The organism is Chryseobacterium sp. CG10_8 (assembly GCF_058117085.1).
This window is the reverse complement of the sequence record NZ_JBYVEB010000001.1, coordinates 57,672-110,443: the sequence shown is the minus strand read 5'-3', so window position 1 is coordinate 110,443 and position 52,772 is coordinate 57,672. Positions and strand designations below refer to the sequence as shown.

The following is a 52,772-nucleotide window of genomic DNA, read 5'->3' as shown; positions in this document are numbered from 1 at the left end:
AAGAAAAATAATCGATTCCTCAGACCAAAATAGCGAAGCTCAATTTTTTTATCTGGCGGATGACAACGATTCTTTACTAATTGGAATGAAAATCGATTCAAAAAAACATGTTCTAGATAATGGCATTTTCAAAATCATTGACGCAACAGAGTTTGATAGTTTACAAGGAAACTACACAAAAAAAGGAGGTATCCAAGAGGTAATACAAACCAAAACACATAAAATAACTAATTATGTTACTTATTCCTGTAGCACTATCCAAAAATATTTGGACGTTATGAACTCAATAGCTCAAACTAGTTCACTAAAAATTAGTAATCTGAACTTCAACATGATTTTATTAGCAGAACAAGCTGACACAACTAGAAACAACAGAATTACTTTTGCAGTAAATACTGATTTAGTAACCGGTGACCCACTCTTAATGACAGCTTACGATGCTGGTGACTTACGACCTTAGCTTATGCTTGAGTTATATTATTCACAACATGTGTTAAATCTATAATTCTGAGCAAAAAATTCCCATTGAAAGCTCAGAATTATTTGATGTTCTATCTAGTCATTACCGCCATTTCAGAAACATATGCTTTTCTAAATCATTTAATAGACGTAAAATCGCAAAACGGATTACAGTACAACTTATATTTCATTTTTTCTATCTTTTTCTGGGGCTATTATTTTTTTTCAATTTCAAACAAAAAATCAGACAAAATACCAATCCTTCTTTCCATCGCATCCACTTTTTATATATTAATATTCACCAGATTTTATGAAAACAATTTTGATACTCAGATAGGTATTACGCTCACTTTGTATTACATTCTAATTTCACTATTCTGGTTCTTTCAGAAAACAGAAACACCCAACGAGGAAAGCATCTTTAACGACCCTAATTTTTGGATAAGCTCTTCTTTAATTTTGTGGTCATGTTTTTTCCTTTTTCGCATGACTCCAATGCATTACCTAGATAAAAGTGACCCTACTTTTTTACAGTTCTTGAAAAACATGTTTTTCATCGTTAACATAATAACTTATGCTTCATTTTATATCGCCTTACTCAAGTATCAAAAAAAACAACTACTGAAGTGAACGAAATTCCAGATACCATAAAATCCGCATATCTTTTAGCGATGGTGATTATGATGCTTTTTGTAATCTTCATTATCCTTATTGTTATACTATACAACAGAAGACAACTGCTCCATATCAAAGAGAAGCAACTTGCAGAATCCGAATACCAAAATCAACTTCTGCAAAAAGAACTAGAACGACAGCAAGCCATACAAAAGGAACGCGAACGAATATCTCATGATATGCATGATGATCTTGGTGCAGGAATTTCTGCACTGAAACTTCAGGCGGAATTTATGAAACAAAAAATAAAAAATGATAGTGAACTCGAAAAAGATCTCAACGAGTTAATCTCCACCGCCCAAAATATGACCTCCTCCATGAGAGAGATGATTTGGAGCTTAAAAGCGCAAAACGATACACTTTTCAATTTCATAAATTACGCAACAAGTTATGCGGAAAATCTAGCTTATAAAATGTCAGTTAATTTACATATTACCAAAAATATTATAGAAGAGAAACAAATCAACACAGAGACACGCAGGAATCTATTCTTATGTGTCAAAGAGTCCTTCAATAATATTTATAAGCATAGTAACGCCAAAAATATCGCATTATCATTTTCACAAGTCCACTCCAAATTTACTATCGAAATTTGTGATGATGGAAAGGGATTTTCACCAAAAGAAAAAAATGGAAACGGACTTAGAAATATGAAAAACAGAATGAAAAATATTGGTGGAGAATTCTTGATTCTCACCAACAATAATGGAACTGCAATACAACTAACTGTTGATCTATAAAAACTAAACAACAAATTTGAGCTGATCTCCTTCTAATCTAAGTTGACTATCGAAATTATTAGTGAAAAGGGCACCTGTCCCAAGGCCTTGAGGCATCGGATTTTTCTTCGTAAATGTATATTGCGCGATGGCATTAAGTCCAATATTACTTTCCAAAGCTGAAGTAATCCACCATCCTATTCCATGGCCTTCTGCAATAGTAATCCATTCGTCACAGCCAGAAAATCCACCGACCAACGCAGGCTTCAAAATAATATATTGTGGATTAATCACTTCTAATAACTTTTTCTTTTCATCAGAATGTATAACCCCAATCAATTCCTCATCTAAAGCAATTGGCGTTGGAGTATTCATGCATAACTCGGCCATTTTTGGATTTCCTGCCTTAATGGGCTGCTCAATTGAATGGATTTCTAATTCAGAGAGCTCATTTAAAACAATTTTAGCTTCTTCAGCAGAAAAAGCACCATTAGCATCCACTCTCAATTCCAGCTTATCTGAAGGAAAAGTTTTGCGAAGGTTCTTCAAAATTTCTTTTTCAGAAGTCCAATCAACACCAATTTTCAGTTTGATACAGTCAAAACCTTTTTTGAGTTTTTCTTCAATTTGTTGTTGCATAAATGAAACATCTCCCATCCAAATCAATCCATTAATCTTAATTGAAGCCTCGCCTTGAGTGAACGCACTTGGAAAGTAGAGGTCAGAGCCATGCTCCAAATTAAGTAACGCTTGCTCTAATCCAAATAATATCGAAGGAAAATGTAAAAGCTCTACTATTAAATCCTCAAAATCCCAATTAATATGCTCACAAAGCCAAGCTAGTTTGCTTTCATAACTTGGTGTATCATCGTAGCTCAAACCTCGAAACAAAGCACATTCACCGATCCCCCTTCGACCTTCTTTGCTAATCTCAAGGATAAAAGTCTCCTTAGTACGAAGTATACCGCGAGATGTACCACTAGGATTTTTGAATTGAAGTTGATAAGGATAAAATTTTGCAGTCATAACCAGAGAAATTAGTTGGAAATTGGCACAAATTTAAAATAAATCTCAAAACCGTTACCAATAGAGGATTCAAGACTATAGACTGCGTTAAGTGAATTCAATCTTTCTTTAATATTTTTCATCCCAATTCCCACTTGAGATTTTTTCGAATTAAGGTTGAACCCTTTTCCGTTATCACTGTAGGTGCAATGTACTTCTTTTTTAATCTTCTTCATTCCAATTAGGATTTCGGTAGATTCTCCGTGCTTAATAGAATTTGCAATTAATTCCAAAATAATTCTGAAAACTTGCAGCTGCTGATTTCGGTCTATACTATTAATCTCCTCATCAAAGTCAACATTAATATCAATAGACCCTGTCTTATTATAGAGTTTGAAAACCTGTTGAAGAGCAGTATTAAGGTCACCCTTCTCAAAAAACGGCGAAGCTAAATCATGACTAACCTTTCTTGTTTGATCAATCGTCATTTTACTAATATTAATAAGATCATCAAAACTTTCCGCAATATTGGGAACTGATGAATATTTTGCCTTAAAAACTTGCAAATTAATTAGTAATGCCGCCAAATTAGATCCTACCTCATCATGCAGGTTTCTTGCAATCCGCTCTCGCTCTTGAGTTTGTGCGGTAATAATATTCATCATCATATCTTCTCGAAGACGCATCTCTAAAGACGCTTTCTCCAGCTCCTTCTGAACGATTTTCTTCCTGATGTAAAATATAAAGACAAAGAAAGCAACTCCAAGACAAAACAAGAAAACAACGACGAATAAAGCGATATAATTTAAGCTCTCTCTGTTAATACTCTCCATTCTCGATATACAAAAATTTGATAAACAATATATCCCAGTGAATTAAAAATCCAAATATCCAATATAATAGGCTCGCTCATAAACGTCAAATCAAAATTTCCACTAAGGAAAATGATACTACTGGGCACAAAATAGACGATGAGACCAATGAAAAAATTAAAATATTGCGGCGACTTTTCCTCTATCACGTTATAAATCCCAAACAAAGACAATAAAATTAAAGTCAAAGAAATACTGACCACTTCTACTGGATTAAATCTCCAAAACAATTCGGGATTATTGATGTATTGTCCAATGATAATGGAAAGGACAATTATGTAAATAACTACCATTAGACGTCTTATCACTATATTTCTTAGAAAAAACTGATAAAAAAAGACACCTAATACCAAAAAATTAAAAATGAAATAGAAATGGGACAAATAGAAGTTAGAACCAGGCTGAGTAGATCCAATAACGTTGCAAAGCACCTCAACGATACTCATCCCAACCAAATAAAACGTCAAAATGTGATATAACATATCTTTGCCTTTCCTCTCTTTGAGAAAAAGAAAAATATTGACAAACAGTATTAACAGTCCAACTAAGCTGACTGCAACTGGAAAATACATATTAGGAGCCATCAAAAAACTATTCTATTATAATTTTCCCTTTTCCTTTGATATCAGTTCTTGGATCAAACACAAAATCAAAATAAGACGCCTCTCCAGATTTACCTCTAATGGTATCCGAAGTCCTCCCATATTCTTTACCTTCAACATCAAATATCTTTACAACAACTTTCTGATCAATATCTTTATTAAAAATCAAATAAGCTTGTACAACATTGTTGACACCATCAGAAGCACTACTGACCTTCGTTTTTCCTACATCCAAACCTATTTTTTTGAGCTGGTCCGAGACAACAACTGTATTGTCAAAACTCTCATTAATTCCATCTCCTACTCCATCTACAAACTCCGAACCTGTCTTACTTACAATTTCTCCGCTCCTATGAATTGTATTTTTAGCTTTATCTTTTGCCCAATCACAGGAATTGGTTAACCAACCCAAACCGAACAAGATTGCTAGCAACCCTATTTTCTTCATCTCTTGTTTTTTTTCTTAAAATTTTAGTGATTAGAGGTGAAACAAAATTCAGCAAATCTCAACCTCTTTATACTATTAGAAAGGACTTATTCCTTTACCGCATCCATTCTCATAAATTCCTCTGCTTTTGCAACCATATCTTTGGAACCACAAAAGAAAGGGACTCTCTGATGCAATTCTGTAGGTTCTATTTCAAGGATTCTTGTAAATCCATCACTCGCAGTTCCACCAGCTTGTTCTGCAAGAAAAGCCATAGGATTACATTCGTACAAAAGTCTTAATTTACCGTTAGGCGCGTTAGCATAAGAAGGGTACATATAGATTCCTCCTTTGATCATATTACGATGGAAATCTGATACTAGTGATCCAATATACCTCGAAGTATAAGGACGATCTCCTTCCATCATTTGACAATATTTCAAATAATTTTTCACTCCTTGAGGAAACTTGATATAATTCCCTTCATTAATGGAATAAATTTTACCTGTTGCTGGGAAAGTCATATTAGGATGAGAAAGATAATAAGTTCCCAAACTTGGATCCAAAGTAAAACCGTTAACCCCATTTCCCGTGGTAAAAACAATCATCGTCGAAGACCCGTAGACTACATATCCAGCTGCTGCTTGATTGACTCCTTTCTGAAGAAAATCCTTAAGTTCTACAGGTGTTCCAGGTTCCGTGACTCTTCTATAAATTGAGAAAATAGTTCCTACCGACACATTAACATCAATATTGGAGGATCCATCTAACGGATCAATCAACACCACATATTTGCTCAAATGCCCATTATCACTAGGTACAATTTCGATAAAATCGTCACTTTCTTCAGATGCAATCCCGCAAACTACTTCTCGTTGGGACAAAGCAGCAATGAAAATATCATTCGCTAAAACATCAAGTTTTTGTTGATCCTCGCCTTGCACATTAGTATTTCCCACTTTTCCGATGATGTTGGCGATTCCTGCCTTATTTACTTCCCTATTGACTACTTTGGAAGCCAATCTAATGGATGAAAGTAATCGGGATAATTCACCCGTAGAGTACAGAAAATCATCTTGTTTCTCGATAATAAATTCTCCTAATGTTTGTAAAGATTGATCGGACATAAAACTTTTTTTGGTATTCCTCAAATTTCGTAAAATTATTTTGAATAAAGGAGATAAATTACAAATTATCCCTTTTCACCCCTTACTTTCACCCTAGTTTTCAACTTTTTGCCGTTATTTCACAGTTTTTTAATACTTTTGACAATTATTTTCTGTGCTTCAAAAGCGCAAACCATAAAACATAAGAAACTGATTTACTTTTAATTAAATGAAAATTTTCAAATTTGGAGGTGCATCTGTTAAGGATGCCGAAGGTGTAAAAAATGTAGCGTTGGTTTTAGAAACCCAAGGTTTTGAAAACTGTTTGTTAGTTGTTTCCGCTATGGGAAAGACCACTAACGCTTTGGAAAAAGTTGTTGAGTATTACTTTTCTGAGAAGGATTATCGTTCCGAAATTGAAACTATCAAAAAAAATCACATTGATATCGCTAATGGATTATTTGATGAAAACCATTCGGTTTTTGCAGAAATTTCGTTGTTTTTCGATGATATTGATTCCTTTTTAAGAAGAAACAAGTCTCCTAATTATAATTTTGTTTACGACCAAGTGGTAAGCTGTGGCGAGATGATTTCTTCCAAGATTCTTAGCGAATATCTCAATGAAATCAAGTTCACCAATAATTGGTTGGACGCAAGAGATTATGTTAAGACGGACAACACTTATAGAGAAGGCGTTGTTAATTGGTCTAAAACGCATGAGGTGATTTCAACAATTGCAAAAAATCAATCTTACGTAACACAGGGATTCATCGGATCAGACGAAAACGGATTTACAGTTACTCTAGGAAGAGAAGGTTCGGATTATTCAGCTGCAATTTTCGCTTATTGTCTTGATGCCGAATCGATGACTATTTGGAAAGATGTTCCTGGAGTAATGACTGGAGATCCAAGAAAATTCGAAAATGTACAATTGCTATCCAATATTTCCTACGAAGAAGCAATTGAAATGGCTTACTATGGAGCAAGTGTTATCCACCCGAAAACACTTCAGCCTTTGAAACAAAAAAATATCCCATTTTTTGTAAAATCTTTTGTAGAGCCTCTAAAACCAGGAACCAAAGTAAGCATCACTGATGATAACGAACATCAGGAATCTTATATCTTAAAAGAAAACCAAACTCTTCTAAGAATTGCTACCCGAGATTTCTCTTTCATCGCCGAGGACCACATCAGTCTGATTTTTGAATTACTTGCAAAATTCAATATTAAAGTTTCGATGATGCAGAATTCAGCAATTTCCTTAGCTTTATGTTTGGAAGACAAATTTGGAAAAGTAGACGAATTGGTAAGCGAGCTTAACAAACAATTCAATACCGAAACCATGAAAAACGCTAGTCTTTTCACTGTTCGTAATACTGAATTGAAAGATGCTAGCAAATTCTTTGAAGGCAAAAAAGTACTTTTGGAACAAATTTCGGGGAACACTTTACAAATTGTTCAACAATAGAAAACAGCAAAAAACAAATCTGCATGAGTCTCATTTCAAAAAAAGATCTTATCCTCGCTTCTGGGCTTAATCGTCTAGGATTCCTCAAGAATCCAGTCGCTCGGGTACTTATGCGCTTTACGAAAATTGATGCTGTTAATCACCTCTACGACAAACTAAAAAATCTTAATGGAAAAGATTTCTTTGATTCCTTTGTCAGAGAACGAAATTTAAAATACATCGTCTTCGAAGAAGACCTTGCCAAGATTCCAAAAACTGGCCCCTTTATTTTGGTTGCTAATCACCCTTTAGGAGCTATTGACGGAATTTTGATGTGTAAAATTTTGACAGAAGTAAGACCAGATTTCAAAGTGATGGGGAATTTTCTTTTACAGAAAATTGAGCCCATGAAACCCTTTGTAGTAGCTGTTAACCCTTTTGAAGGTAGAAAAGAACTTCATCAGAGCAGCAGTGGTATGCGAGAAGCGTTGAAACACCTTCAAGACGGAGGATGTTTGGGGATTTTTCCCGCAGGAGAAGTTTCTAACAAGAATAACGAGTTCAACGAAATATTGGATAAAGATTGGGAAAAAACGGCACTTAAGTTTATTAAAAAAGCGAAAGTTCCCATTGTTCCCATGTATTTCCACGCCAAGAATAGTTCCTTCTTCTACAGAATGGCAAAGATTCATCCTGATTTGCAAACAATGATGCTTCCTTCTGAAATGATGAACAATCGGGAAAATCCAATCCGAATCAGAATTGGAAAACCCGTCTCCGTCAAAATGATTGAAGAACAGGACAATTTGGAAGAGCTGAGCAATTTTCTCCGCAGAAAGGTGTACATGCTGAAGTCCTATTACGAAAAAAGAAAATCTCTACAGGAACAATTAAAAATTCCTGACCTTGCGTTAAAATTACCTTTGAACAAGGAAGAAAATATTGTACAAAACATCATCGATGAAACCCCTCTTGATGACCTTAACAGAGAAATAGAAACTCTTAGAAAGCAGGACAAATTGCTCTTCAAGAATGGTAATTATGAGATATTCTTTACCGATTACAAGAGTATTCCTTCTGTTATGAGGGAAATTGGAAGACAGCGAGAAATCACATTCCGAGAAGTTGGCGAAGGAAGCAACCTTCCTTTTGACCTTGACGAGTATGATCCATATTATTACCACTTGTTTTTATGGGATAATAATGCACAAAAAATCGCTGGAGCATACCGAATGGGATTAGGAAGGGAGCTAATGGCCAAAAACGGAATTAACGGCTTCTATACCTCATCTTTGTTTGAATTTGATCAAGAAATACATCCATTTTTCAAAAAGGTGATAGAAATGGGTCGTGCCTATATTCTAACAGAATATCAGCAGAAACCATTGCCACTATTTTTACTTTGGAGAGGTATCGTGCATGTCTGTCTACGAAATCCTGACCACAAATTCTTGATGGGAGGAGTAAGTATCTCTGATAAATTTTCAGAATTCTCAAAATCTTTGATTATTGAGTTCATGCGGTCTCACTATTTTGATTCCGCAGTTGCACAATATGTACATCCTAAAAACGAATTCAAAGTTAATCTGAAAGCTAGAGACAAGAATCTCTTCTTTGAGGAGGTAGAATCCGACCTTAACAAGCTGGACAAGATTATTGATGACCTAGAACCTGAGATGCGTCTTCCGGTTTTGATCAAAAAATATATTAAGCAAAATGCAAAAGTAATCGCCTTCAATGTAGATCCAAGCTTCAATGATGCGATTGATGGATTGATGTATATTAGAATCAGCGAACTTCCAGAAAGCACAATAAAGCCCGTTTTGGAAGAGTTGAGCGAGCAATATCGCACCGAACAAGAAAATAACGAATCTGAAAATCAGTAAATTCAGCAAAATTCGATTTTTTTTTGATGTTTTTTCTTGCATGATTCAATTATAGATACTAATTTTGCACCACCTTAATCAACAAGATAAGCGTAAAGGTTTCTTAGCTCAGTTGGTAGAGCAACGGACTGAAAATCCGTGTGTCCCTGGTTCGATTCCTGGAGAAACCACGAGAAATTCAACAATTTCAAACAAAATCCCTTAAATCTCAGTATTTAAGGGATTTTTGTTTTTTGGACGTATCAAAATAATCCAAATTTTCTCAATCTAATAGGTGTCCTTCTCGGTGACCTACACTTTTTTAAACTTTATAGGTAACCGAATTTCTCACAAAAGCTTATCAATAAGGATGTAGAGCATTTGAACATCTTGATTGCTAAGGTCACCAAAAGTAATTTTAACCTATAAAGTCACCACTATGAATGCGAAAGTTTCGGTATTATTCTATGCCAAAAAATCCAAAGTAAAATCCAATTCCAAAGTTCCAATTTACCTCAGAATTACCGTTGACGGAAAGCGTGCGGAATTTTCTACAGGTAAGGACGTAGATGTTTCCAAATGGAGTTCCACACAAAATCGTTTAAAAGGCAATTCTGAAGAAGCAAGAACCTTAAATAAGTATTTTGATGTATTACAATCCAAAGTGCTTGAAATCGAAAATAATTTGGTAATGTCGGGCGAACCTTTTGATGCTACAGACATTAAAAATATGCTTTCAGGCAAAAAACAGGAAGAACGGTATTTAATACCGATATTTCAAGATCACAATAACAGGATGGAAAAGCTCATCGGGAAAGAATATGCATTGGCGACACTTAAAAATTTCAGAACCTGTTTAGCGCATTTGAAAGAGTTCCTGTGGAAATTCTATCGAAAAGCTGATATACACCTCAACAAAATCGAACCCTCATTCTTAAATGACTTTGATTATTTTTTACGGACAAAAGTCAATATCAATAATAATTCTGCGGTTAAGCATACCAAAAATTTAGGAAAGATTCTGAAAATTTGCTATCATAATAGCTGGATTGAAAAGGATTTGGTCATTTATTACAAAGGCAGATTTAATGAGGTCAATGTCAATTTCCTTAATGAAGAAGAAATCACGGCAATCAAAAACAAAGAGTTTTCTGGAAAAGGACTGAATTTGGTTCGTGATATTTTTATCTTCAGTTGTTATACAGGTTTGGCATATATTGATATATACAACCTTACAAAAGACCAAATTTCAAAAGGTGTGGACGGTAGTTTGTGGATTTTAACGCATCGACAAAAAACCAAAACTACATCAAACGTTCCTTTGCTCCCTATTGCTGAACAAATCATTACCAAATATGAAAATCATCCTGCTATTTTGCAATCGGGAAAACTTCTACCAGTTTATACCAATCAAAAAGTAAATGAATATTTGAAAACCATTGCTGAAAATTGCGGAATCAATAAGAAACTGACTTTCCACTGCGCGAGACATACTTTTGCAACTACGGTAACATTAGCAAATAATGTATCTATGGAAAGTGTGAGCAAAATGTTAGGTCATAAAAGCATAAAAACCACACAGCATTACGCCAAAATTCTGGATGCAAAAGTAAGTGAAGATATGCAAATGTTAAAAGCGAAGTTAAATCCAAAAAAACAATCTATTTCGAAAGTGATATAGAGTTTTCCTTCAAACTTTCCAACTCCTTTTTCCTTTGTTTGATAAAATCAGTCGGTCGTATTCCGTTAATCTCTAAAAACTGGTCAGAAAAACTTTGTCGAGAACCGATACCGCAACTTTCGGCTAAACCTTGTATGGTAAGTTTCAGAAAATGTTGGTCATTATACATTTTTTGTGTTATGTAATTGATACGAATCGTAGCAAGATACTTGTTGAAGTTGCCACCTTTTGCATCATTAATATACTGAGATAAGTAAGTGGTATTGGAGCCGAATTCCTCTGCAAGTTGGGAAAGACTAATATTTGGTTTTATAAAGTCTTCCGATTTCTCAAAGTTTTTTATTTTCTCGTCCAACTCTGTAAAAAGGTCTTCGTTTATTGTGGATTTTGTCGATGTAACACGAGTGTTATTATTTGGGGCTGCAAATACGGTAGGTTGCAATTGCAGGCGTTGTTCCAAATTCAGGTATTGGGTTTTTATTTCCTTCTCTCTTTTATAGTACTGCCGAACCAAGTACCCTAAAACAATTAAAGAAATTGCTAAAAAAGAAATCGCCCATAATCCCCAAGCATTTTTTTTCTCCAAACTATCCTTAGCATCTTCCAATATCTGGGTATCATAATCCTTATGGATTTTTGCAGAAAGATAGGTGAAATCTTTATTGATGATACTATCCACTTTTATTAAACTCTTGGTGTAACGGAGTTCCTGTTCCTGATTATGTTCACTCTTCCAATATGTAATCAATTCTTCGTAATTCTCCCGAAGTTCCGGAGTTATAAACTGGTGTTTTATAAAAATAGAATCTACCTTTTCAAATTGTTGAATGGCTTTAGCTTTTTTACCCAATCCAAGATAGCTTTTCCCAATATAAAAATCAGCTACTGAAACCCAAGAAAAATCATTATTCTTTTTTAAAGTAGGTAATGCTTCGTTGAGGTTGGTAATAGCTTTATCGTAATTCCTATTTTGAAAATCTAAAATCCCTTCAGATTTTAAAAAATAAGCCCTTTCAAGCGGAAACTCTGTGGTATTTTTGGTGAAATTCAAACCCTTTTGCACCAAAGAATTCGCCGTTTTATATTGCTCTAAATTTCTATAGCACACGATGGATTGGTGCAAGCTGTTAAGGTATCCTTTGCTGTTATTATAGATTTCATTGGGGTGCTGGCTTCCTTTGGTTTTAGGCTCAAAATAGGCGATACATTCTTTAAAATGTTCCAACGCTTCATCATAATAGCCCAAGTAGCTTTTTACCAATCCCATTTGATAAATCACTTTGTATCTCAGATATTCATCTTTGCCATTCTCACTATATTGGTAGGCTTTGAGATATTCCTTTAAAGCCGATTTATAATTCTTAAAGTAAAAATAATAGAGACTGCCTTTATATAGATATGCCTCGGATAATTTGTCATTACTATTTGTTTTATGAGCTGCAACAATGGCACTATCGGCATATTTTAATTTTACTACTTTAGATTTTGAATAGTATGAAAGGTCTTCAAATCCTTGTACTAATTCTGGATTATTGCTTTCTTGCTTAGCTTTCGTAATATAGTATTCAACAAAAGGGATCGCTTTTTCGTTATTTTCTTCCAAATTTTCATAAGCATTTCTCAACTGTTCATAGTCGGTTTGTCCCTTTGCTTTTTCATAAAAAAATAACAAAACAATACAAATAAATATAAAATATGCTCTTTTTAGTGGCATTTAATCCTAATTCTTGTTTAGATACTAACAAATTTAACCAAAATAGATGAGATAATTTGGAAACCTGCAATTATTCATATCGATTCTAAACTATTTGTAATAATTTGAAAATCAATGTAAAACAAAAAACCAACCGTCAAAATTTATAAATTCGGACGTCCAAGTTCTTAAATTCAAGTATGACGACCACCTTTTGTTGCAATTTTTTTCTGTCCCAAATACCTTAGTCCAAGAATTCTGAACAAAAAAATCTCGGTGCCGGGATAAACTTTAAACATCAAAAAAATTAACATTATGAAAAAGTTTATCTCATTAATTATAGGAGTAGCAGTCTTGGTATCAATTTCAAGTTGTAGAGAAGCGGACGAATGGACAACAATAGGAAATATTCCAACAGCGGCTGCAAATATAGAAAGTAATACCACGAATACCATATCAGAATCTAAAACTGGAGGAAAATCAAGTAACACGACCAATGATGATGAAAATCCGCCTAAAGACAAAATAAAGTGGTAAACGTAACATAAGACCTTGGCAAACTGTCTTATGCAAAATTGAGTTATGAAAAGAAACACACATTCATTTTACATTTTAGTATTCTTCTTTATAGGAATTTTCTCTTATGCACAAAATGCATCTGAGAAAGTCTCTATTGAGAAAACCGACACATTAAACACTAAAGAGATTCAAGAAGTAATTTTAAAGGGACAACGCAAAAAACAGTTTGCAGACCACGCCAACTATACTTTTGATAAAGAAGCATTGGAAAAAGCAAGATATGCAAAAGATTTGTTGACCACTTTGCCAGAACTTCAGTTAGATCCAATTTCTAATACAGTTACAAGTATTAAAGGAGGTACGGTTTTGTTTCTTATTAATGGAATTGAGGCGAGTGATAACCAAATCAAAAGTATTGCCCCAAACAATGTGGTGCGGGTAGAATATTTTGATATTCCACCTGCAAGATATTCTCAGCGTGCAGATACGGTGGTCAACATTATAACTAGAAATCCAGAAGTTGGTTATTCTTACGGTGCAGATGTTACCTCTGCTTTAACAACAGGATTTGTTAATGGTTCCGCTTATGCGGGTTATACCAAAGGGAAGAATGATTTTGGTTTGGAGTACTCTATCAATTTAAGAGATTATAGCGACCGTATAGTAGATAAGACTTATGATTATTATTTGAACAATATTCATTATCGTTCAGATGAACAACAGAAGGATCATTTTGGTTATACAAATCAAAATATTGTATTGCGGTATGCCAATGTAATACCTGAAAAGCATACTTTTCAGAGCAAATTAAGTTTTTTTATTAATTCTAATTTTGTACATGGTAAAGGAAATAGTGTGTTTACGGAAGGTTCTTCATCAGAAAATCATAGTACAATTCATAATTCCGGATCTAATTATACAGCTCCTACTTTAGATCTGTATTATTCAAAAAATATAGGAAAGAAAGATGAACTAAGTTTAAATTTAATCGGCTCTTATTACAATACTAAATCTAGCCAGTTTGATCATGAATGGATAACTGACACTGGAAACGATGTTTTTAATAATGATATGAATCTGAAGGCAAAGCAGACGGGAATTGTTGGTGAAATAGCTCACGTTCACAAGTTTGAAAAAGGAAATTTAAGTTCCGGTTACAGAATTACAAATACCAATATTGAGAATGATTTGGTTAATCTTCTTGGAGCTTCCAATTATTCGGTTAATTATCTTGAACAATATATTTATAGTGAATATTCAGGCAAAAAAGATAAATTTTCTTATCGATTAGGATTTGGCCTTACAAACATTCATAACAGAAGTGCTGAAACCACCCAAGACGATTGGGCACCTAATCCAAAAATTACTTTAAGCTATGATTTACAAAAAAATCAAACGATTAGACTTTATGCCGATTATGGCATTCACAGTCCAAGCGGTGCCTATTTGAGTAAAAATATTATACAAGTTGTACCTAACATAGTACAATATGGAAATCCATACCTAAAAAATTATGAAGATTACTATGGAAGTATTCAATATAATTTCAACAATAAATATTTTGATTTCAATACAATTTTATTTTATGAATATAAACCTGATGCTTTTAACCAATTTTTTGTAGCAACAGATGAAGGATTTGGACTAACATATGAAAACACAAAATATACACGAGATTTGGGTTTACAGTTTTCAGGAACATTGAAGCCTTTAGGAAACAAGCTTCTCGTTTTGAAAGTATTTATAGTCCCCGCAACAACAAAACTGAAAACAAAATCAGATCAAGAAATTGTTAATAAACAGGTTAGAAACAATTTTATTATATCATCTGAATATAAATCGTTTTATTTTCAATATCAATTTAATTTTCCAACCAATATGTTGTATGGTGCTTTTTTGACAAGTACTGAAAATGCCAATAATTTCTTTGTAAGATATAGCTTAAAAGATTGGACTTTTTTTTCTGGATTGTATTGGATGGGAATGCCATCAAAATATAAGACGAAAAGTCTTCCTGAAAGTTTGGTAGAATATAATAGAGAATCTCGTATCTATGATAACAAAAATATGCTGGTATTTGGATTGAGTTATGATTTTTCTAGCGGAAAAAAATTGAAAATACAAAAGAAACTTAATAATAATACAGCTCCAGCTACAACTTTTTAATGATTTTCACATTATCTTATTTTTAGTGCGCAATATAAATAGGACATGTTTAAATATCGCTTTCTTTAAAGCAAAAAAATAAATTTTAACTTCCAAAAAATTATCAAAATGGAAAATAAAAATCAAAACAAAAGATTCCAAGAGCTTGCTAAAAAAGTACAAACTCTTTCTGAAACTCAAACAGGAAAACTGAAAGGTGGTTTTTCGACATTTACTGCAAATGTTGCAATTAAGGATCCAACAAATGTAAATGTTGATGTTGCAAGTGGTCACACTTGTGCTTGTGCTTGTTCATAAGTCAAACAATTTAGGCTGCTTTTGTTGAAAGCAGCCTTATTTTACAAATAAATCGATATGAAAAAAAGTAAATTTAATACGATAGTTAATTTTGATAATTTAGTTATCCTTCATAATTCATATACTAATAAATTTTTATTAATAGAACAGTTCCTGTATGATATGTATAATTCGGTAAGAACTGAGGTAGATTTTGAAGAATTAAACGATGTTCATCCAGAATTTTATGAAGCATTAGTACTTAATGGCTTTTTTTTAGAAAAAAACATCAATGAATTAGAAAATGTTAGGGAGCTTATCAATACAGTGGATAATCAGGATGAATATTTTCATCTCATAATTAATCCCACTATGAATTGTAATTTTAAATGTTGGTATTGTTATGAAACTCATGAAAAAAAGTCGCAATTAAAAGACGAAACAATACAAAATATAGAAAAATTAATTGATAATATTTTAACAAATAAACCAGACTTAAAATACATTGTATTATCTTTCTTTGGCGGGGAGCCATTATTGTTTTATGATAAAATGATAAAGCTTATTAAAGGAGCTAAAACAATTACTGATAAACATAATAAAGGGCTCGAACTAGCAATTACTACTAATGGACTTCTCATTAATGATAAAATTATTAATGAATTAAATAATTATAAAATCTCTGGTTTTCAAATTACACTTGATGGAAATAAAGAAAAACATGATCAAGTAAGATATGTATCAAAAAAAAGAGGTTCATATGATAAGATAATACAAAATGTTAGGGCCTTGGCTCAAAATAATATGTTTGTGACACTGCGAATAAATTATACAAGAGAAAATTTAATTGGTCTTGAAAGTGTTATTAATGATTTAGAGAGTTTGGAAGATACTGCAAAAAAAAATATTGCGTTGTCAATGCAAAAAGTTTTCCAAGAACCAAATTCACAAGAACTCACAGATATGGTAGATAATTTTAAATTTTATGCAAAAGAAAAAGGTATCAATCATCGTAGTGCATTATTATCTGACACTCTAAGAAATTCTTGTTATGCAGACAAAAACAATCAAGCTGTCATTAATTATAATGGAGATGTTTATAAGTGTAATGCTAGAGATTTCAATCAAGCCAATAAGGAAGGTATATTAAATACTAAAGGAGAAATAATTTGGAATGAACAACATAATAAACGACTTATTCCTAAAATGACTAACAAACCATGTCTAGAATGTACTATCTTACCAATCTGTGGGGGAGGCTGCAGCCAAATGATCGTTGAAAATGTTGATAAAGATTACTGTGTGCATAACTTTGATGAAAACAGTAAAAAAGAGGTTGTGTTACGTATGTTTTTAGATGAAGAATTAATTTAATGGTGTTTTTTTCTCAATATGACCAAATGGACTGTGGTCCCGCTTGTTTAGCCATGCTATCTTCTTGCTATGGTAAAAACTTCGGTTTGCAATATTTGCGAGACAAAAGTTTTATTACACGGGAAGGCGTATCATTGTTGGGAATAACCGAGGCAGCCCATAAAATAGGTTTTAAAACGGTTGCCGCTAAATTAGAAACTAAAGACTTTACTAATGACCTCTTGCCTTGCATTCTTCATTGGAATCAAAATCATTTTGTAGTGCTGTATAAAATTTCAAAAAATATTTTTTATAGAAAACCAATATACAAAATTGCAGATCCGGGACACGGTTTTATCTCTCTTTCGGAAGAAAAGTTTGAAAAAGCTTGGTTTTCAGATGGTAATAAAGGCATTGCACTATTTTTAGAACCCACAGAAGAATTTTATAAACAAACACCTCCGCAGGAAGAAAGACTTTCTGCCAAATATCTGCTCAATTATTTAAAACCCTATAAAAAGCAGATGTTCCAACTCTTTTTGTTGTTGCTTCTTGGTACAGTTACAACTTTGGTTTTTCCCATTCTTACCCAAAAACTAATAGATGATGGGGTTAACAAAAAGAATCTTTCAGTAATTACCTACATTCTTCTCGCACAGTTGGCATTTTTCTTTGGTAATATTATTTTCGGGATATTCCGCAATTGGATTATGTTGGTAATGGGTACCAAAATTAACATTCAAATTATCTCAGATTTTCTCAAAAAATTATTAAAACTTCCCATTAAGTTTTTTGATACTAAATTGATGGGTGATTTCAACCAACGCATTCAAGACCATGAGCGGATAGAAAGTTTTCTAACATCACAAAGCTTATTAACGTTGTTTTCTATGATTACCTTTTCGGTATTCTTCGGCGTGTTATGGTATTATGATTTCCGCATTTTAGCAGTTTATATGGTGTTGACGGTTGTATCTGTTATTTGGTCTCTGTATTGGATGAAGAAAAGAAAAATTTTAGACTACTTCCGTTTTCAACAAAGAAGCGAGAATCAGGAGTCCATATACGAAATTATTAATGGAGTTTCAGAAATGAAACTCAACCAATTTGAGGATTTTAAACGTAAAGAGTGGGAAAATATTCAGCAAAAATTATTTAAAATCAATATTCGTATTCTAAAGTTAGACCAGCTTCAGCTTTCTGGTTTTGATTTTATCAATCAACTCAAAAATATTGTGGTTACTTTTCTCGCCGCTTCTTTTGTGGTAGAAGGACACATGACGTTGGGAGCGTTACTCAGTGTATCTTACATTATCGGACAAATGAATTCTCCAGTAAGTCAATTGATTAATTTTTTCCGCTCATTACAAGATGCCAGACTAAGTTTATCCCGCCTCAATGAAGTTCAAAACCACCCTGAAGAAGAACAGAAAAATCAAGTTCCTTTATTAAGCAAAAAATATACAGAACAAAACGGTATCGAAAAAGGGATTTACTTTAAGGATGTTTCTTTTCAATATGAAGGCCCACAATCTCCTTATGTACTTAAAGATATTAATTTATTTGTTCCAGACGGTAAAGTAACCGCCATTGTTGGTGCCAGTGGAAGTGGTAAAACCACATTAATGAAAATGCTTCTTAAATTTTACGAACCTGTAAAAGGCGATATATTGTTTAATCATCTTAATATTAATGAGATTTCGCCAACAGACTTGCGTAAAAATTGCGGAGTGGTAATGCAAGATGGTTTTATCTTTTCCGATACCATAGAGAGAAACATAGCCACAAGTGATGAGAATATAGATTATGAAAAACTCGATAAAGCATTAGCGACCGCCAATATCAAATCTTTTGTGGAAGATTTACCTTTGGGGTTAAACACCAAAATCGGTGCTTCTGGTAATGGAATTTCAGGAGGTCAAAAACAAAGAATACTCATAGCAAGAGCGGTATACAAAAATCCCCATTTTATTTTATTTGATGAAGCCACCTCAGCTTTAGATGCAGAAAATGAAAAAATAATTCACGATAATTTACAATCATTCTTCAAAGGAAAAACGGTAATTATCGTGGCACATCGTCTTTCTACGGTAAAAAATGCTGACCAAATTATCGTTCTTAAAAATGGAGAAATTGTAGAGCATGGCAATCATCAGGAATTAGTAAGCAAAAAGGCGGATTATTATAACCTTGTAAAAAATCAATTAGAACTAGGAAATTAAAAAATCATTAAGAATGAAAAGTATTTTAATCGGATATGACTTAAATGCTAAAGGTCAGAATTACAATGAAATAATTGATGCGATTAAATCATTAGGGTTGTGGTGGCATTGCTTGGATAGTACGTGGATTGTTAAAACAAATTTTACTCCAGAACATATTAGGAACACGCTAAGTCAAAAAATTGATAGTAATGATGAATTATTGGTTGTAGAATTAGTTCGAAATGCAGCATGGTTAGGTTTTGATAAAAATTGTGCTGATTGGTTACAAGAAAATTTATAAGTATGAGTTACAGATACAGAAATCCCAGTACAATTTTAAGTCCAAGAGATGCCGTTTCAAAAGTTGAAGTTATTTTTGATGATGGAGAATACAGCGTTGCTAAATTAACTTGGTATGGAGAAGAAAAATTAGGAATCAGATGGAATATAGGGTTGCGCGAATGGGATAATCCAGATAAAAAATCGGGTATTAAGGAGTGTTTAGGGGTGCCTACATCTAGGAGTCATCCTACTTGGTTTATTTTGCCGGACGCTTTTACTGATGCTGATTCAGAGGTTTTAAATAAACTTCAAAATATTCTTCTTGAAAAATAACAAACAAATTGATGATAGTTTGTTGAAATTTATTAAGATTAGGAAGAAACTCTCAAAAAAGGACTAAAACAATCGGTCAAAATTCATAAATCATAGCACAATTTAAGTTTTTTGACATGTAATCCGTAATTCTCAAATCGTAATTATACCAAGTGCAGGAATATTTTGAAAATATCATTGATACCCTTCGGGAGAACATTCGGGAGCTGTCCATGGAAATTGATAACCCTATTGTGTTTTCAGAATCGGCAATGGTATTAAGTTTGGAAACTTTGGAGAAAGTCAAAGGATATCTTTTAGCAAATCCATTTCAAAATACGGAAGCTGAAATTGACTTTTTCAAAAATATCAAACCAAGGATTCTCTCTAAGCTCATTTATCACAATGATGTTTTCCGAATGGAAACCAAAAAGCCGAGCGGAGGAGAAAAAATTACTCGAAAATATTACGAAGCTCAATTGGCAACACTCAAGACCTATTTTGAGAACAATCTGGAGTTTTACAGGTACTATCGTACAGGATGCACTTTCTTGGATAATCATTATTTTGTTAGAGGAAAGTATGACATCAAGCTCAATTTAGACACGCACTTTTTTGAGTCCGACCACTCTTTTACTACTTCTCACGATTATATAGTTTCCAAAATTATTGCCAATGATCAGTTGCAGGTGTATATTGAACATCAGTTGTCCAATTTGTACAAAATTCATAGCTCAGAGAACAAGCCAATGCTATTTTCCAGTCTAAAATGGACAGCACCAAAAGTTGCATTAATTGAGTTATTGTATGCCTTACACGCTGAAGGTGTTTTCAATAACGGAGCGTTAGAGCTAAAAGAAATAGCCGAAAATTTTGAAAAATTATTCAATGTCGATTTAGGACAATTCCATCGAGTATTTTTAGAAATCCGAATCCGTAAAGCATCCAAAACCAAATTCTTAGATGCACTCACTCAAACACTAAACAAAAGAATGGATGATGCGGACGAAAATTAATTCCCCTGTTTCGTGGGGTTGTCATACGCTTTGCATATGACTCGAGGTGTTTAAGAAATTATAATTAAAAAATATGGGCTATCACATTGTTAATTTAGAGAATAATCAGTTACAACATTTGTATGTTCAGCATGAAAGCGAACTTGCTGACATTGAATTCATAAAGGAAGACACTATTATTTATCAGGGTGAAGAGAGTTGGAGTCCAGTCAGAATTGGCGATTCTGATAAATTCAAGTATTACAGTGAAGACTGGTTTAGGGCAGGATTGAAGGCTCAGAGAATTTTTAAAGAACAAGCAAAATTACACGAGTTAATCGTTGAGGACTTAAGCCAAGATGCTAACAGTTTTAAGCAATATTTGCTAGAGAAAAAATATATTCCGATTAAAAGAGGTGACTTTTTGATTAGAAACTACGGAAATCTCGAAATTGAAGTCAAGTGCAGAAATTTTTATAAAGATAAGGGAGAGAATTTCTTTTATTTCAAATGCGAAGATTTAGAAAGACACCTCAATATGCAAAAGTTTACAAAAACTCCAATTTTATTGGCAGTATATGACCGATCGGAATTGGAAAACACAGATGTTGAACCATATTTTATAGCAATTGAATTGGTAAATGAAAATAAGAAGAACTTCAAAAAAACTTATGTCCGCAAAAACAAAGTTGGTTATTGCTATCAAATCCCTATTTCTATAACCATAAAAAGCTTTTCATACATCAAAGAATATTCAAATTATTTTTTTCACAACTTGTGATTTTGCAATTTGGTCTGATTTTACAACTCTAAAAAGTCATTTTTAAAAATACTTTTTAGAGTTTTTTGTTATAAAAAATTGTTCACAACTTCGGTTAACATTGTGATAAAACACCATAAAAAGGAAGAAACTTTGTGGTCATCAATTTTAAATATCCAAAATTATGGCACTCGAAGTATTAACTAAAGAAGACCTTCAAGAATTCAAAACCGAATTATTAGGAGATATTAAAAATCTGTTACAAGTCAAAACCACACAGCAAAAATTATGGCTTCGCTCTTCAGAAGTCCGAAATTTACTCAAATGTTCTGCTGGAACATTACAAAATCTTCGCATTAACGGTACGCTACGCTTTTCCAAAGTAGGCGGAACATTGTATTACAATTACCAAGACATCGAAAAAATGCTCAATCAATAAATCGTCATTGCGAGGTACGAAGCAATCCTTTTTCAATTCTCAATTAGAAAAAATGAACTACATCCGACATCTCACAGGTTTTTATGACAAAATCCAAGCTGATGAACGCTTGAATCCAACGCATATCAGTTTGTACTTGGCATTGTTCCAATTTTGGAATCTTAATCACTTTCAGAATCCGATTAGTATTTCCCGAAACGAAATGATGAGGTTAAGTAAAATATCAGCACTGGGAACCTATCACAAGTGCATTAACCAACTGCAGGAGTTTGGATATATCGAATATATGCCATCATTCAATCCGTACAAAGGTAGCTTAGTAATGCTTTATAATTTCGAAAATCCAGACGTTCAAAATTTGAATAAGAAGAATACCAAAAAACAAATAACCTCTGTACAAGCATTAGACCAGTACCCTATCAAAAACAATACAGCTAATGAACAAGCATTGATACCTTCTAAAAACAATACAAACATTATAAACAATATACATAGTGTAAACACAAAAAGAATGAATGAGTTACATTTTGAATCTGAAGATTATGAAAAAGAAAAGTTGCGCGAAAAGAAAAGTTCAGAAACTGTCATTGCGAGAAATGAAGCAAAGCGAAGTAAAGAATCTCAATTTAGAAAACCTCAACTTCCCGAAATCAAAATGTATTTCGCCGAAAAAGACGTATCTCAAGAAGAAGCCGAAAAATTTTTCAATCATTACGAAAGCAACGGTTGGCTCGTTGGTGGCAAATCCAAAATGAAAAATTGGCAAGCTGCAGCGAGAAACTGGATACTAAATTCCAAAAAATTCAACGTCATTGCGAGAAGAGAGGAACGAACGACGAAGCAAACCGTTACTACAAAACCGGACCACCTCAACGCTACCACCAACAAATCATACCAGGAAAAACTGTAGTCATTGCGAGGAAGAATGACGAAGCAATCCCAATATATCATCACCACAAATGCAACTCCCAACCAAAGAAATCCATATGTCCTACGATTACAAGGAAGTCGTGGCTTACCTCATCAAAATTGGCAAACAATTTTTGGGTAAAAGCTTTCATATTCCGGAAAATGAACGTGGAATTATTTTCGGTATTTTGGCTTGGTTTCTCGAAGATGAATTAGTAGCAAACGAAATGAATATCGACCTTAACAAAGGAATTCTTCTGAGTGGTCCTATCGGATGTGGAAAAACGACACTACTCCAGTTGATGAGAAAACTACCATCAAAAAGAAAATCTTTTGGTGTGGTTTCTACTCGACAAATCGTTTCAGAATTTATGCAATCCGGTTACGAAGTTTTAGAGAAATATTCTCGAGGTAATTTGAGTCACGACACCAGAATACCACGAATGTTGTGTTTTGACGACTTAGGTACAGAAACCACCTCAAAATACTTCGGAAACGACTGTAATGTTATGGCAGAAATTCTGCTCACTCGTTACGAATTATTCAAAGAAAAAGGAATCATCACGCACATTACAACCAATTTAACGGCCGGTGAAATAGAATCCATTTACGGAAACCGTCTCCGCTCCAGGATGAGGGAAATGTTCAATCTATTTGGATATGATGAAAACTCATACGACAAACGGAGTTGATACGGACTTACTTCGAATTTTTAATGATATTTCAATGACTAAAAATACAAATCGTTGCTTCCTCACTCTGCATATTGCTTCACAATATTTGGGATTCGTCGCTCCTTTATTGTATTTTTAATCAATCCATATATTATTTATCTTTGTATTTATGAACAAAACGCGACAAAATACACTTTTTCAGTCGGTTAAGTACCTTATTGAAAAGGCAAAATCCAATTTGGTTCGAAATATCAATACAACAATGTTGTTGACAAATTTCGAGATTGGAAGAATGATTGTTGAAGATGAACAAAACGGGAAAGAACGTGCAGATTATGCCAAAGAAACCCTTATAAATCTGAGTTCGCAATTGACAAAAGAATTTGGACGGGGCTATTCTACTTCGAATCTGGAATATTTTAGAAATTTTTATTTGACTTTTCAAAATAGAATTTCCCAGACAGTGTTTGGGAAATTGGAAAAATCCCAAACACCGTTTGGGATTTCTGAAGTATTTCAAAATTACGCAACACCGTCTCGTATTTCTCAAAATTCTCAGTTAGCGACTGGGGAATTTCAAATTCCTTTCACATTATCTTGGTCACATTATATCCAATTGATGAAAATTCAGAATGATGATGAACGAAATTTTTACGAAATAGAAGCTACTCAAAATAACTGGAGTGTTCGGGAACTTAATAGACAATATAACACTTCACTTTATGAAAGATTGGCTTTAAGCAAAGATAAAAAAGCAGTAAAAAACTTAGCCGAAAAAGGTCAGATTATTGAAAAACCAACAGATGTACTAAAAAGCCATTATGTTCTGGAGTTTTTAGATTTAAAGGAAGACAATCGTTATACTGAATCCGATTTAGAAACAGAAATCATCAACAAATTAGAACATTTTATGATGGAATTAGGGAAAGGTTTCTTATTTGAAGGAAGACAGCGAAGATTTACATTTGAAGGCGATAGTTTCTATGTGGATTTGGTTTTCTACAATCGATTACTAAAGTGTTTTGTCTTATTTGATTTAAAAATTGGAAAGCTCACACACCAGGATATTGGCCAAATGCAGATGTATGTCAATTATTACGATAGAAAAATAAAACTTCCCGAAGAAAATTCGACCATTGGCATTATTCTTTGTAAAGAAGAAAATAAGACGGTCATTGAGTTTACACTTCCTGAAGACAACAAAACCATTTTCGCAAAAGAGTACAAATCCATACTTCCAAGCAAAGAAGAATTACGAAAACAAATTGGTTAATAAGATGTTATGATTACAGGTCGTTTAAAGCTAATAGAACAGCAAATTTTTGGCATTGACAGCTCTACTTTTCAAACATTATGTGATGCTTATTTGAATTTAAGAGAAAAGAATATTTTAAGTTTAAGTAGAGTTGGAAGTCAATTTGGTAAACAAAAAACGATTAAAGGAACACCTGATACTTTTTACAGAACTGCAACAGGAGAACTTCGATATGTTGAGTTTACAACAAAATCAGATGATGTTGCAAAGAAACTTATAGAAGATATTGAAAAATGTCTTGATTCTAATGTTACTAAAATTAGCAGAAAAGAGATTGATAAAATTTTACTATTTCATAATTCAAAATTATCTACAGAACAAGAAAGTACCGTATTTTCTTATGCAAAGGAAAAAAGAATACGCGTTGAATTAATAGGATTAGATAAGCTCGCATTGGATATTTATTCTGAATATCCTCTATTGTCAAAAGATATTTTGGGAATTCCACTTGAAACAGGCCAGATATTACCAATATCTAAATTTATTGAAGAATACAACAATAAAGGTGGAAATTTGTCAACCCCTTTAGATAATATTTTTCTTAACAGAGAAAATGAATTAGCAATATCACAACAGATTTTGCAATCAAAAGATTTATTTATTATTTCGGGTTCTGCAGGCGTTGGTAAAACAAAATTAGGTTTGGAAATTCTCAATAATTTTATTTCTGAAAATGTGGATTACACGGCATTTGTTATAGCAAGAAAAGATGTTGACATATGGGAGGATTTACGTATTCAGTTGCAACACGATAAAAATTATATACTCTTAATTGATGATGTTAATAGACAAATAGCAAATCTTTCTCAGATACTAGGTATATTCAAAGAAAATAGAAAAGGAACATTGAAGTTGGTATTAACAGTGAGAAATTACGCCTATGATGAAATATTAAAACATTGTACTGATTTTGAACTAGAAACACTTACACTTAAAAAGTTTACTGATGAAGAAATAAAAGCACTGATCAGCAGTGATTCTTTTAAAATAAAAAATGTTCAATATCAAAATAAAATTTTATCGCTTTCTGATGGAAATGCAAGATTGGCAATTATGGCTTCTAAACTTGCTTTAGAAAAACAAGTTGCGTTTCTTACGGGTGGAGTTTATAATTTATATGATATCTATTTTCAAACATTTATTAAAGATTTCGACTTGTTCAAAAATCCAATTTTATTAAAATCCATTGCGATTGTTTCCTTTTTTTATACAATAGAAAGGGACAACAAGGATTTTATTGAAAAATTATTAGTATCCTTCAATTTAGAATATATCGACTTTCAAGAAGCGATTGAAGAGCTACACAATAGAGAACTTGTTGAAATTAAAGATTCCTATGTTAGAATTTCTGAACAAGTAATGTCCACTTATTTTTTCTATAAAGTATTTATTAAAGAAAAAATTCTGTCCTTCAATGTATTGTTATTCTCTTACTTTAATGACTATAGTAACAGGTTTAAAGAAACTGTAATACATTCCAATAATACGTTTGGATATTTTGAGGTTTTAGATAAAATTAAACCAGATATTGATAGCTATTTCGATACTTATTATAATGATGATGATAGAATTTCGAAATTTATAAAACTGTTTTGGTTTTACAAAAGAGAAGAAACGTTGTCTTACCTTTACAATAAAATAGAGAATATAGGTTGCGATAAGGTTCCTGCTTACATATCAAGCTATGAGACCAACGAATTTGTCCATCCAAAAGATGATATTCTTCCTTATTTAACACCTTTTTTTACAAGTTATACCAATGATAGTTTTATTCCTGCTTTAGAACTGGCATTTGAATATGCTAGAAAAAAAGCCACTGCTTTTCCAGAATTAATTAGACGGATTAAAGAACACGCAAGTTTTGACGATGACGACGAATTGAACAATAATTTTGAAAAGCAAAGCAAGTTAATAGACTTATTGATTAGTAAAACTAAAGAAGGTTTAGAGCATTACACTGAAGCATTCTTAGGACTAGCATCAAGTTTTTTACCACATATTGATAGAATTTTTAAATCTGGCAGAAAGGGTAATTCCTTCGTACATTATAACTATTCCCTTCCTCTTACCAATAAAGTTAAAATCATCCGTCGGAAAATTTGGAAACAGATTATTTTACTATACAATAAATTTCCCGAAAGAATCCCAATGATTATTAATGATTATAAGCCTCATTATGGTGATGTTAGTAAGGAAGCACTAGTTTTTGACTTAGGTTTTATTTTACCGTTTTTAGAAAATATCTTGGAAAAAAAGAGTTTTAAAAATATTTACTTCGTACATGAATTTGTTAAATGGTTAGATGGTCAGGAACTACAGGATAAAAGTTATAGAAGTTTACTTAAAATATTTCAAAGCCAAGAATTTAATGATTTTAAAATATTTGATTGGAACTACCATAGAGGAAAAGCAGATTATGATTTTGAAAATCATACTGACTTTGAAAGACTAAAGTCAAAGGATATTAAAAAGCATTTTACATTCTCTACACCTGAAGAATTTACAAAATTCATAAATACAATTAATAACAGTCTCTTAATATCTGATGATGCATATCAAATTCAGCAACCGATAAATACAATTTTAGAAGCAAATATTGAAAAAGATAAAGAATTAGGCTTTGCATTATTTTTATGTTTCTTAAAGAATCTTCCTGATAGTAATTTTCCTATTCCTCATAAAGCGATGCCTTTAATTGTTAGGGATAAGAATCATTATGATAAGCTTTGGAAGTTTTTAAAAAAGTGGAAATCGATAAATGCTTTACGCTTTAGATTAGCTTTTTTTGAAATGCTTCCTGAAGAGTTTATTGATGAAGAATATACAAGTGCTGTAATTCAAGTGATAAAAGGCATTAATGCACAATGCTATATTAACTTTGATATGTTTCTTAAGTTTGAAAAAATAGACTCTAAAATATCTTATATAATTTTAGAAACCGTAATTAAGAAAAAGAAAAATGGCATTCGTATTATTTTAGATCATTATTTTTTTAAAGAGTTCTCAACCAAATTCATAACTGAAATTGAACTACTAGAAGAGTTATATTTGTTTGAATATACCAATTATCCTCAAAATTTTGATTATAAAAGAAATGGATTAAAAGAAATACTGAAAATTGATAAAGGGTTTATCTATAAATATATTGAACTTTTTTATGATAAAAATGGATACAGAAATTTAAGCCATAAAGATGAATTGGGATTTATTTGGGAATTGTATAATGATGCAGAAATTGAAAATATATTTAATGCTTTGATTGAAAACAGGTGTTTCTTTGGTATTGGTCAAGAGGGTACAGATATGTTTTTTAAAAATATTAAAGAGGAGCAAAAGTTCACTGCATTATCTTTTTTAAAGTATTACATGGTTAAATATTGCAGAAATACGGATAAGGTAAATTCTGTTATTAGTTCGATTAGACACTACTTTTCAAACGATTTTGAAAAATTCCTTCTACTTTATTTAGAACACAATACAAGTGCTGACGATTTTTCAAAAATTTGGTGGCGTGGCAATGGTGGCACGATAGTTAATGGTAATGTAAACCTTGGTGAATTAAGGAAGAATGATTGGCAGAACATATACAATACGATAATCAAAAGTAAAAATCAACTTGAATTAATCCCAATAAAAAACAGAGTGAAGCAAGAAATTAATTGGGCGATTAAATATGCTGAACAAGAAAGATTGCGTAATTTTTTATATCCGGATTATTAAATATCTTCGCCTTTCCACAGCAAGTTACATAATGAACATTATACGCACAGCCACCGCTTCGGGGATTGCTTCCGCTACGCTACTGCAACTGCCATAGTGCAATGTGCCTATAATGTGGCATTATGTAAAATGCTTTCCTTTGTTTCGGGCATAGCCCTTCACAGCCTACGCCTTGCCAACGCTTTTAAACCCACCCACCCAATGTAGCGGTGCACAAAAAATGATGCAGATAGAGTAGGTTACAACCCTGTTCCTACACCAGCTTCACCACCAGTAATATTTTCAAGCAAATAAAAAAATATTCCGTTGGTTCAGCAGGTTTCGTCACCGCACACAGCCGTATTTCATACTGAAGAAAATAGCTTTTTCCAAACGCCAACAACAACACACCGGCAACCATCATCAAAAAAAGCATTTTCTTTCAGCATTCTATACCGCTGTCTTTTCCACCGCTTTTCATTTTCCTGTCTCAAATCTCGTGTCTCACATCTTGAATCTATCGTCAAGCATCATTTTTGTGCGAAGTGTTTTACCCGTTTTTGCCACCTCTTCCCTTCTGCTTTTCCAACCTTCTCCAAATTCCCTTATTCCAAACAACGCAAGCTTATGTTTGCAATGCAGTCACCGCACGCAGGAGTATATCGCCCAAGAAAATCCCAACTACCATATACCCCTGCCTTTTCCATCGTTCACCAATCCTTGCCAAACCGCTTCCCACCGCTTTTTTATCATCTTTTGAAAGTTCAGTCCACCTACAAAAAGTAAAAAAAGCAAAGCAAGTTAGGGGGCTTCCAAATGCCAACCGCTAAGTTCTGTAAAGGTCAAGCACTCCGTGTTTTTGCAAAAAATTTTAGAGCCTATTCTGAAACCTTTATTCCAATTCATTTACAGATAATACAATTGAGTATTCAGTAAAAAAAATTTTTCCAAAAAACCTTGACAGAACGCCCCGCCCCCTAAAAAGAGGGCTTTCTTTTTTTCTTTTTTTCTTTTTTTTTCGGTTTTTTTTCTTGGTTTTCTTTTAGAAATATTTCGACGGAGCATCAATTTTTAAAACCCAAATTATGCTTAATTTCAAAGTACGCACGTACAATTCCGAAAAGGAAACGCCTGAAAATTCAATTTTCATTTTGTCAAGAGGTCGCAATGCAGGAAAACCTTTGTTTGAACCTTGCCCGAACTGCTTTATTCTCTACTGCAGAACTCAGTCCGAAAGAGAAAACCTCTATTGGACGTTTTACACACTCTGGAAAAATGTTTTTTTCTGTCCATATCTCTGCGGAAGTGTTATTGAGATGCTTCGCCTTTCAGAACTCAAAAAAGTCCTTCAGAATTGGATTATTCCAAGCCTTACCAAGTTGGAAGAAAACGAAAAAATCTTGCAGAACATCAAAAATCTTTATTATTTAGAACAAAAATATTCCAAGCAGTTGGAGCAACTTTCCGAACTTCGAGCAGTTCTCGTCCAAAAGTATTATTACAAAATATAGCACTTTTTGAAATATTATTTTGTAAATTTATATCACAAATAATCAACAAAATTTTAATATTATGGCACTTAAACCTGGACCCAAAAGAATTGCGGACTCAACCGGTAAACCTGATAAACGTCAAAGGGATAACAAAGAAACTCCTGGCAATACTCCCTCTTTAAAACCTCCAAAAAAACAACAAAATAAAAAGTAATTTTTAACAAACTAAAAAGCCTCTCAAAAAACTGAGAGGCTCTTTTTTGTTCCCAAGTCACCACAACTTATTTCGAGAACTTATTTTTCAAAAATTTTATCAGATATTTAATAAGCAAGGTTGCTAAGAAACTGGAAATTCCACCGACGATTCCCAAAACTACAGTTTCGGCAAGGTCTTGCTGTTGGATGTTGACAAAAATAGGAATTAAAGAGCCAAAAGCCGTGCTTACTTTTGTCGAGTTATCCACAAAATTCATAGGGATTATTCACCTTTGACAGCGGTTTGGCTCACTGCTCCCACAATACCACCTGCAACGGCTAAATATCCCGCTACTTTTACCATAATAACAGGTAATGCAACGGGCGAAGCCACCACAACAGCACTAATTGCGGTTAGAGCTAGTCCAATATTTCTGATTTTCTTGAAAAAATTGGGAGTTGGGGACGTGATTCTTTCAAATATTTGTTTCATTGTTTCGCTTTTTTAATGGTTAATTCAATCACAAATCCCTTTTCCAAATAGGGATAAATGGTACTTTTCAAATGTTCAAAAGCAATCCGTGAACGGATTCCTTTGCCTTCTCCAGTGAGTTCACTTACTGGAGCAATACAGCCGTTCAATTCTTTCAAAGCATTATTGGCAGGATGAAACAGAATCAGATCTCTGTTTTTAACGTTATCAATTTCCAAGTGCCATTTGAATTTGCGGCTGTATCTTTTTCTCAATCTGTACATTCCTTCAGGAATACAGGAAACTCTTCTTTGGTTGTCTTTCCAAGGCAATTCTATGGTATTGCAAAGCTTTAAACCAATAAAGAAAAGTTCCCCGTTTGTTCCGTTGGAATGATAGTGGCGTAAAAGCTCCAATTTCATTACAGTCCAACGACTTTAATAATTTGCAAAGCGTTGAAAGCTCCGTTTTTCAATGGATATTTTTCGCCGTTGACTTCCTGAAAAAATTCCACACCTAACACCAAAAACAAAGGATGTGTAGAATTTTCGGTTAAAGGATTATCCAAACTAATTACCGCCGTTGGCGTGGTATCCCAAGCCAAGATGGCACTTTCTGAAGATGAGGTGCTGAAAGTTTCATTTTCGAAATCGATTTCCATTCCTGCAGCTACCAATTTGAAATGAGTTGTTCCACCAGGAGCAGCAATATCCACACTCGGAACAAAAGATTCAAAATCGACTTTTGCATCACCTGAAACACGGTCTAAAGTGGAAGTTACGGGAGTATAAAGCGTGTTTCCTAACTTTCCGTTGATGTTAAAATCAAACCCCAAAAGTAATTCCGCCTCGCCATCAATTACGTTTCTTTGTCCTCTTGGATTGGTAGAATCCATTTGAATAACCTGGACCATCTTCTGGGTTAATCGACTTACCATTCTACCATCAGATGAATTTTGGAGCAAAGCTCTAATTGAATTTCTAAGAACTTTTCCAGATTTTCCAGCTCTTCCAAATTCAGAACCATTTTCACGAGTCCTTTGGAAAGCAGGATCATTTTTAATTCTCTCAGCTGATACACCACCTTTTTCTCTAGCCAAATAACCATCTTGAGATTTATAGAAAGTTATTCCGCCAATGGTACCGTCTAACTTAATAATACTTTTTTGTCTTGCCATTTCTTTAAATTTTTAAAATTACTTTCAGAATGATTAAGGTTCATTCTCTCAAACCTTGGTGAATTCACAAGGCAAAATTTCAAATAACCAATGAAAAAAGCACCATTACAAAGCCGTTCAACACCTATTTAGCCAAAAATGAAACTCTTTTCCATTGACTGATAAAAAGCATTATTTTTATTTTTGTAACACAATATGCCACAACTTACCTAAAAGTACAGCTAAAGCATAGATACAGCATGAAAACAAGACCTCAACGCCTTTGCATTTACCCAAAAGATATTGCCCGAATCACAGGAAAGAGTGAACGCTTCTCTCGTGACCTCATTCAACGGATTAGGTTAAAGTTGGGCAAAGAAGATCATCAATTTATTACCATTGAAGAGTTCTGTAATTACGCAGGAATTGATGAGGAAAAAGTAAAGGAAATAATTAGAGATTAACCTTGTCATTTATTGGATAGGTTAGTGGAATTTCTTATATTTGTATCACTAAGATTTGAGCAAAATTGTTGTATTTCACGAGGTGGAATATTCGGTTACCTTGAAAATCTCCCTTTCCGAAAAGTACTATCATTAGGCAATAAGAAAGAAAGCATATATTCCTGGAGAAACCACTTAAAGCCCGATTTATATCGGGCTTTTTTTTTTCATAGTTTTTTCATAAAAAAAATCAAGATGAAGAAAGTCCATCTTGATTCTATTGAAATTCTTTTTTTTAAAAGCCAAAATACCTATAGCTTCAGCAAGCAAAATTTAGCTCTTTTTATTTACTTATTTTATCATTAAACGATTTAATTAACTTCAAAGTCGATTGGTCAGTTGAGAAAACGGAATTAAGACCTTGCGGTTCATGCGGTGGATCAGAAGTAAAATCTTCACCTTTATCCCATTTGCCATCTTTAGGATTATTTTTAGCGACACCACTGTAACCCCAAAAATTAGCTGCAGTTAGTGGTGAGTTATCTTTGATATTTCTAGACAACTCTTCGAAAACATATTGATAATATTGATTTCTAAGGTCTATATTGGCAGTTCTGTCCAAACTCTCCTGTTCGCGTGGAAACCCAAACTCCTCCAAAACCATAGGTTTGTTAAGTCGCTTTGCAATAGGAAGATGCTCATCGATATAGGATTGAGTGCTGTCTATAGCTACTTTTAAGCTATTTTTTTCATCATTTTTATTGTACCAAAGCCAGTTTTTGGGCCATATATGAATTGTAAGATAATCAATATTAGGGTCTGCATGGAGTTTTTCGAAAGTTTTAAGGCTAACCGCAGTTCCATACTTCCCTTCAGAACCCGTGGTAACCAAATGGTTTTTATCCAAACTTTTCACCTTCTTAGTCACTTCCGCAGTCCACGAAAGGAATGGCGCTTCATTCGATTTGAAAAAACTTCTTGGCTCATTAGCTATTTCCCAGGCCATAATCGCAGAATCATCTTTGTACTGAACTCCATTCACCGTGTTTTTGCGGTTAACAATCATCTCAACATGCTTCAAGTACTGATTACGACAAGGCAAACAAGAATGAAACTCTGTCAAATATTTTGTAAACTCGTCCCATGACATTTCGGGATAAAGGTTAGGAATCTTAAAAAGTCCATATCCATTCCATTCTAGGTACTGGCCAATTCCTCCACTCCACTCCCAATTGTTGGAAAAATAGACAATCGCAGTCATATCTCGCTTACGAAGTTCATCAAGAAAGACATCAAGACCTTTCAATAATTTTTCGTCATAGACGCCCAATTGAGGTTGTGTAGCTGGACTTACGGTATATTCCTTCTCTCCACCTTCGGAACTCGCCAAAACCCTTAGATTAACAATCCCATTCGCTTTCATTTCGTCCAATTCCTTTCTCAGCCTTTCATGTTGCGTCTCATCCGCGCCCAACATCGGTCCATACCAATAATTGGCACCGATATAGTGATAAGGTTTTTTATTTTTTACAAAATGAGTTCCTTCCACACTAACAAAGCGATTAGAAGAACACGAAAAGACCAATAAACAAAAGGTAACTACCCCAAAAAAACGTTGTATCATTAATAAAAATCTTGTCCTCCAATTTATAAAAAAAATTGAGAAGGCAATATTTTTAAAAAAAACCGAATTGAAGGAAAGGGTAATAGGATTAAATCTAGTCAAAATTTAAATTAAATTTTTGTATTTAATAACACTGAAAACCTACAATAATACAGGAAAAATCAAAACGAAAACGTAACTTTGCGTCAAACCAATTTCCGCAAGCAATATGGCAAAAATTCTTAGAATCTATCCAGGAAATCCTCAAGAAAAAATGATTGAAGAAGTGGTCAGCACTCTTCTAAAAGGTGGACTCATCGTCTATCCTTCTGATACCATCTATGCTTTGGGTTGTGATATCAACAATATCAAAGCCATGGAAAAACTGGCAAAACTCAAAGGAACCAAATTAGAAAAATCACAATTTTCTATCATTTGTAACGACTTGAGTCACCTCTCGAATTTTACCAAACCGATTGACAATTCGGTTTTCAGGTTATTAAAGAGCCATGTTCCTGGTCCATTTACCTTCATTTTGGAAGCCAATAAAAACCTTCCTTTAGCCTACAAGGGACACAAAACAGTGGGAATTAGAGTTCCGGACCATGAAATCCCTAGATTGATTGTCGAAAAATTGGGAAATCCAATCGCTTCAACATCTATTCGCGACGAAGACGAAATCATCGAATATTCTACCGACCCAGAACTTATTGCCGAAAAATATGGAAATCTAGTGGATTTGGTCGTTGATTCGGGTTATGGTGACAATGTTGCTTCTACCATTGTTGACCTTACATCTGGTGAACCAGAAATTATCAGACAAGGAAAAGGTGAATTATAAATGACTCTTTCTTCCAAAAATTACCAAAATTACTCGATAGGGATAATCTTAATCTTTGTCATCAATCTCTTGTCATTTGAGGGTAAAAACTTTCTAACTGCAATTACGGGTGAGCAAGGATTGACCACCAATAATTTTGTCGCTACAAGAATCTTTTTCTGGATCATACTTGGACTTATGTTCCTCTATGCCCGATTTGTCGAAAAAGGCCGATTCTTACTTTTCGAAGAAAAAAAATACAGTCTCACTTTCACGCTTCTATCTGTTCCAATTCTGTATTTCATTTGTATTTTCGGGAGTATTATTCTCAAGATAATTCTAAATCAATTTATCCCGGAAGAATACAGTGTAAAATTGGAGCAAACTTTCAATTTATTGAGAAGAAACTTTTTTTTAATCTTACTGACATGTCTTACCGCAGGCGTAGTCGAAGAAATGCTATTCCGAGGATATATACAACCACGATTAAGGTTGATGTACAACAAGTGGGTTGCCATTATTGTTAACTCTTTGCTATTTGGATTTCTACATAGTCCTTATGGAACCATTGCCAATACTTTGATTCCACTTTTTATTGGACTCATTTTTTCTATTTTTTATGAAAAGTATAGAAACATCAAAATCCTCATCGCTTGTCATTTTCTATTTGATTTTGTCACTTTGATGTTAATTAACATGCAACCAGTAAAAGCCTTCCTAAATTTTTAAAATATGAAAATACTTCTTTCTCCAGCAAAACTGATGGGCGTAGATTTCAAAAGTGACCTTCTTAGAAGCTCTACTCCAAAATTTGTTCAAAAATCTGCAGAAATACAATCTTTTCTGAAAGAAAAATCTCCTAAAGATTTACAGCAAATGATGTCCATTTCGGATAAGCTAGCTGACGAAAACTGGGATCGAAATCAAAAATGGAAAACCAATCCAAGTCCGAAGAACTCAACGCAGGCGATTTTCGCATTTCAAGGTGAGGTCTATCGTGGATTAGATGCCAAATCACTTGAAAAAGAGCAATTGGATTACCTTCAAAAAAACCTTTTCATGCTTTCTGGACTTTATGGAATGTTAAAACCTTCCGACAAAATAATGTTGTATCGTTTGGAAATGGGTTCTAAATTTTCTTTTGAAAAAAATAAAAATCTCTACGATTATTGGTCAGAAACACTCACCGAATATCTTAATTCTCAACTAAAATCAAAGGAGTTTGTTCTTAATCTCGCAAGTGAAGAATATGCAAAAGTCATCAATAGAAAGGCTCTAAAAACACCAATTATCGACGTCGAATTCAAAGAGTACAAAAATGGTGAACTCAAAGCCATTATGGTGTTCTTCAAACATGCAAGAGGACTCATGGCGAGATACTGCGCCGAAAAAAATGTAAAAACGTTAGACGAAGTCAGTGCTTTCAATTACGACAACTACCTTCTTAACGACGAGCTTTCTACTCCACAAAAATTGGTCTTCACAAGATAAATTCCCCTCCTTTGGAGGGGTGTCAAAAAATTACTTTAATTTTTTGACGGGGTGGTTTCCATATTTCAAATAGAGAAAAATGACATTATTAGAACTCAAACGATATTTCAAAAAAGAACTTTCTGACCAATACGACGAGTCGGAAAGTGCACATTTGTTTTATATTTTTTGCCACGAAATCATTGGATTCGACCGATTTCAGTTTCGCCGATTTTCGCATCAAGATGTATTGTTAGGCGACAAAGAATCTTTTGATGAAATTCTCTACGAACTCAAATCAGGAAGACCTTATCAACAGATTTTAGGCGAAGAAGAATTCTACGGATATTCTTTCTTTGTGAACGAACATGTATTAATTCCTCGTCCTGAAACCGAAGAACTGGTCGAATTGGCGATTGAAAAAATTAAAAAACTGGCTATTCTTAACGATGCAAAGCATAGTGAAGAATCTCGACAGCTTCAAAATCCCTCCTTACTCAGAATGACTAAAACATTAAAAATTCTTGATATTGGAACAGGAAGTGGAGTCATCCCAATTATTCTGAAAAAGCACTTCCCACAAACCGAAGTCTTTGCTCTTGATATTTCCGAAGCTGCTTTGGAGGTTGCCAAAAAAAATGCAACAACGCATGAAACAAAAATCCAATTTCTTCAAAAAGACTTTTTGAATGAAAGTCTCGGAGAAAAATTTGACATCATTATTTCAAATCCTCCCTATATCGGGATTGATGAAAATTTCGAAATCGAAGATTCTGTAAAAGGTTTCGAACCCAATATAGCACTCTTCTCACCGACTTCTGACGCACTCATATTTTACCGAAAAATTGCAGAATTCGCACAAACTAACCTCAACGAAAACGGAATGATTTTCCTCGAAATCAATCAAAAATTAGGTGACAAAACTTTAGATTTATTTAAAAATTTCAAAAACGCTCAATTGTTGAAGGATATTTCTGGAAACGACAGATTTGTGGTGGTCGGTTGAATTATGAGTTAGGGGTTTTGAGTTTAGGGTTTAAGATTACAAGTTTAAAACAAGAAATCATAAACACACAACTAGAAACTTAACCTATTCTCTTTTTCACAAAAACTTCATAAGCCATGTAGATCAGCGGAAGAGACATGATTCCAAGGAATTTCGCATTTTCCATTGCGGTTTCAGATTGCATTGCAACAGCATACACTAAACCAAAAAAAGCACCTCCCAAATGTGCAGAATGCCCAATATTATCTCCAACTCTTGGATTTAGCATTGCATATACAGAGTACCCAAAATACAATAGACCAAAAAGATACCCCGGTAAAAAATTAACCGAAATAGCATCCGGGGCTAAAGCTACCGCTGCGAACAAAATACCGGAAACTCCTCCACTTGCTCCTAAAGCACTGTACCAAGGCTGACTTTTGTACAAGTAAAGTGAAAATAGATTCCCAAAAAGTATAGAGCCAAGATAAATAATTAAATATCCTATCTCTCCAAATCCCTGAACGAGGCCGAACTCAGTTAGTGCACCATAAATTACAGTATTTGAAAAGAAAAACAGCGTTAACATATTCATGAAAAAATGCATCCAATCGCCATGTAAAAAACCTGACGAAAGCAACCTTACATATTCATTATTTTGAAGAATAGCGCTAACATTAAACATGTATTTTTGTTTAAACCTCGGATTGGTTTCTCCAATATAAGTCACTACACCTGTTACTACTAATATGAGAATTAACATTGTACTCATAGTTGATTGTTTTAATTTTTAAAGCCTAACAAATACACCCCAATTCACAAAATCTGCTTGAAATTTGTGGGCATTGAGCGTCCCTTGTAAACCAATTTTGGGACAAATATAATATTTAACGGAGGCATTCCAATACATTTTGGGAGGATTAGGTCCCTCGAAATAAAAATATTTTCCCAAGTTACCAGCCAAAGCAACTTTTCCCATTTTTAGTTCTGCTCCAAGACTGGCTCCCCAACGAAAATGCTCATAAGAATTTGCTAAATAAGACGGTGTGTCTTGATAATTATTGGCATCATAGGTCTCGTCATAATAGCTCCCATCCAACCCAGCTCTCACAGCAATCACATTATTAAGAAAACGGTTATATCCAACATAATATCCCATTCGGAAGACCCCTTCTTTCATGCGATATTTCCCTCTTCTTCCCACTCCAGCCGAAACTTCGAAACCGTTTTTTTTCATTGCCTCTTCCTCTTTAACTTCTGTTTCGGTACTATTGAATGCTAAATCTTTTTTAATCCCCAGATTAAATCCAACCATATTGATTCCCGCATTAGGAATCCTAAAACTTCCGTTAGAGTAATGTATAAAATCAAGACTTCCAAAAACTTCGAAACCGCGCCCTAAATCGTATTCAGGCTTAATTGCTGCACTAAAAACCCCATTAATGTGACTTCCGAAAATGTGGGTTTCTCTATCGGTCAAAGCTGTTTTGGTGACATAAGAAAGTCCAAAGCCTGGTATCAAGAAAACACGAAATCGCTTCTTCCCTACCAAACGAAAATCGACTTCACCTACCAATCCAAAAGCCTTTCCATAGGAGTAGCCCCAAACAATTCCATCAAAATCAGAATATACCGCACTCAAAGAAATATTTTCTGCATTAAGAAAATCGATCCAATCTGCATCTTCGGGATTTAGTTTTTTGACCAAGCTAATTTTATAGGATTCGGTGTGGTTGCTTTCTCTTCCTTTGAAAGTTCCCGTCGCCTTTCCATTAAACATCGAGAGCGAAACAGCATATTCCTCCTTTTCTTGTCCATCAAAAAAAAGCCCACAAAAAAAAAGTGAAATCATCATCCACTTTTTTAGTTGAAGTTCTTGAAACCTCATCATTGAACTTTCTGTATTTCTAAAGGAAACTTAGCTCCTTCTGGTACAATTAAATCGGTATCGATATAGTATTTGCCATCCTTTTCAAAAATATCCAACTGCATATCACTGTTATAAAATTCTCCCTTTTGTAATACTTCATATTGAAAAGAAATTTTGTTCTCCTCTTTATCTTTCCAACCCATACTTCCAAAAAACACAGACAGTCCTTCCTCTTTTGGCTTATCAAACTCTTGATAAGATCTGTAAACGTGAACATTGTCATTTTCCAAATCCGACATATCAATTTTCAATTTCGCATAATAAGGACCTTCTCCCTGAGCTTCAATACATTGGAATTGATAAATACCTTTCCATTTTTTTCGGTCTTCAGCAGAAAGCTCGTTTGCGTCACTTGGGGAATCAGCATCTGTTATAGCTTGTTCTTCCTCACTATTTGAAACAATCGAAACAGAATCTTCAATATTATTAAAGTTTTCTTCAGAAGATACCTCCTCCTTTTCCATTGTTTTGAAAAAATATTCGGAAACCCCAAAACCAATGGCTATTCCTATCAAAAAAACCATCAAAAACCAACCCCACTTCTTCATGTCCGATTATTCTTCTGGTTGGTCAAAAAGACTTTCTATTCTTCCTTCAAAATCATCTCCTTCATCAGCAACATCTACAATTTCAATTTCTGGTTCTTCCTCTTCAACTGGCTCTGGAATTGTAATATTGATGGATTTTACTTTTTCTTTGATAAACTGATTTCCTATCGCTTTAATCCCTTTAATTGAAATAAATTCGTCTAAATCGTAAGTCTCGTTCTCTTTCTGATTTCCTTTTTTGTCTTTTGCGTAAATTACTTCAGCCTTCGTTCCGTCAGAGGTTCCAACAAACTCGATAAAGGATTTGTCATGTTCTGAAGGCATAAAGGACTGTATATTGTTAGTGACTTCCAGCAAGAATCGTTTGATAAAGTACATCTGCTTTTCGCCATCGAAATAGATGCAAGTAATGGCTTGTTCTGGCTTCCATTTTTCGAGAATCAAATATTCGTCGTCAAAACGATTGCTGAGATCAAATGAAACCAGTTTTGCTTCACCTTTGGTATTGATGGTCAAAATTTTATCATCTCCTTTGAAGGTTCCCAGCAAACTTCCTCGCGCATCTGCATTTAATCTTTTTACTACATCATCGAACCAAATTCTTCTTGGAGCCAATGTCGAAACTCCCTCTTCTTTGAGGTCAATTTTCTTGATTGGATATTTGGTGACCAAATTTCCTTTGGAGTTACGACCTTTTATCCCTAATTCGGAAAAGTCGATATCCAACTTATTTTTCCTAATGCGTGGATTAGGCTTCAAAAGTACGTTGACGACTTCGGCTTCACCATTAGGATTAACCGAAAAATATAAGACTTCTGAACCTTTCTCCTCAGAAGCAAGAGGATATTCGGTATTTCTTGTAATCGAGGTCACCGAAAAACGCTTCATATAGAATGGGCCAACTCGACCTTCTCTATAAATCATGTTGTATACAGTACGCTTGTCGTTTTTCTTCCAAATCCCAACGTGTAGGATATCTTTACCAACAAAGGTTTTCTGTTCTACTTTCACCACCTGCATTGTTCCGTCTTTTCGGAAAGTAATAATATCATCCAAATCCGAACAATCGAATAGATATTCGTCTTTCTTAAGCGATGTCCCAATAAATCCTTCTGCAAAATTAGCATAGAATTTTTCATTAGCTACAGCCACTTTGGTCGCATCAATGGTGTCAAAAACTCTAATTTCGGTTTTTCTTTCTTTGTCTTTTCCGTATTTCTTTTGGATATTTTGATAATACTCAATAGCATACGGAATCAGATGTGCTAAATGATGCTTAACCCGCTCTATTTTTCCTTCAAGAGCTGCAATATTTTCTTTGAATTTATCTAAATCGAAACGAGAAATTCTTTTGATTCGGATTTCGGTTAGCTTCAGAATATCTTCTTGGGTAACTGCTCTTAATAAGTGTTTGGTGTGAGGTTTGAGTCCTTCATCGATAGTGACCAGAACATCTTCCCAAGTTTTGACTTCTTCAATATCATGGTAAATTCTATTCTCGATGAAAATTCTTTCTAAGGAAGCAAAATGCCAGCTTTCCTGCAATTCGTGCAACTCGATCTCTAATTCCTTTTTCAGTAAAGAAACCGTGTGGTCGGTGTTCATCCTTAGAATCTCCGAAACTGACAGAAACATTGGCTTATCACCTACAATAACACATGCATTAGGAGAAATCGTTACTTGACAATCTGTAAAAGCATACAATGCATCTATCATTTTGTCAGGTGAGACATCATTGGTCAAATGGATAAGTATCTCTACCTTGTCGGACGTGTTATCTTCGATCTTTTTGATTTTGATTTTACCTTTATCATTGGCTTTCAAAATCGAATCAATAAGGTCGGTGGTATTTCTGGAAAAAGGAAGCTCTGTGATAACCAAAGTAGTCTTATCTTGCTGAACAATCCTAGCTCTGGCTCTTACTTTTCCTCCTCTTTCACCATCATTATATTCCGAAACATCCAAAAATCCGCCAGTGATAAAATCAGGGAAAAATTGAAATTTCTTTCCTTTCAAATATGCAATGGAAGCGTTGATTAATTCATTGAAATTGTGAGGCAAAATTTTTGTTGAAAGTCCTACACCAATCCCCTCTACACCTTGCGCCAACAAAAGTGGAAACTTTACAGGTAAATCAACTGGCTCGTTATTTCTCCCATCATAAGACTTGGACCATTCCGTGGTTTTAGGGTTGAAAACAACTTCCAGCGCAAAAGGCGTAAGTCTGGCTTCGATATACCTTGCCGCCGCCGCAGAATCTCCTGTATAAATATTTCCCCAGTTTCCCTGAGTATCAATTAAGAGTTCTTTTTGCCCAATTTGCACCATTGCATCTGTAATGGAAGCGTCACCATGAGGGTGATATTTCATCGTATTACCGACAATATTAGCCACTTTGTTGTAGCGACCATCCTCCAGCTCACGCATAGAGTGCATAATTCTTCTTTGTACCGGCTTGAAACCGTCAAAAACAGAAGGAATCGCTCTATCCAGAATTACGTAAGATGCATAATCCAAAAACCAGTCTTTGTACAGACCTGATACTTTCTTCAGGGAATCGCCTTCGTGCGAATGTTCTTCAGTCATCGTTATGTTCCTCTAATTTTCTTTCTTTGTTATTCTTTATCGTCCTATTCAGGGAATATTTTAAGTCACCTATTTCCTTTTTGGTGAGATAAGAAATGTCATATTTTAAAATAATAGCATGGCTTTTTTTGCTGGAAATTGTAATATATAATCTCTTAAAGAAAAAACCATTCAAAACTTCATATTTAAGCAATTTGTATTTGGGAAACTCATCACTTAGATTCTTATCAAATAAGAACGAAATAACATTCCTATTTTTAAAATTAAGTGCCTCTCCATCACTGTCATATTCGAAAATCTGTCTCCCTCTAATATAAAAACCAATAATTAACAATACAGGGATTATTAAAAAAAGATACTCTTCATACCCAAACCTTTTCAGTACTTTTCTCTCAAAAAAGAAAAAAGCCATTCCTGCTGTGAGTATCATTAGCAAGGCTGTCCCAAGAAAGTTATAAATGGGTGTTTTATTACGGTTACTCAGTCTCATCTGTTTCTTATTGTGTTTTTTGCTGAATCGTAGAACGTTTACGACATATATTTATTTTCAAATTAATTATTCCACTTCTTCGAGTTTCTCTTTCTTTTCGATATTATTATCCTCCACAACAAGATTCTCCAGAATAAAATTCTGTCTATCAGGCGTATTTTTACCCATATAAAACTCTAAAAGTTGCTCAATCGTCTGATCCTTACCAATTACCACTGGCTCCAAACGAATATCTTTCCCAATAAAATGTTTGAACTCATCTGGAGAAATCTCTCCCAAACCTTTGAATCGAGTAATTTCAGGATTCTTACCTAACTCTTGCAAAGCTTTAATCCTTTCTTCATCGGAATAACAATATCTGGTCTCTTTCTTATTTCTCACCCTGAACAATGGAGTCTGAAGAATGTACAAATGTCCATTTCTTATCAAATCAGGAAAAAACTGAAGAAAAAAAGTAATCATCAACAACCTGATGTGCATTCCGTCCACGTCGGCGTCGGTTGCAATCACTACTTGATTGTATCTTAAATCCTCTAAAGAATCTTCGATATTAAGTGCAGCTTGCAAAAGGTTGAATTCTTCGTTCTCATAAACCACTCTTTTAGTTAATCCATAAGAGTTGAGAGGTTTTCCACGCAATGAAAATACAGCTTGAGTTTCTACATCTCTTGATTTAGTAATAGACCCGGAAGCTGAATCTCCCTCGGTAATAAATATCTGAGATTCTGACTTTCTTTCCGCTTTTTGGTCGTTATAATGCTGTCTGCAATCCCTCAACTTTTTATTGTGAAGCGAAACTTTCTTCGCTCTTTCCCTTGCTAGTTTCTGAATTCCAGAAAGCTCTTTTCGTTCCTTTTCAGAAGTCATAATCTTCTTCTGAATCGCATCTGCCGTTTCTTGATTCTTATGAAGATAATTATCAAAATGCTTCTTCAAAAAGTTTAGAATGAAGGTCCTCACTGTTTCCAAGCCTGGTCCCATTTCATTTGACCCCAATTTGGTTTTGGTCTGAGATTCAAAAACAGGTTCGATTACTTTGATGGAAACCGCAGCAATGATAGACTTTCTGACGTCCGCTGCTTCAAAGTTTTTATTATAAAACTCTCGGATCGTTTTGACATAAGCTTCACGAAACGCCGCTAAATGCGTTCCTCCTTGAGTTGTATTTTGTCCATTAACAAAAGAAAAATAAGTTTCTGACTGAGACTTATCGGAGTGCGTAATCGCAACCTCAATATCTTCCTCTTTAAGGTGAATGACTGGATACAAGATTTCGCCCTCAATTTCTTCATGAAGCAAATCCTTCAACCCGTTCTCCGAATAAAAAGTTTCTCCATTGAAGATAATTTTCAATCCAGGATTAAGATAAACATAATTGCGGAGCATTCTCTCGATATACTCCCTTCTGAATTTAAAATTTTGAAATATTTCGTGATCTGGGATAAAGGTAATTTCTGTCCCGTTGCGATCGCTGGTATCTGTCTCCGTATGGTCTTGAGTGATAATTCCCTTTGAGAACTCTGCAACCTTCATTTTGCCTTCTCGGAAAGACCTTACTTTGAAATAATCCGAAAGTGCGTTCACCGCTTTGGTACCAACTCCATTAAGACCCACCGACTTTTTGAAGGCTTTGCTATCGTATTTACCACCAGTATTCATTTTAGAAACTGCATCAACAACCTTTCCTAGCGGAATTCCTCGCCCAAAATCTCTGATATAAGCCTTTCCTTCGTCAATTTTGATTTCGATTCTCTTGCCCGATTTCATCACAAATTCGTCAATCGAGTTGTCGATAATCTCCTTCAGTAAGATGTAGATTCCGTCGTCGGCAGAAGAACCGTCGCCCAACTTCCCGATGTACATCCCTGGTCTCTGACGAATATGCTCTTGCCAATCAAGCGTCCGTATATTTTCTTCGGTATAATTCACCGGATTATTCTGACTCATATATTTCTACTTCTATCTTTTGCGCTAATCAACAAATATAATTATTTAAGAAAAAATCTGAAAGTTTTGTGGATAAAAACTCTGTTTTTCAGCATTAAAGGTCAAAATTAAAACATCCATACCTTGTGAAAAATCTACCTAAAAATCTTATTTAAAATTTATCAATCTGATTTTCAATTATATAAACCAAAACTTTAAAATATTTTACTACTTTGTATTGCATAATACTGTTTTTATTACATATCTTTGTAATGTAAAGTTAAAGGTTAAACTTTGAACATCGTAAAATCAACACACTAATAGCTTATAAAATCAATGAATACAGAAAATACAAAAGCGCAAATGCGCAAAGGCATTCTGGAGTTCTGCATTTTGAGTTTGATTAATCAGAGAGAAATGTACGTTTCGGATTTGATTGAAGAACTAAAAAAAGGAAAGCTGGACGTGGTAGAAGGAACACTCTACCCCCTTTTGACAAGACTAAAAAACGCAGAGTTTCTTACCTATAGATGGGAAGAATCGACTGGAGGACCACCAAGAAAATACTATCAAATCACAGAAAAAGGTAAACTTTTCTTAAACGAATTACAAAACACATGGTTTGAGCTGACCGAATCTGTAAACCATATCACCAAAAATCATTAAAATCCATAACTATGAATAAAACACTCTCTATAGGACTCGCTGGTTTCTCTTTCATGATTGAGGAACACGCTTATATCAAACTGAGCGACTATCTTGCTGCTCTTAGAAAGTCTTTGGATAAGAACGAAGCAGAAGAAGTCATGCACGATATAGAAATCCGAATGGTTGAAATCTTCCGAGATACATTAGGAAGAAGAGAAGTTATCAATGACACCGATGTAGAAAAGGTAATCGCACAAATTGGTAAACCAGAAATCATCGAGGAACAAGAAGAAGCCTATTATTCTGAAAATATCACTGATAGAAAGAAGAGCTCCAATAAAACCGAATCAGGCCAAAAACAATTATTCCGTGATCCGGAAAGAGCAAAATTAGGTGGAGTCTGCGCTGGTCTTGCTCATTACATTGGGATGGACATTACTACGATGAGAGCTATTTGGTTAGCTATCGCAGTACTTGGAGTTTTTACAGCAGCAATTTCTACTTCACTAATAGTACTCATCTACCTCATTCTTTGGATAGTGCTCCCAAAGGCTGTTACGGCTTCCGATTTTTTGAAAATGAAAGGTAAGCCGATGAATTTTGATAACCTGAAAGAAGAATCCAATAAAATTGTACAATTCACTAACGAAGCTGGACAAAAAGTAGGAGAATTTTATCAAGAAAGTAAGCCTATTATCACAAAAGCTGGAAGCGGACTTTGGGATGTGATAAGGATCTTTTTCGGAATCATATTTACCATTTTTGCCTTTTCTAGTCTGATGGGGATCTTCTTTATCATTGGCTTTATAGGTAACTCAGAAATACAAGGTATGGACAACCTTAACTTCTACTTTGCAGAAAATAATATGAACTATGTTCTGAAGTCTATAATGGTTCTTGGTTCATTACTAGTTACCCTTTTCTTTAGTCTTTTGGCGGTAAAATTAATCTCGCCAAAAACCAAACTTAGAAATGTGGGATATGTTATTGGTGGGATTTTTTTAATAATGATATCATTAGGAACATATTTCGGTTTCTCAATGGCAAAAATCGAAGCTCAATACAAAGGTGAAAACAATGACACAGAAGAAATTGCCATCAATACTACCTCTGACAGCATCTTTGTTGATGTTAAAGAAGTGAAGATCCCTCAAAACTTCACAGCATATGAAAGTGACTTATACTCAGACAAGAAGGATGTTTACATAGAGGATAATATCTATGTAGAAGTCATCAGAAAAACGGACATCAAAACTCCATATCTCGTAGTCAAAAAGAGAGCAGATGGATATAATATCCCGCTTGATTTAGATATTCCGATCGAAATCGTAGGTAATAGAATCAATTTTCCGAACTTTATCAAACATCCATACAAACATCGCTTTAGAGACTACCACTTAGACTACGAACTAGTAGTCCCTCAAAATATGAAAGTAATCAAATTAAATGATTTCGTCGATGTAAGTGGTGACCTTGATGAAAATGGCGTAGACGAAGACGGCAATAATAGCACCAACAGACAGTCATCCAGTGCAATTTCTATCCGCAATGGAAGAAACTCTATACAAATCAACAGCAACAATGGAGACAGCATCAAAATTAATGGAAAAATGTACTCCAGAGAAGAAGCTGACCATATTTTGGATTCTTTAGATATCGACTTTAGAGATGTTAAAGACATCAATGTCAAAATTAAGAACGGTAAAAAAGAAGTTTCCATCAATAACAACTAATTGAGAGTGGATAAGTAGAAAGGCGGAAATTGAAAAACATTCAACAAAAACCGCTTTTCTCTTATTCTTTCTACGAAAAATTAAACAAATTTTAACATTTGTTAAGCATTGAATTCAAAAAAATGATGTAATTTCGTACTTCGAATTACGAAAGTGATTCAGAAAAATTAAAAATTAAAACGCAATACCATGGTACAATTTGTTTTAGCGGTGGTTATGAAAATAGTTGATTTCATCACCGGTTTATTTTAAGGGCAACAATAATTCAATATATTTGTAGGGTATAACCAGTCATGGTTATGCTCTTTTTTTATCTATTATAAGAAAAATATGAAGAAACTGATAGGAAGTCTTGCTCTCAAATTAATGGGATGGAAAGTGGTTCTACAAGGAGATGTCAATAATCTCGATCGATGCATTTTGGTAGTCGCTCCACACACCCACAACATGGAGTATATTTTGGGAAATTTCGCCTATTGGAAACTGGGAAAAAACCTAAAAGTCATTATCAAAGATGCGCACACCAAAGCTTGGTATGGATTCATTGTAAAAGGCTTAGGTGGAATCGGTATCGACAGAAGTCAGAAAAATGACCTTGTAAAGTTTGTTGCAGACCAGTTCAAAAAGGAAGATTTTTCCCTAGTTATTACTCCAGAAGGGACTCGCAAAAGAGTAGATAAGTGGAGAAAGGGGTTTTATCACATGGCTTTGGAAGCAAAAGTTCCGATTGTTTTGGCCGCAGGAGATTTTAAGAAAAAAATTATTTATTTGGGTTATCAAATTCCCTACGAAAAAATCGCCAGCGAATCTTTTGAGGACCTCATGGAAGAAATCCAAGACTATTACATCAAAAATGATGTACATCCTAAAATTCCTGAAAACTGGAATCCTAATATCTACTAATGATGAATGATGAATGATGAATGATGAATGATGAATGATGGATGATGAATGATGGGTGATAGATGATGGATGATTAATATAGAACTTTAAACCATTTACACTTATTGAAATTTAGAACAAAAAAAATGGACGAAAACAGAAAAAAAGAAATCCTTGATAAGCTAAACAATTGGACTGGTGAAAACCTTGGAAAAACCCTTGATATTGTTTTTACAGATGTAGATGACGAATCACTCAGCGCTTCAATGCCTGTGGTTCCCAAAGTACATCAACCTTATGGAATATTACACGGTGGTGCAAGTTGCGTTTTAGCGGAGACTTTGGGATCTTGTCTTTCGGTCATCCATGTCGACATGGAAAAAGTAGCGCCTGTCGGGACCAACATCAATTCCAATCATTTGCGCGCGATTAGAAGTGGTGTTATCACAGGAAAAGCAACTTTTATCAGAAAAGGAAATTCACTGCACGTTTCCCAAATAGAAATCCGAGACGAAAAAGGCAATCTCATTAATCATACAACCATGACTAATAATATTGTTCCTCATTCCAAACTGTAAAATGTTAGTTTTTAAACTTCCTTTTCAAGAAAAAATATACCAAACGGACGGAAAACCTAGCGTTTCTTTAGCGGCGTTTTATTCTTTTGACAATCAAAAGACCATTCATTTTCAAGGAAATTTAGAGGAAATTTCGACAGAAGAACTACTTCTATTCAATCTAAAACCTAAACAGCAAGATGTAACCTATCATGTTGAAGGCCAACAAGAGTACCTTCAAAAACTAGGTGAAGTCATCTCCTTTATTAAGGAAAATAATTTGGCTAAACTTGTGTTCTCACGAAGAAAAATTATCGAATACCAGCACATCAATTTTGCCACTAGCTTCCAAAACCTTTGTGAAACTTTTCCTAATGCTTTTGTCTACCTATTTGAAAATGAGGGAGAGATTTGGATGGGAGCGTTCTCCGAACTTTTAGGGAAATTCAATAAAGTAACTAACGAGTTTGAGACCATGAGTCTTGCGGGAACTCTACCTGTGGATGAAGATTGGACTAGCAAAGAAATCGAAGAGCAACAGCCTGTTACAGATTACATCAGGACAATCTTGAAAAATTATTCATTAGAAGATGGGATTAAAGAGTCTGCGACCTTCGACCATATTTCAGGAAACATTAAGCATTTGAGAACGGATTTCAAGACAAAAATCGAAAGAAAAAATCTCGAAAAAATCATCCAAGAGCTTCATCCAACACCAGCTGTATGTGGTATTCCTAAGGAATTATGTAAGACGGCAATTTCCGAGTTCGAAAAGTACCCTCGTGAATTTTACGCTGGCTATTCCCAAATAGAAACAGAAAGCGAAATTCTATTTTTCGTGAATCTTAGATGTGGAAAATTCTATAAAAACGAAGCTCACCTTTTCGTTGGAGGCGGTATTACTAAAGATAGCAATCCAGAAAAGGAATGGCGAGAAACCGAACTAAAATCAGAGGCTATTTTGAAAAACCTGTCTATTTCTTAACCGCTAATTTGCTCCAAGTATTCATCACAAAAACGCCTATAATACCCAATATACCAGCTCCTAATGAGAATACAAATTTGGTATTATCATTATGCATAAATCCCAAATTCCAATCGATAGCATAAAGGTTGATTCCAATGAAAAGGATAAATACGGCTAAAAATATTTTATAAACAGTCTGCATCATTTAAAATTAAAAATTAACGTAGGTAGAAAATAACTGCGCAAAGTTAGCGGTAAATAATTTAATAGCAATCGCTAAAAGAATAATTCCGAATACTTTTTCAATAATTTTCAAGGTTCCTTCTCCAATGAATTTCTCTAACCAATTAGCAGATTTCAGTACTATAAATACCAAAATAGTATTAAGAATAATCCCAAAAATAATATTAATGTCGTGAAATTCGGCCTTCAAAGAAAGAGTTGTGGTCAAAGTTCCTGCTCCTGCAATTAGTGGAAATGCAATCGGAACAATCGAAGCAGACTTAGCTTCCGCATGTCGCTGAATCTGGATTCCCAAAATCATTTCTAAAGCAATGATAAAGATGACAAATGCCCCTGCAATTGCAAACGAGTTAACGTCAACTCCAATAAATTTAAGAATCTTATCTCCAACAAAAAGGAAAACAATCATCAAAAGTCCAGCAACAATTGAGGCTCTCCCTGATTCTATTTTTCCAAATTTTTGTTTTAAACTTACAATAATTGGAATAGAACCAATGATATCAATTACCGCAAAAAGCACCATAAAACAAGTTAGTACTTCCTTCCAAGAAAAATTTTCCATTGATGAAATTTATTAATTCGGCAAAAATAGTAATTATTTTTGACTATTTACTAATCTGCGAATAAAGAGATTGCACCGCTTCTAAAAGCTCTTCCATTGTCTCACGATGATGCATTGGAGCGTATTTTTCCATATGAACACGACGAGTAAGGTTCTGGTAAGAATCGCTCATTTGGCTTCCAAACTGCTTTTCTACCACTCCTTTGAAATCTTCGCCATCACCAACAAAATACTGTTTTCTGATGGAAGCATCCAATTCTTCGAAAGTACCGAAAAAGCCATCAAAATCATCATTACCAATCTGATGTTTCATGTATGAAACATAATCATTAAAATCAGATTTGAGTTCATTTTTGATTTGGTTTTCAGTTTCTTCCACTCCCACAATAGGTTTTGCAGGATTGTTAATTTTAGCTTTATTTTTTTTGAATTTTGGAAATATTAAAAACGCTAACCCAACCAAACTTAACAACCCAAAATTAATCATAATGGTTCTCCATCGGAAATTCTGCTTCTTATCAACCTTCAATGGTTCAGTCTTGATGACAGGATTATCGACAGTTTCCAGAACATTGTTGGTGTATTCATTAATCCTTTCCATCGTTGACCTGTCATCCAAAATCTGCTCATGAGTCAATGACATAATATCTAATGTCTTAGCTCCTACATCCACATATTTTTTAATTTCAGGATTAAAGAACGCAAAGCGATCGGTGGCAATCTTAAGAACTCCCGTTCTTTTGGGAACAATAACATAATCTGCAACGATTTCTCCTGTGACACCAGACTCTTGAATACTCATCCTCTCCGTAATCTTAGGCTGGAAAACATCATAATCTACTGATTCCAAAATTTTCGGAATTACCACATCTTGAAAGTTTCCTTTCCCAGAAACCTTCAACTGTACCATGAAAGGTTTTTGTATTTCTGCTTTGATCTCAGTTGGTGTCGAAATCCCTACTTTGAAATCTCCAACAGCATTTTTGAAACCCGCAGGCGCTTCTTCGGGTAATTCTTTCACCTTTAGTTTTACCTTGTTGGAAATCAGCTTTCGTGGGTCACCAACATAATTAGCCGAAAGAGGTTCTATCTCTACATTTCCAGTTTCACCAGAAAAAACCAAAAAAACAGCCATCACCTGCGAATTTACTTGTCCTGCAGATGTTTCTATTTCTTGCTTTACATGATGAATTGGTGTAAAATCAATATTATCCTGATCTGGAAATTGAATATCTTTTACTCTTCTGAAATTGTTATAGTTTTTGGAATAAGCTCGTAAAACAGCGATAGCAGGTTCGTTTCTATAAACTTCATCATTTTCTACCTCCAAATTGAGATACATGTCGCGGTCTTTGACTACTTTTTTCTCGCCAATCACTTTTCGATCAGCTTCTTTCACAAAAATATCGATAGGTTCGGTCTTGTACTGAACTCCATTAACCGTAACTAGCGCAGATCCTAGTCTAACTTTCCCTGGCTGTTTTGGCTGCAGAACAAATTGCACAATGACTTGTCTAACCAAACCATCATCTAATAAAATTTCGTTATTATCGGACGCATTACCAACAACATTGAATTTAGAAAAATCGGGCAATCTCAAAGGGGTTTCCTGATTAATGCTAGCTCCCTTTAACTCCATGATTACTGTAAAGGTAAAATTCTGATCCACGCGAAACTCCTTCTCTTCGGTTCGCGCGTCCAAAAGTACCTGTCCATAATGAGAAATGGACAATAAAATGAAAAATATGGAAGTTAACTGTTTCATCACCAATCCTTCTCATTGCTTTCGGGCATTGAGTAGGAGTTTTTATTCAAAATTCGTCTTGCCGTTTCTTTTTCCTTTTCGGACATGCGATTAAGGATAGCCTCTTCTAATCCCTTCGGCAAATTACTTTTTTGATTCTTATCTTCATCTTCGGGTTCTCCGTTGTTATTGTTTCTTCGACCTTGATCTTGTCCATTGTCTTGGTTAGACTTCTTTTGTTCGTCATCTCCGTCTTTGGACTTATCTCCTTGATCTTTCTTCTGATCTTTCTGATCCTGTTGATTTTTATCCTGTTTTTCTTGGTCGTCCTTATTATCTTTCTGATTTTTGTCTTGCTGCTGTTGTTTTAACTTGGCAATTCCAAAATTCTTCTGAGTCGCCTCATTATAAGGATCAAGCTTTAGGGATTTTTTATAATATTCGGCTGCTTTTTCGGGTTGATTCTGCTTCATCATCGCATTTCCCATATTATGCAAAGCAGCCGCTTTGTCAGATGGAGATTTCGAAAGTCTTTCTGCTTTCTGAAACTCTGACTGTGCTTCTGCATACTTTCCACTTTTATAAAGCGAATTCCCTAGGTTGTAATGACCTGCAAAATCCTTTTCATTTTTCTTTACCGCATCCATGTACTTAGAAGCCGCATCGTCATATTTTTTCTTGTCAAAATCTTGATTTCCTTCATACAAAAGAGCATCATAACTCTTCTGTGCAAAAACCATATTTACACTAAAAAGTACTAACAATAATGAAAGAAAAAAGGCAAGTCTTTTCATGCTTACAAAAATATCTCTTTATATGTTAAAAAGTAAGGTGATAAATGTTAAATTTGGGTTAAAAGAGGCTA

General features: G+C 34.2%; 51 protein-coding genes and 1 tRNA gene. 32 read left to right on the top strand and 20 right to left on the bottom strand.

Annotation, left to right across the window (positions count from 1 at the left end; all coding sequences use genetic code 11):
- Together AC4AGG_RS00500 and AC4AGG_RS00495 are read left to right on the top strand one after the other, a co-directional pair.
- Positions 1-460 (top strand): hypothetical protein (locus AC4AGG_RS00500; protein WP_489770004.1); only part of this gene is annotated, 460 nt, incomplete at its 5' end.
- Positions 461-1,085: 625 nt separating this feature from the next.
- Positions 1,086-1,874 carry a sensor histidine kinase gene (locus AC4AGG_RS00495; RefSeq protein WP_489770003.1) on the top strand — a complete coding sequence of 263 codons (789 nt, stop codon included), beginning with the start codon at positions 1,086-1,088 and terminating at the stop codon, positions 1,872-1,874.
- A gap of 3 nt (positions 1,875-1,877) precedes the next feature.
- Here the strand turns inward: AC4AGG_RS00495 and menC are convergent, their stop codons facing one another.
- The 5 genes from menC to fbp all read right to left on the bottom strand — a co-directional run bounded on the left by menC (position 1,878) and on the right by fbp (position 5,886).
- The gene (gene menC / locus AC4AGG_RS00490) at positions 1,878-2,879 is read right to left on the bottom strand and encodes an o-succinylbenzoate synthase (RefSeq protein ID WP_489770002.1); all 1,002 of its coding nucleotides are present in this window, start codon (positions 2,877-2,879) and stop codon (positions 1,878-1,880) included.
- Positions 2,880-2,890: 11 nt separating this feature from the next.
- Positions 2,891-3,691, bottom strand: coding sequence for a sensor histidine kinase (locus AC4AGG_RS00485; RefSeq protein WP_489770001.1), 801 nt, complete (start codon positions 3,689-3,691; stop codon positions 2,891-2,893).
- Positions 3,664-4,314: a hypothetical protein gene (locus AC4AGG_RS00480; protein WP_489770000.1), complete on the bottom strand. Its 651-nt coding sequence runs from the start codon at positions 4,312-4,314 to the stop codon at positions 3,664-3,666. Before AC4AGG_RS00480 ends, AC4AGG_RS00485 begins: the two co-directional genes overlap by 28 nt.
- Positions 4,315-4,321: 7 nt before the next feature.
- Entirely contained in the window at positions 4,322-4,780 is a 459-nt protein-coding gene (locus AC4AGG_RS00475; RefSeq protein ID WP_489769999.1) for a hypothetical protein, read from the bottom strand.
- Between the two features lie 86 nt (positions 4,781-4,866).
- On the bottom strand, positions 4,867-5,886 hold the full coding sequence (gene fbp, locus AC4AGG_RS00470) for a class 1 fructose-bisphosphatase (protein ID WP_489769998.1): 1,020 nt from the start codon (positions 5,884-5,886) through the stop codon (positions 4,867-4,869).
- A 208-nt stretch (positions 5,887-6,094) separates the two neighbouring features.
- On the opposite strand from fbp, the gene AC4AGG_RS00465 reads away from it, so the two are divergent.
- From AC4AGG_RS00465 to AC4AGG_RS00450, 4 genes are all read left to right on the top strand, one after another.
- Complete coding sequence (locus AC4AGG_RS00465) at positions 6,095-7,333, top strand: aspartate kinase (RefSeq protein WP_489769997.1); 1,239 nt, start codon at positions 6,095-6,097, stop codon at positions 7,331-7,333.
- 23 nt (positions 7,334-7,356) lie between these two features.
- Positions 7,357-9,198, top strand: coding sequence for a bifunctional lysophospholipid acyltransferase family protein/GNAT family N-acetyltransferase (locus AC4AGG_RS00460; RefSeq protein WP_489769996.1), 1,842 nt, complete (start codon positions 7,357-7,359; stop codon positions 9,196-9,198).
- A 97-nt stretch (positions 9,199-9,295) separates the two neighbouring features.
- Positions 9,296-9,368: transfer RNA gene (locus AC4AGG_RS00455), tRNA-Phe, on the top strand.
- Positions 9,369-9,616: 248 nt separating this feature from the next.
- The gene (locus AC4AGG_RS00450) at positions 9,617-10,858 is read left to right on the top strand and encodes a site-specific integrase (RefSeq protein WP_489769995.1); all 1,242 of its coding nucleotides are present in this window, start codon (positions 9,617-9,619) and stop codon (positions 10,856-10,858) included.
- Here the strand turns inward: AC4AGG_RS00450 and AC4AGG_RS00445 are convergent.
- Positions 10,839-12,572 carry a helix-turn-helix domain-containing protein gene (locus AC4AGG_RS00445; protein WP_489769994.1) on the bottom strand — a complete coding sequence of 578 codons (1,734 nt, stop codon included), beginning with the start codon at positions 12,570-12,572 and terminating at the stop codon, positions 10,839-10,841. The two genes, AC4AGG_RS00450 and AC4AGG_RS00445, sit on opposite strands and share 20 nt — an antisense overlap.
- Positions 12,573-12,866: 294 nt before the next feature.
- On the opposite strand from AC4AGG_RS00445, the gene AC4AGG_RS00440 reads away from it, so the two are divergent.
- The 16 genes from AC4AGG_RS00440 (at position 12,867) to AC4AGG_RS00365 (ending at position 30,161) form a co-directional block, all read left to right on the top strand.
- Positions 12,867-13,088, top strand: a complete 222-nt coding sequence (locus tag AC4AGG_RS00440; protein WP_489769993.1) for a hypothetical protein — start codon at positions 12,867-12,869, stop codon at positions 13,086-13,088.
- 45 nt (positions 13,089-13,133) lie between these two features.
- Positions 13,134-15,236, top strand: coding sequence for a TonB-dependent receptor plug domain-containing protein (locus tag AC4AGG_RS00435; protein ID WP_489769992.1), 2,103 nt, complete (start codon positions 13,134-13,136; stop codon positions 15,234-15,236).
- Positions 15,237-15,344: 108 nt separating this feature from the next.
- Positions 15,345-15,533: a hypothetical protein gene (locus tag AC4AGG_RS00430; protein ID WP_489769991.1), complete on the top strand. Its 189-nt coding sequence runs from the start codon at positions 15,345-15,347 to the stop codon at positions 15,531-15,533.
- Positions 15,534-15,590: 57 nt separating this feature from the next.
- Positions 15,591-16,886: a radical SAM protein gene (locus AC4AGG_RS00425; protein WP_489769990.1), complete on the top strand. Its 1,296-nt coding sequence runs from the start codon at positions 15,591-15,593 to the stop codon at positions 16,884-16,886.
- Positions 16,886-19,087 (top strand): peptidase domain-containing ABC transporter, encoded by a 2,202-nt coding sequence (locus tag AC4AGG_RS00420; RefSeq protein ID WP_489769989.1) that lies wholly within the window; start codon positions 16,886-16,888, stop codon positions 19,085-19,087. The genes AC4AGG_RS00425 and AC4AGG_RS00420 overlap by 1 nt, the downstream gene beginning before the upstream one ends.
- 13 nt (positions 19,088-19,100) lie before the next feature.
- Positions 19,101-19,370: a hypothetical protein gene (locus AC4AGG_RS00415; RefSeq protein WP_489769988.1), complete on the top strand. Its 270-nt coding sequence runs from the start codon at positions 19,101-19,103 to the stop codon at positions 19,368-19,370.
- Positions 19,371-19,372: 2 nt separating this feature from the next.
- Positions 19,373-19,684, top strand: a complete 312-nt coding sequence (locus tag AC4AGG_RS00410; protein ID WP_489769987.1) for a hypothetical protein — start codon at positions 19,373-19,375, stop codon at positions 19,682-19,684.
- A gap of 152 nt (positions 19,685-19,836) precedes the next feature.
- A complete protein-coding gene (locus tag AC4AGG_RS00405) occupies positions 19,837-20,679 on the top strand; it encodes an RteC domain-containing protein (protein ID WP_489769986.1) in 843 nt (280 codons plus the stop codon).
- 73 nt (positions 20,680-20,752) lie between these two features.
- The gene (locus AC4AGG_RS00400) at positions 20,753-21,439 is read left to right on the top strand and encodes a hypothetical protein (RefSeq protein ID WP_489769985.1); all 687 of its coding nucleotides are present in this window, start codon (positions 20,753-20,755) and stop codon (positions 21,437-21,439) included.
- A gap of 163 nt (positions 21,440-21,602) precedes the next feature.
- Positions 21,603-21,857 carry a helix-turn-helix domain-containing protein gene (locus AC4AGG_RS00395; protein WP_489769984.1) on the top strand — a complete coding sequence of 85 codons (255 nt, stop codon included), beginning with the start codon at positions 21,603-21,605 and terminating at the stop codon, positions 21,855-21,857.
- A 52-nt stretch (positions 21,858-21,909) separates the two neighbouring features.
- Positions 21,910-22,767: a transcriptional regulator gene (locus tag AC4AGG_RS00390; protein ID WP_489769983.1), complete on the top strand. Its 858-nt coding sequence runs from the start codon at positions 21,910-21,912 to the stop codon at positions 22,765-22,767.
- Positions 22,768-22,816: 49 nt separating this feature from the next.
- Complete coding sequence (locus AC4AGG_RS00385) at positions 22,817-23,458, top strand: ATP-binding protein (protein WP_489769982.1); 642 nt, start codon at positions 22,817-22,819, stop codon at positions 23,456-23,458.
- 151 nt (positions 23,459-23,609) lie between these two features.
- Complete coding sequence (locus AC4AGG_RS00380; RefSeq protein ID WP_489769981.1) at positions 23,610-24,713, top strand: PDDEXK nuclease domain-containing protein; 1,104 nt, start codon at positions 23,610-23,612, stop codon at positions 24,711-24,713.
- A 9-nt stretch (positions 24,714-24,722) separates the two neighbouring features.
- Positions 24,723-28,475: an nSTAND3 domain-containing NTPase gene (locus AC4AGG_RS00375; protein WP_489769980.1), complete on the top strand. Its 3,753-nt coding sequence runs from the start codon at positions 24,723-24,725 to the stop codon at positions 28,473-28,475.
- 1,064 nt (positions 28,476-29,539) lie between these two features.
- A complete protein-coding gene (locus AC4AGG_RS00370; RefSeq protein ID WP_489769979.1) occupies positions 29,540-29,965 on the top strand; it encodes a DUF6943 family protein in 426 nt (141 codons plus the stop codon).
- 61 nt (positions 29,966-30,026) lie between these two features.
- Positions 30,027-30,161, top strand: a complete 135-nt coding sequence (locus tag AC4AGG_RS00365) for a hypothetical protein (RefSeq protein WP_489769978.1) — start codon at positions 30,027-30,029, stop codon at positions 30,159-30,161.
- Between the two features lie 264 nt (positions 30,162-30,425).
- Here AC4AGG_RS00365 and AC4AGG_RS00360 read toward each other — a convergent pair whose 3' ends face one another.
- The 3 genes from AC4AGG_RS00360 to AC4AGG_RS00350 are packed head-to-tail and all read right to left on the bottom strand — an operon-like array spanning position 30,426 to position 31,791.
- Positions 30,426-30,635, bottom strand: coding sequence for a hypothetical protein (locus AC4AGG_RS00360; RefSeq protein WP_489769977.1), 210 nt, complete (start codon positions 30,633-30,635; stop codon positions 30,426-30,428).
- Positions 30,632-31,036 (bottom strand): DUF5675 family protein, encoded by a 405-nt coding sequence (locus tag AC4AGG_RS00355; RefSeq protein WP_489769976.1) that lies wholly within the window; start codon positions 31,034-31,036, stop codon positions 30,632-30,634. The genes AC4AGG_RS00360 and AC4AGG_RS00355 overlap by 4 nt, the downstream gene beginning before the upstream one ends.
- Positions 31,036-31,791: a hypothetical protein gene (locus tag AC4AGG_RS00350; RefSeq protein ID WP_489769975.1), complete on the bottom strand. Its 756-nt coding sequence runs from the start codon at positions 31,789-31,791 to the stop codon at positions 31,036-31,038. The genes AC4AGG_RS00355 and AC4AGG_RS00350 overlap by 1 nt, the downstream gene beginning before the upstream one ends.
- A 239-nt stretch (positions 31,792-32,030) precedes the next feature.
- Here AC4AGG_RS00350 and AC4AGG_RS00345 point away from each other — a divergent pair, with 239 nt between their 5' ends.
- Complete coding sequence (locus AC4AGG_RS00345; protein WP_489769974.1) at positions 32,031-32,234, top strand: hypothetical protein; 204 nt, start codon at positions 32,031-32,033, stop codon at positions 32,232-32,234.
- Positions 32,235-32,556: 322 nt separating this feature from the next.
- Here AC4AGG_RS00345 and AC4AGG_RS00340 read toward each other — a convergent pair whose 3' ends face one another.
- Positions 32,557-33,837, bottom strand: a complete 1,281-nt coding sequence (locus AC4AGG_RS00340; protein ID WP_489769973.1) for a glycoside hydrolase 5 family protein — start codon at positions 33,835-33,837, stop codon at positions 32,557-32,559.
- Positions 33,838-34,045: 208 nt separating this feature from the next.
- On the opposite strand from AC4AGG_RS00340, the gene AC4AGG_RS00335 reads away from it, so the two are divergent.
- From AC4AGG_RS00335 to prmC, 4 genes are all read left to right on the top strand, one after another.
- Positions 34,046-34,657 (top strand): L-threonylcarbamoyladenylate synthase, encoded by a 612-nt coding sequence (locus AC4AGG_RS00335; RefSeq protein ID WP_489769972.1) that lies wholly within the window; start codon positions 34,046-34,048, stop codon positions 34,655-34,657.
- Positions 34,658-35,365 (top strand): CPBP family intramembrane glutamic endopeptidase, encoded by a 708-nt coding sequence (locus tag AC4AGG_RS00330; RefSeq protein WP_489769971.1) that lies wholly within the window; start codon positions 34,658-34,660, stop codon positions 35,363-35,365.
- A gap of 3 nt (positions 35,366-35,368) precedes the next feature.
- The gene (gene yaaA / locus AC4AGG_RS00325; protein ID WP_489769970.1) at positions 35,369-36,127 is read left to right on the top strand and encodes a peroxide stress protein YaaA; all 759 of its coding nucleotides are present in this window, start codon (positions 35,369-35,371) and stop codon (positions 36,125-36,127) included.
- Between the two features lie 79 nt (positions 36,128-36,206).
- Positions 36,207-37,112: a peptide chain release factor N(5)-glutamine methyltransferase gene (prmC, locus tag AC4AGG_RS00320; RefSeq protein WP_489769969.1), complete on the top strand. Its 906-nt coding sequence runs from the start codon at positions 36,207-36,209 to the stop codon at positions 37,110-37,112.
- 79 nt (positions 37,113-37,191) lie between these two features.
- Here prmC and AC4AGG_RS00315 read toward each other — a convergent pair whose 3' ends face one another.
- The 6 genes from AC4AGG_RS00315 to AC4AGG_RS00290 all read right to left on the bottom strand — a co-directional run bounded on the left by AC4AGG_RS00315 (position 37,192) and on the right by AC4AGG_RS00290 (position 44,592).
- Entirely contained in the window at positions 37,192-37,863 is a 672-nt protein-coding gene (locus AC4AGG_RS00315) for a rhomboid family intramembrane serine protease (RefSeq protein ID WP_489769968.1), read from the bottom strand.
- Between the two features lie 18 nt (positions 37,864-37,881).
- Entirely contained in the window at positions 37,882-38,982 is a 1,101-nt protein-coding gene (locus tag AC4AGG_RS00310; protein ID WP_489769967.1) for an acyloxyacyl hydrolase, read from the bottom strand.
- Positions 38,979-39,569 (bottom strand): hypothetical protein, encoded by a 591-nt coding sequence (locus AC4AGG_RS00305; protein ID WP_489769966.1) that lies wholly within the window; start codon positions 39,567-39,569, stop codon positions 38,979-38,981. Before AC4AGG_RS00305 ends, AC4AGG_RS00310 begins: the two co-directional genes overlap by 4 nt.
- 6 nt (positions 39,570-39,575) lie before the next feature.
- Positions 39,576-42,155, bottom strand: a complete 2,580-nt coding sequence (locus tag AC4AGG_RS00300) for a DNA gyrase/topoisomerase IV subunit A (protein WP_489769965.1) — start codon at positions 42,153-42,155, stop codon at positions 39,576-39,578.
- Positions 42,148-42,645: a hypothetical protein gene (locus tag AC4AGG_RS00295; protein WP_489769964.1), complete on the bottom strand. Its 498-nt coding sequence runs from the start codon at positions 42,643-42,645 to the stop codon at positions 42,148-42,150. Before AC4AGG_RS00295 ends, AC4AGG_RS00300 begins: the two co-directional genes overlap by 8 nt.
- A 66-nt stretch (positions 42,646-42,711) precedes the next feature.
- A complete protein-coding gene (locus tag AC4AGG_RS00290; protein WP_489769963.1) occupies positions 42,712-44,592 on the bottom strand; it encodes a DNA topoisomerase IV subunit B in 1,881 nt (626 codons plus the stop codon).
- 315 nt (positions 44,593-44,907) lie between these two features.
- Between AC4AGG_RS00290 and AC4AGG_RS00285 the strand changes: the two genes are divergently transcribed.
- The 5 genes from AC4AGG_RS00285 to AC4AGG_RS00265 all read left to right on the top strand — a co-directional run bounded on the left by AC4AGG_RS00285 (position 44,908) and on the right by AC4AGG_RS00265 (position 49,376).
- On the top strand, positions 44,908-45,237 hold the full coding sequence (locus AC4AGG_RS00285) for a PadR family transcriptional regulator (RefSeq protein WP_489769962.1): 330 nt from the start codon (positions 44,908-44,910) through the stop codon (positions 45,235-45,237).
- An 11-nt stretch (positions 45,238-45,248) separates the two neighbouring features.
- Complete coding sequence (locus AC4AGG_RS00280) at positions 45,249-46,952, top strand: PspC domain-containing protein (protein ID WP_489769961.1); 1,704 nt, start codon at positions 45,249-45,251, stop codon at positions 46,950-46,952.
- A gap of 330 nt (positions 46,953-47,282) precedes the next feature.
- Positions 47,283-47,855 (top strand): 1-acyl-sn-glycerol-3-phosphate acyltransferase, encoded by a 573-nt coding sequence (locus AC4AGG_RS00275; RefSeq protein WP_489769960.1) that lies wholly within the window; start codon positions 47,283-47,285, stop codon positions 47,853-47,855.
- Between the two features lie 125 nt (positions 47,856-47,980).
- The gene (locus AC4AGG_RS00270; RefSeq protein WP_489769959.1) at positions 47,981-48,412 is read left to right on the top strand and encodes a PaaI family thioesterase; all 432 of its coding nucleotides are present in this window, start codon (positions 47,981-47,983) and stop codon (positions 48,410-48,412) included.
- A gap of 1 nt (position 48,413) precedes the next feature.
- A complete protein-coding gene (locus AC4AGG_RS00265; protein WP_489769958.1) occupies positions 48,414-49,376 on the top strand; it encodes a chorismate-binding protein in 963 nt (320 codons plus the stop codon).
- Here the strand turns inward: AC4AGG_RS00265 and AC4AGG_RS00260 are convergent.
- The 4 genes from AC4AGG_RS00260 to AC4AGG_RS00245 are packed head-to-tail and all read right to left on the bottom strand — an operon-like array spanning position 49,366 to position 52,701.
- Positions 49,366-49,563 carry a hypothetical protein gene (locus AC4AGG_RS00260; protein WP_489769957.1) on the bottom strand — a complete coding sequence of 66 codons (198 nt, stop codon included), beginning with the start codon at positions 49,561-49,563 and terminating at the stop codon, positions 49,366-49,368. The genes AC4AGG_RS00265 and AC4AGG_RS00260 overlap by 11 nt on opposite strands.
- A gap of 6 nt (positions 49,564-49,569) precedes the next feature.
- A complete protein-coding gene (locus AC4AGG_RS00255) occupies positions 49,570-50,163 on the bottom strand; it encodes a MarC family protein (RefSeq protein ID WP_489769956.1) in 594 nt (197 codons plus the stop codon).
- A 43-nt stretch (positions 50,164-50,206) separates the two neighbouring features.
- Positions 50,207-51,928, bottom strand: coding sequence for a BatD family protein (locus AC4AGG_RS00250; RefSeq protein ID WP_489769955.1), 1,722 nt, complete (start codon positions 51,926-51,928; stop codon positions 50,207-50,209).
- Entirely contained in the window at positions 51,928-52,701 is a 774-nt protein-coding gene (locus AC4AGG_RS00245; RefSeq protein ID WP_489769954.1) for a tetratricopeptide repeat protein, read from the bottom strand. The genes AC4AGG_RS00250 and AC4AGG_RS00245 overlap by 1 nt, the downstream gene beginning before the upstream one ends.
- Positions 52,702-52,772: the final 71 nt, after the last annotated feature.

Excerpts from the sequence above, each read along its gene's own strand:
- menC (WP_489770002.1), bottom strand. The coding sequence starts at position 2,879 with ATGACTGCAAAATTTTATCCTTATCAACTTCAATTCAAAAATCCTAGT.
- AC4AGG_RS00485 (WP_489770001.1), bottom strand. The coding sequence starts at position 3,691 with ATGGAGAGTATTAACAGAGAGAGCTTAAATTATATCGCTTTATTCGTC.
- AC4AGG_RS00480 (WP_489770000.1), bottom strand. The coding sequence starts at position 4,314 with ATGGCTCCTAATATGTATTTTCCAGTTGCAGTCAGCTTAGTTGGACTG.
- AC4AGG_RS00475 (WP_489769999.1), bottom strand. The coding sequence starts at position 4,780 with ATGAAGAAAATAGGGTTGCTAGCAATCTTGTTCGGTTTGGGTTGGTTA.
- fbp (WP_489769998.1), bottom strand. The coding sequence starts at position 5,886 with ATGTCCGATCAATCTTTACAAACATTAGGAGAATTTATTATCGAGAAA.
- AC4AGG_RS00465 (WP_489769997.1), top strand. The coding sequence starts at position 6,095 with ATGAAAATTTTCAAATTTGGAGGTGCATCTGTTAAGGATGCCGAAGGT.
- AC4AGG_RS00460 (WP_489769996.1), top strand. The coding sequence starts at position 7,357 with ATGAGTCTCATTTCAAAAAAAGATCTTATCCTCGCTTCTGGGCTTAAT.
- AC4AGG_RS00450 (WP_489769995.1), top strand. The coding sequence starts at position 9,617 with ATGAATGCGAAAGTTTCGGTATTATTCTATGCCAAAAAATCCAAAGTA.
- AC4AGG_RS00445 (WP_489769994.1), bottom strand. The coding sequence starts at position 12,572 with ATGCCACTAAAAAGAGCATATTTTATATTTATTTGTATTGTTTTGTTA.
- AC4AGG_RS00440 (WP_489769993.1), top strand. The coding sequence starts at position 12,867 with ATGAAAAAGTTTATCTCATTAATTATAGGAGTAGCAGTCTTGGTATCA.
- AC4AGG_RS00435 (WP_489769992.1), top strand. The coding sequence starts at position 13,134 with ATGAAAAGAAACACACATTCATTTTACATTTTAGTATTCTTCTTTATA.
- AC4AGG_RS00430 (WP_489769991.1), top strand. The coding sequence starts at position 15,345 with ATGGAAAATAAAAATCAAAACAAAAGATTCCAAGAGCTTGCTAAAAAA.
- AC4AGG_RS00425 (WP_489769990.1), top strand. The coding sequence starts at position 15,591 with ATGAAAAAAAGTAAATTTAATACGATAGTTAATTTTGATAATTTAGTT.
- AC4AGG_RS00420 (WP_489769989.1), top strand. The coding sequence starts at position 16,886 with ATGGTGTTTTTTTCTCAATATGACCAAATGGACTGTGGTCCCGCTTGT.
- AC4AGG_RS00415 (WP_489769988.1), top strand. The coding sequence starts at position 19,101 with ATGAAAAGTATTTTAATCGGATATGACTTAAATGCTAAAGGTCAGAAT.
- AC4AGG_RS00410 (WP_489769987.1), top strand. The coding sequence starts at position 19,373 with ATGAGTTACAGATACAGAAATCCCAGTACAATTTTAAGTCCAAGAGAT.
- AC4AGG_RS00400 (WP_489769985.1), top strand. The coding sequence starts at position 20,753 with ATGGGCTATCACATTGTTAATTTAGAGAATAATCAGTTACAACATTTG.
- AC4AGG_RS00395 (WP_489769984.1), top strand. The coding sequence starts at position 21,603 with ATGGCACTCGAAGTATTAACTAAAGAAGACCTTCAAGAATTCAAAACC.
- AC4AGG_RS00390 (WP_489769983.1), top strand. The coding sequence starts at position 21,910 with ATGAACTACATCCGACATCTCACAGGTTTTTATGACAAAATCCAAGCT.
- AC4AGG_RS00385 (WP_489769982.1), top strand. The coding sequence starts at position 22,817 with ATGCAACTCCCAACCAAAGAAATCCATATGTCCTACGATTACAAGGAA.
- AC4AGG_RS00380 (WP_489769981.1), top strand. The coding sequence starts at position 23,610 with ATGAACAAAACGCGACAAAATACACTTTTTCAGTCGGTTAAGTACCTT.
- AC4AGG_RS00375 (WP_489769980.1), top strand. The coding sequence starts at position 24,723 with ATGATTACAGGTCGTTTAAAGCTAATAGAACAGCAAATTTTTGGCATT.
- AC4AGG_RS00370 (WP_489769979.1), top strand. The coding sequence starts at position 29,540 with ATGCTTAATTTCAAAGTACGCACGTACAATTCCGAAAAGGAAACGCCT.
- AC4AGG_RS00365 (WP_489769978.1), top strand. The coding sequence starts at position 30,027 with ATGGCACTTAAACCTGGACCCAAAAGAATTGCGGACTCAACCGGTAAA.
- AC4AGG_RS00360 (WP_489769977.1), bottom strand. The coding sequence starts at position 30,635 with ATGAAACAAATATTTGAAAGAATCACGTCCCCAACTCCCAATTTTTTC.
- AC4AGG_RS00355 (WP_489769976.1), bottom strand. The coding sequence starts at position 31,036 with ATGAAATTGGAGCTTTTACGCCACTATCATTCCAACGGAACAAACGGG.
- AC4AGG_RS00350 (WP_489769975.1), bottom strand. The coding sequence starts at position 31,791 with ATGGCAAGACAAAAAAGTATTATTAAGTTAGACGGTACCATTGGCGGA.
- AC4AGG_RS00345 (WP_489769974.1), top strand. The coding sequence starts at position 32,031 with ATGAAAACAAGACCTCAACGCCTTTGCATTTACCCAAAAGATATTGCC.
- AC4AGG_RS00340 (WP_489769973.1), bottom strand. The coding sequence starts at position 33,837 with ATGATACAACGTTTTTTTGGGGTAGTTACCTTTTGTTTATTGGTCTTT.
- AC4AGG_RS00335 (WP_489769972.1), top strand. The coding sequence starts at position 34,046 with ATGGCAAAAATTCTTAGAATCTATCCAGGAAATCCTCAAGAAAAAATG.
- AC4AGG_RS00330 (WP_489769971.1), top strand. The coding sequence starts at position 34,658 with ATGACTCTTTCTTCCAAAAATTACCAAAATTACTCGATAGGGATAATC.
- yaaA (WP_489769970.1), top strand. The coding sequence starts at position 35,369 with ATGAAAATACTTCTTTCTCCAGCAAAACTGATGGGCGTAGATTTCAAA.
- prmC (WP_489769969.1), top strand. The coding sequence starts at position 36,207 with ATGACATTATTAGAACTCAAACGATATTTCAAAAAAGAACTTTCTGAC.
- AC4AGG_RS00315 (WP_489769968.1), bottom strand. The coding sequence starts at position 37,863 with ATGAGTACAATGTTAATTCTCATATTAGTAGTAACAGGTGTAGTGACT.
- AC4AGG_RS00310 (WP_489769967.1), bottom strand. The coding sequence starts at position 38,982 with ATGATGAGGTTTCAAGAACTTCAACTAAAAAAGTGGATGATGATTTCA.
- AC4AGG_RS00305 (WP_489769966.1), bottom strand. The coding sequence starts at position 39,569 with ATGAAGAAGTGGGGTTGGTTTTTGATGGTTTTTTTGATAGGAATAGCC.
- AC4AGG_RS00300 (WP_489769965.1), bottom strand. The coding sequence starts at position 42,155 with ATGACTGAAGAACATTCGCACGAAGGCGATTCCCTGAAGAAAGTATCA.
- AC4AGG_RS00295 (WP_489769964.1), bottom strand. The coding sequence starts at position 42,645 with ATGAGACTGAGTAACCGTAATAAAACACCCATTTATAACTTTCTTGGG.
- AC4AGG_RS00290 (WP_489769963.1), bottom strand. The coding sequence starts at position 44,592 with ATGAGTCAGAATAATCCGGTGAATTATACCGAAGAAAATATACGGACG.
- AC4AGG_RS00285 (WP_489769962.1), top strand. The coding sequence starts at position 44,908 with ATGAATACAGAAAATACAAAAGCGCAAATGCGCAAAGGCATTCTGGAG.
- AC4AGG_RS00280 (WP_489769961.1), top strand. The coding sequence starts at position 45,249 with ATGAATAAAACACTCTCTATAGGACTCGCTGGTTTCTCTTTCATGATT.
- AC4AGG_RS00275 (WP_489769960.1), top strand. The coding sequence starts at position 47,283 with ATGAAGAAACTGATAGGAAGTCTTGCTCTCAAATTAATGGGATGGAAA.
- AC4AGG_RS00270 (WP_489769959.1), top strand. The coding sequence starts at position 47,981 with ATGGACGAAAACAGAAAAAAAGAAATCCTTGATAAGCTAAACAATTGG.
- AC4AGG_RS00265 (WP_489769958.1), top strand. The coding sequence starts at position 48,414 with ATGTTAGTTTTTAAACTTCCTTTTCAAGAAAAAATATACCAAACGGAC.
- AC4AGG_RS00260 (WP_489769957.1), bottom strand. The coding sequence starts at position 49,563 with ATGATGCAGACTGTTTATAAAATATTTTTAGCCGTATTTATCCTTTTC.
- AC4AGG_RS00255 (WP_489769956.1), bottom strand. The coding sequence starts at position 50,163 with ATGGAAAATTTTTCTTGGAAGGAAGTACTAACTTGTTTTATGGTGCTT.
- AC4AGG_RS00250 (WP_489769955.1), bottom strand. The coding sequence starts at position 51,928 with ATGAAACAGTTAACTTCCATATTTTTCATTTTATTGTCCATTTCTCAT.
- AC4AGG_RS00245 (WP_489769954.1), bottom strand. The coding sequence starts at position 52,701 with ATGAAAAGACTTGCCTTTTTTCTTTCATTATTGTTAGTACTTTTTAGT.